The 57,671-nt window shown below is 69.5% G+C and carries 50 protein-coding genes (2 of these 50 running past the window's edge); 28 read left to right on the top strand and 22 right to left on the bottom strand.

Annotation, left to right across the window (positions count from 1 at the left end; translation table 11 throughout):
- Positions 1-1,179, top strand: partial view of an LCP family protein gene (locus tag AC1DB1_RS11130; protein ID WP_477200812.1) — the 3' portion only. 180 nt of this gene lie to the left of the window's left edge; 1,179 of the gene's 1,359 nt are visible here — the last part of the coding sequence; its start codon lies beyond the left edge, outside the window; it ends in the stop codon at positions 1,177-1,179.
- A 105-nt stretch (positions 1,180-1,284) separates the two neighbouring features.
- Positions 1,285-2,544: an acyltransferase family protein gene (locus AC1DB1_RS11125; RefSeq protein WP_477200811.1), complete on the top strand. Its 1,260-nt coding sequence runs from the start codon at positions 1,285-1,287 to the stop codon at positions 2,542-2,544.
- Between the two features lie 45 nt (positions 2,545-2,589).
- Here AC1DB1_RS11125 and AC1DB1_RS11120 read toward each other — a convergent pair whose 3' ends face one another.
- From AC1DB1_RS11120 to rfbB, 3 genes are read right to left on the bottom strand one after another with little or no spacing between them, the layout of a single operon-like run.
- Positions 2,590-3,738, bottom strand: a complete 1,149-nt coding sequence (locus AC1DB1_RS11120) for a glycosyltransferase family 4 protein (RefSeq protein WP_477200810.1) — start codon at positions 3,736-3,738, stop codon at positions 2,590-2,592.
- A complete protein-coding gene (gene rfbD / locus AC1DB1_RS11115) occupies positions 3,713-4,588 on the bottom strand; it encodes a dTDP-4-dehydrorhamnose reductase (RefSeq protein WP_477200809.1) in 876 nt (291 codons plus the stop codon). Before rfbD ends, AC1DB1_RS11120 begins: the two co-directional genes overlap by 26 nt.
- 5 nt (positions 4,589-4,593) lie before the next feature.
- Entirely contained in the window at positions 4,594-5,583 is a 990-nt protein-coding gene (gene rfbB, locus AC1DB1_RS11110) for a dTDP-glucose 4,6-dehydratase (RefSeq protein WP_271176234.1), read from the bottom strand.
- 113 nt (positions 5,584-5,696) lie between these two features.
- On the opposite strand from rfbB, the gene AC1DB1_RS11105 reads away from it, so the two are divergent.
- The 4 genes from AC1DB1_RS11105 to AC1DB1_RS11090 all read left to right on the top strand — a co-directional run bounded on the left by AC1DB1_RS11105 (position 5,697) and on the right by AC1DB1_RS11090 (position 11,280).
- A complete protein-coding gene (locus AC1DB1_RS11105; RefSeq protein ID WP_477200808.1) occupies positions 5,697-7,589 on the top strand; it encodes a cell wall-binding repeat-containing protein in 1,893 nt (630 codons plus the stop codon).
- 36 nt (positions 7,590-7,625) lie between these two features.
- Positions 7,626-8,237 carry a dTDP-4-dehydrorhamnose 3,5-epimerase family protein gene (locus AC1DB1_RS11100; RefSeq protein WP_477200807.1) on the top strand — a complete coding sequence of 204 codons (612 nt, stop codon included), beginning with the start codon at positions 7,626-7,628 and terminating at the stop codon, positions 8,235-8,237.
- Between the two features lie 6 nt (positions 8,238-8,243).
- Positions 8,244-9,113 carry a glucose-1-phosphate thymidylyltransferase RfbA gene (gene rfbA, locus AC1DB1_RS11095; protein WP_271176238.1) on the top strand — a complete coding sequence of 290 codons (870 nt, stop codon included), beginning with the start codon at positions 8,244-8,246 and terminating at the stop codon, positions 9,111-9,113.
- A 94-nt stretch (positions 9,114-9,207) separates the two neighbouring features.
- Positions 9,208-11,280, top strand: a complete 2,073-nt coding sequence (locus tag AC1DB1_RS11090; RefSeq protein WP_477200806.1) for a cell wall-binding repeat-containing protein — start codon at positions 9,208-9,210, stop codon at positions 11,278-11,280.
- A gap of 19 nt (positions 11,281-11,299) precedes the next feature.
- Here the strand turns inward: AC1DB1_RS11090 and AC1DB1_RS11085 are convergent, their stop codons facing one another.
- Both AC1DB1_RS11085 and AC1DB1_RS11080 read right to left on the bottom strand, forming a co-directional pair.
- Positions 11,300-12,145 carry a glycosyltransferase family 2 protein gene (locus tag AC1DB1_RS11085; RefSeq protein ID WP_271176240.1) on the bottom strand — a complete coding sequence of 282 codons (846 nt, stop codon included), beginning with the start codon at positions 12,143-12,145 and terminating at the stop codon, positions 11,300-11,302.
- Positions 12,142-14,643 carry a glycosyltransferase gene (locus AC1DB1_RS11080; protein WP_477200805.1) on the bottom strand — a complete coding sequence of 834 codons (2,502 nt, stop codon included), beginning with the start codon at positions 14,641-14,643 and terminating at the stop codon, positions 12,142-12,144. Before AC1DB1_RS11080 ends, AC1DB1_RS11085 begins: the two co-directional genes overlap by 4 nt.
- A 146-nt stretch (positions 14,644-14,789) precedes the next feature.
- Between AC1DB1_RS11080 and AC1DB1_RS11075 the strand changes: the two genes are divergently transcribed.
- The 5 genes from AC1DB1_RS11075 (at position 14,790) to AC1DB1_RS11055 (ending at position 21,400) form a co-directional block, all read left to right on the top strand.
- Complete coding sequence (locus tag AC1DB1_RS11075) at positions 14,790-15,905, top strand: glycosyltransferase family 2 protein (RefSeq protein ID WP_477200804.1); 1,116 nt, start codon at positions 14,790-14,792, stop codon at positions 15,903-15,905.
- Between the two features lie 76 nt (positions 15,906-15,981).
- Positions 15,982-16,905 (top strand): ABC transporter permease, encoded by a 924-nt coding sequence (locus AC1DB1_RS11070; RefSeq protein ID WP_271176243.1) that lies wholly within the window; start codon positions 15,982-15,984, stop codon positions 16,903-16,905.
- Between the two features lie 10 nt (positions 16,906-16,915).
- Positions 16,916-18,154 carry an ABC transporter ATP-binding protein gene (locus tag AC1DB1_RS11065; RefSeq protein WP_477200803.1) on the top strand — a complete coding sequence of 413 codons (1,239 nt, stop codon included), beginning with the start codon at positions 16,916-16,918 and terminating at the stop codon, positions 18,152-18,154.
- Between the two features lie 5 nt (positions 18,155-18,159).
- On the top strand, positions 18,160-19,851 hold the full coding sequence (locus tag AC1DB1_RS11060; protein WP_477200802.1) for a glycosyltransferase family 2 protein: 1,692 nt from the start codon (positions 18,160-18,162) through the stop codon (positions 19,849-19,851).
- Positions 19,852-19,882: 31 nt separating this feature from the next.
- Positions 19,883-21,400, top strand: coding sequence for a DUF2142 domain-containing protein (locus AC1DB1_RS11055; RefSeq protein WP_477200801.1), 1,518 nt, complete (start codon positions 19,883-19,885; stop codon positions 21,398-21,400).
- Here the strand turns inward: AC1DB1_RS11055 and AC1DB1_RS11050 are convergent.
- Positions 21,376-22,479, bottom strand: a complete 1,104-nt coding sequence (locus AC1DB1_RS11050) for a glycosyltransferase family 4 protein (RefSeq protein ID WP_477200800.1) — start codon at positions 22,477-22,479, stop codon at positions 21,376-21,378. The two genes, AC1DB1_RS11055 and AC1DB1_RS11050, sit on opposite strands and share 25 nt — an antisense overlap.
- A 104-nt stretch (positions 22,480-22,583) precedes the next feature.
- Between AC1DB1_RS11050 and AC1DB1_RS11045 the strand changes: the two genes are divergently transcribed.
- Both AC1DB1_RS11045 and AC1DB1_RS11040 read left to right on the top strand, forming a co-directional pair.
- Entirely contained in the window at positions 22,584-23,873 is a 1,290-nt protein-coding gene (locus AC1DB1_RS11045; RefSeq protein WP_271176248.1) for a nucleotide sugar dehydrogenase, read from the top strand.
- 9 nt (positions 23,874-23,882) lie between these two features.
- Positions 23,883-25,463 carry a DUF2142 domain-containing protein gene (locus AC1DB1_RS11040; protein ID WP_477200799.1) on the top strand — a complete coding sequence of 527 codons (1,581 nt, stop codon included), beginning with the start codon at positions 23,883-23,885 and terminating at the stop codon, positions 25,461-25,463.
- On the opposite strand, the gene AC1DB1_RS11035 is transcribed toward AC1DB1_RS11040, so the two are convergent.
- Complete coding sequence (locus AC1DB1_RS11035; RefSeq protein ID WP_477200798.1) at positions 25,396-26,355, bottom strand: glycosyltransferase family 2 protein; 960 nt, start codon at positions 26,353-26,355, stop codon at positions 25,396-25,398. The genes AC1DB1_RS11040 and AC1DB1_RS11035 overlap by 68 nt on opposite strands.
- 1 nt (position 26,356) lies before the next feature.
- Positions 26,357-26,809, bottom strand: a complete 453-nt coding sequence (locus AC1DB1_RS11030; RefSeq protein WP_271176251.1) for a GtrA family protein — start codon at positions 26,807-26,809, stop codon at positions 26,357-26,359.
- Positions 26,810-26,881: 72 nt separating this feature from the next.
- Here AC1DB1_RS11030 and wecB point away from each other — a divergent pair, with 72 nt between their 5' ends.
- Positions 26,882-27,946 carry a non-hydrolyzing UDP-N-acetylglucosamine 2-epimerase gene (wecB, locus tag AC1DB1_RS11025; RefSeq protein ID WP_477200797.1) on the top strand — a complete coding sequence of 355 codons (1,065 nt, stop codon included), beginning with the start codon at positions 26,882-26,884 and terminating at the stop codon, positions 27,944-27,946.
- A gap of 30 nt (positions 27,947-27,976) precedes the next feature.
- Here wecB and AC1DB1_RS11020 read toward each other — a convergent pair whose 3' ends face one another.
- From AC1DB1_RS11020 to AC1DB1_RS11005, 4 genes are read right to left on the bottom strand one after another with little or no spacing between them, the layout of a single operon-like run.
- Entirely contained in the window at positions 27,977-29,146 is a 1,170-nt protein-coding gene (locus AC1DB1_RS11020; RefSeq protein ID WP_477200796.1) for a glycosyltransferase family 4 protein, read from the bottom strand.
- 8 nt (positions 29,147-29,154) lie between these two features.
- Positions 29,155-30,156, bottom strand: coding sequence for a Gfo/Idh/MocA family oxidoreductase (locus AC1DB1_RS11015; protein WP_477200795.1), 1,002 nt, complete (start codon positions 30,154-30,156; stop codon positions 29,155-29,157).
- Positions 30,156-31,253, bottom strand: coding sequence for a DegT/DnrJ/EryC1/StrS family aminotransferase (locus AC1DB1_RS11010; protein ID WP_271176255.1), 1,098 nt, complete (start codon positions 31,251-31,253; stop codon positions 30,156-30,158). The genes AC1DB1_RS11015 and AC1DB1_RS11010 overlap by 1 nt, the downstream gene beginning before the upstream one ends.
- A complete protein-coding gene (locus tag AC1DB1_RS11005) occupies positions 31,253-31,840 on the bottom strand; it encodes an acyltransferase (protein WP_271176256.1) in 588 nt (195 codons plus the stop codon). Before AC1DB1_RS11005 ends, AC1DB1_RS11010 begins: the two co-directional genes overlap by 1 nt.
- A gap of 222 nt (positions 31,841-32,062) precedes the next feature.
- On the opposite strand from AC1DB1_RS11005, the gene AC1DB1_RS11000 reads away from it, so the two are divergent.
- From AC1DB1_RS11000 to AC1DB1_RS10985, 4 genes are read left to right on the top strand one after another with little or no spacing between them, the layout of a single operon-like run.
- The gene (locus AC1DB1_RS11000) at positions 32,063-32,710 is read left to right on the top strand and encodes a glycosyltransferase family 2 protein (RefSeq protein WP_271176257.1); all 648 of its coding nucleotides are present in this window, start codon (positions 32,063-32,065) and stop codon (positions 32,708-32,710) included.
- An 8-nt stretch (positions 32,711-32,718) separates the two neighbouring features.
- Positions 32,719-33,213: a DUF2304 family protein gene (locus tag AC1DB1_RS10995; RefSeq protein WP_477200794.1), complete on the top strand. Its 495-nt coding sequence runs from the start codon at positions 32,719-32,721 to the stop codon at positions 33,211-33,213.
- Positions 33,214-33,223: 10 nt separating this feature from the next.
- Positions 33,224-34,201: a UDP-glucose 4-epimerase GalE gene (gene galE / locus AC1DB1_RS10990; protein ID WP_477200793.1), complete on the top strand. Its 978-nt coding sequence runs from the start codon at positions 33,224-33,226 to the stop codon at positions 34,199-34,201.
- Complete coding sequence (locus AC1DB1_RS10985; RefSeq protein ID WP_477200792.1) at positions 34,198-35,175, top strand: glycosyltransferase family 2 protein; 978 nt, start codon at positions 34,198-34,200, stop codon at positions 35,173-35,175. Before galE (AC1DB1_RS10990) ends, AC1DB1_RS10985 begins: the two co-directional genes overlap by 4 nt.
- On the opposite strand, the gene AC1DB1_RS10980 is transcribed toward AC1DB1_RS10985, so the two are convergent.
- Genes AC1DB1_RS10980 through manA form a run of 4 tightly spaced genes read right to left on the bottom strand, consistent with a single transcriptional unit; the run spans position 35,172 to position 39,799 of the window.
- Positions 35,172-36,467, bottom strand: a complete 1,296-nt coding sequence (locus AC1DB1_RS10980) for an O-antigen ligase family protein (RefSeq protein ID WP_271176261.1) — start codon at positions 36,465-36,467, stop codon at positions 35,172-35,174. The two genes, AC1DB1_RS10985 and AC1DB1_RS10980, sit on opposite strands and share 4 nt — an antisense overlap.
- A 9-nt stretch (positions 36,468-36,476) precedes the next feature.
- Positions 36,477-37,793 carry an O-antigen ligase family protein gene (locus tag AC1DB1_RS10975; RefSeq protein ID WP_477200791.1) on the bottom strand — a complete coding sequence of 439 codons (1,317 nt, stop codon included), beginning with the start codon at positions 37,791-37,793 and terminating at the stop codon, positions 36,477-36,479.
- Entirely contained in the window at positions 37,790-38,569 is a 780-nt protein-coding gene (locus AC1DB1_RS10970; protein ID WP_477200790.1) for a glycoside hydrolase family 16 protein, read from the bottom strand. Before AC1DB1_RS10970 ends, AC1DB1_RS10975 begins: the two co-directional genes overlap by 4 nt.
- Positions 38,570-38,578: 9 nt before the next feature.
- Positions 38,579-39,799: a mannose-6-phosphate isomerase, class I gene (gene manA, locus AC1DB1_RS10965; RefSeq protein WP_477200789.1), complete on the bottom strand. Its 1,221-nt coding sequence runs from the start codon at positions 39,797-39,799 to the stop codon at positions 38,579-38,581.
- A 126-nt stretch (positions 39,800-39,925) separates the two neighbouring features.
- On the opposite strand from manA, the gene AC1DB1_RS10960 reads away from it, so the two are divergent.
- From AC1DB1_RS10960 to AC1DB1_RS10940, 5 genes are all read left to right on the top strand, one after another.
- On the top strand, positions 39,926-41,104 hold the full coding sequence (locus AC1DB1_RS10960; protein WP_477200788.1) for an acyl-CoA dehydrogenase family protein: 1,179 nt from the start codon (positions 39,926-39,928) through the stop codon (positions 41,102-41,104).
- Between the two features lie 79 nt (positions 41,105-41,183).
- Positions 41,184-42,146, top strand: a complete 963-nt coding sequence (galE, locus tag AC1DB1_RS10955; protein WP_477200787.1) for a UDP-glucose 4-epimerase GalE — start codon at positions 41,184-41,186, stop codon at positions 42,144-42,146.
- 186 nt (positions 42,147-42,332) lie between these two features.
- On the top strand, positions 42,333-42,653 hold the full coding sequence (locus AC1DB1_RS10950) for a WhiB family transcriptional regulator (RefSeq protein ID WP_271176267.1): 321 nt from the start codon (positions 42,333-42,335) through the stop codon (positions 42,651-42,653).
- Positions 42,654-42,731: 78 nt separating this feature from the next.
- A complete protein-coding gene (locus AC1DB1_RS10945; protein ID WP_477200786.1) occupies positions 42,732-46,007 on the top strand; it encodes a glycosyltransferase in 3,276 nt (1,091 codons plus the stop codon).
- The gene (locus AC1DB1_RS10940; protein WP_271176269.1) at positions 46,000-47,430 is read left to right on the top strand and encodes a DUF5719 family protein; all 1,431 of its coding nucleotides are present in this window, start codon (positions 46,000-46,002) and stop codon (positions 47,428-47,430) included. The genes AC1DB1_RS10945 and AC1DB1_RS10940 overlap by 8 nt, the downstream gene beginning before the upstream one ends.
- A 9-nt stretch (positions 47,431-47,439) precedes the next feature.
- On the opposite strand, the gene AC1DB1_RS10935 is transcribed toward AC1DB1_RS10940, so the two are convergent.
- Positions 47,440-47,883, bottom strand: coding sequence for a metallopeptidase family protein (locus AC1DB1_RS10935; protein WP_271176270.1), 444 nt, complete (start codon positions 47,881-47,883; stop codon positions 47,440-47,442).
- Positions 47,884-47,925: 42 nt separating this feature from the next.
- Here AC1DB1_RS10935 and AC1DB1_RS10930 point away from each other — a divergent pair, with 42 nt between their 5' ends.
- The 4 genes from AC1DB1_RS10930 to AC1DB1_RS10915 all read left to right on the top strand — a co-directional run bounded on the left by AC1DB1_RS10930 (position 47,926) and on the right by AC1DB1_RS10915 (position 51,699).
- The gene (locus AC1DB1_RS10930) at positions 47,926-48,147 is read left to right on the top strand and encodes a DUF3499 family protein (RefSeq protein ID WP_271176271.1); all 222 of its coding nucleotides are present in this window, start codon (positions 47,926-47,928) and stop codon (positions 48,145-48,147) included.
- The gene (locus AC1DB1_RS10925; RefSeq protein ID WP_477200785.1) at positions 48,144-49,583 is read left to right on the top strand and encodes a phosphomannomutase/phosphoglucomutase; all 1,440 of its coding nucleotides are present in this window, start codon (positions 48,144-48,146) and stop codon (positions 49,581-49,583) included. Before AC1DB1_RS10930 ends, AC1DB1_RS10925 begins: the two co-directional genes overlap by 4 nt.
- A 74-nt stretch (positions 49,584-49,657) precedes the next feature.
- Positions 49,658-51,148, top strand: a complete 1,491-nt coding sequence (ahcY, locus tag AC1DB1_RS10920) for an adenosylhomocysteinase (protein ID WP_477200784.1) — start codon at positions 49,658-49,660, stop codon at positions 51,146-51,148.
- Positions 51,148-51,699: a GNAT family N-acetyltransferase gene (locus AC1DB1_RS10915; protein WP_271176274.1), complete on the top strand. Its 552-nt coding sequence runs from the start codon at positions 51,148-51,150 to the stop codon at positions 51,697-51,699. Before ahcY ends, AC1DB1_RS10915 begins: the two co-directional genes overlap by 1 nt.
- Before the next feature lie 25 nt (positions 51,700-51,724).
- On the opposite strand, the gene AC1DB1_RS10910 is transcribed toward AC1DB1_RS10915, so the two are convergent.
- On the bottom strand, positions 51,725-52,645 hold the full coding sequence (locus tag AC1DB1_RS10910; protein WP_477200783.1) for a cyclase family protein: 921 nt from the start codon (positions 52,643-52,645) through the stop codon (positions 51,725-51,727).
- Between the two features lie 67 nt (positions 52,646-52,712).
- A complete protein-coding gene (locus AC1DB1_RS10905) occupies positions 52,713-53,543 on the bottom strand; it encodes an RDD family protein (RefSeq protein ID WP_477200782.1) in 831 nt (276 codons plus the stop codon).
- Between the two features lie 26 nt (positions 53,544-53,569).
- Between AC1DB1_RS10905 and AC1DB1_RS10900 the strand changes: the two genes are divergently transcribed.
- Positions 53,570-54,565 (top strand): stage II sporulation protein M, encoded by a 996-nt coding sequence (locus tag AC1DB1_RS10900; protein WP_477200781.1) that lies wholly within the window; start codon positions 53,570-53,572, stop codon positions 54,563-54,565.
- 166 nt (positions 54,566-54,731) lie between these two features.
- Here the strand turns inward: AC1DB1_RS10900 and AC1DB1_RS10895 are convergent, their stop codons facing one another.
- The 3 genes in view from AC1DB1_RS10895 to AC1DB1_RS10885 are tightly spaced (at most 11 nt apart) and all read right to left on the bottom strand, a layout consistent with a single transcriptional unit that may run on beyond the window.
- Positions 54,732-56,063, bottom strand: coding sequence for a DUF58 domain-containing protein (locus tag AC1DB1_RS10895; RefSeq protein ID WP_477200780.1), 1,332 nt, complete (start codon positions 56,061-56,063; stop codon positions 54,732-54,734).
- An 11-nt stretch (positions 56,064-56,074) separates the two neighbouring features.
- Entirely contained in the window at positions 56,075-57,106 is a 1,032-nt protein-coding gene (locus AC1DB1_RS10890) for an AAA family ATPase (RefSeq protein ID WP_477200779.1), read from the bottom strand.
- Positions 57,103-57,671: the 3' portion of a DUF4350 domain-containing protein gene (locus AC1DB1_RS10885; protein WP_477200778.1), read on the bottom strand. The gene runs 697 nt beyond the window's last position; only the last 569 of its 1,266 coding nucleotides appear in the window; the start codon falls outside the window, past its right edge — the gene reads right to left on this strand; the stop codon is at positions 57,103-57,105. Before AC1DB1_RS10885 ends, AC1DB1_RS10890 begins: the two co-directional genes overlap by 4 nt.

Genomic DNA, 57,671 nt, shown 5'->3' with positions numbered 1-57,671 from the left:
ATCGCGGCCCTGGTGATCTCTCTGGTCACGCCGCAGACCCTCTACACCCTGTTCACGCAGGCGGCCAGCCTCTGGGTCGTCCAGCTGGTGCTGATCGCCTACGCGGTGCTCTGGGTCGTGCTCACCCTCGACACGCTGCGCCTGGTGCGTCTCGTGAAGACGAGCGCCTCTGCGCGCGGCTGGATCGCCGCCTTCGCCGTGATCGTGCTCGTCGGCATCACCGGCACGGCCGGCTACGCCTCGCTGGTCGCCGGATCGGCCCGCGGTGCTCTCGGTGACATCTTCTCGGCCGGCCCGTCGCAGCCACCCGTCGACGGCCGGTACAACATCATGCTGCTGGGCGGCGACGCCGGCCCCGACCGGGACGGTCTGCGCCCCGACAGCATGTCGGTCGTCAGCATCGACGCCAGCACGGGCCAGGCGGTCACCATCGGCCTGCCGCGCGACCTCAATCCCGTGCCGTTCCCGGCCTCGTCCCCGCTGCACGCGCTCTACCCCGACGGCTACGGCTACGACGACCACTGCGACGTCGACGTCTGCCAGCTCAACTCGATCTACACCGAGGTGTCGCTCTACAAGTCGCAGCTGTACCCGAAGGCCAAGGCGCAGCACAGCGATCCCGGCATCGAGTCGATGCGGGACGCCCTCGAGGGTGCGACCGGTCTGACGATCCAGTACTACGTGCTGATCGACATGCAGGGCTTCGCCGACCTGATCGACTCGCTCGGCGGCGTCGACATCACGGTCTCCGAACGCCTCCCCATCGGCGGCGACGAGAACCTCAACCATGTGACCTCGTGGATCAAGCCGGGCACCCAGCACATGAGCGGCTACACCGCCCAGTGGTACGCCCGGTCGCGCCACGGCACGAGCGACTACGACCGGATGGCCCGCCAGCGTCAGCTGCAGGACGCGATCCTCAAGCAGGTGAACCCGGTCAACGTGGTGTCGAAGTTCCAGGGCATCGCGAACGCCGGCACTCAGGTGGTCAAGACGGACATCCCGCAGTCGATGCTCGGCTACTTCGTCGATCTCGGGATGAAGACGCGCAAGCTCCCCGTCAAGCAGCTCGAGCTGGTGCCTCCTCTGATCGAGCCGACCTCTCCCGACTACGGCCAGATCCACACACTCGTGCAGCAGTCGCTCGCGCCCGTGACGCCCAAGCCGACCGGCAAATAGCGCCGCCATCGGGCACCCGCCTTCAGCTGTCCCCTGAACAGGTCACAGGATCTTCTGAGGTACCGGGGCTACCGTGGTCGGCCTATGTCGAGTACTGGTGTGAATGTGAAGACGAAAACGGGTGGGCGGCTTGCCGCACTGGATGGCCTGCGCGGCCTTGCGGCCCTGATCGTGCTCGCCCACCACGCCATGTACACGAACCCCGCTTTTCCCGGAACACCGGGCGCCGGAAGCGTTCAGACCGGCTCGCCGATGTGGTGGATCACCTACACCCCGCTCAAGCTGGCGACGGCCGGCTGGGAGTCGGTGATCGTGTTCTTCGTGCTGTCCGGTCTGGTGGTCTCGCTTCCCGTCGTCCGCTCACGCGGATTCGACTGGGTCGCCTATTTCCCGCGCCGAGTGGTGCGGTTGATGGTCCCCGTGATGGGTGCGGCGCTCGTCGCCGCCGTCTTCGTGGTCGCCATCCCCCAGCGTTCGACCCAGCCCGATGGAACCTGGCTCAGCGACTCCTCGACGCCCAACTTCTCGTGGGAGTACATCGTCAAGGCCTGGGACCTTCTCGGTGGCGATGGACAGATCGACAACCCCCTGTGGTCGCTGCGCTGGGAGCTGGTCTTCTCGCTCGCGCTGCCCGTCATCGCGATCGCCGCGATCGCGGTGCGCAAGTGGTGGATGGCCGGCCTGATCGCCGCCTCCGTGCTCACCTGGCTCGGGGTGCGGACCGACTCGGGCGCCCTGAGCTACCTGCCTGCCTTCTTCGTCGGCGCCGTCGTCGCGGTTCGCCTCGACGCCGTGCGCCAGTTCGCCGACCGCATGAACCGGCGCCGGTGGCGTCACCCGCTGTGGTTCCTGATGGCCTTCGGCGGCTCGATGCTGATGATCGCCCCGTGGCTGATGGGCCAGAACTCCGGAGACGCTCCAGAGCTCGTCTTCGCGCTCAAGGGCCTGGCCCCGCTCGCGGCCGCCGCCATCGTCGTCGCGGCGATCGGCTGGAAGCCGCTGCACCTGCTCCTCGAGTCGCGCCCGCTTCAGTTCGCGGGGACGATCTCCTTCAGCCTGTATCTCGTGCACGTGCCGATCCTGATCTTCAGCACCTACCTGTTCGCCGGTCAGCCGTGGTTCGTTCCGCTGCTCTTCGGCATCCCGGTCGCCATCCTCGTGGCCGTCGGCTTCACCTGGCTCGTCGAGAAGCGCAGTCACGGCTGGTCTCGCGCGGTCGGGGCGTGGGCGTCGGAGCGCTACGCGTCGTGGTTCGGCCGCGAAGAGGTCGTGGCGGATCGCGCGGAGCCGGGCGAGCGTCCGGAGGCCGAGCGAACGGCCGATCGGCCGGCGGTCGAGCGCGCCAAGGCCGACGCGCAGAGCTGATCCGATCGGCCTTCGGCGGCGCGCTTCCGGATGGGGCTGGGCCGCCTACAGGTCGGCGTGCAGCTGCCAGACCCGCTCGGCGGAGTCGCGCCAGCTGAACGCCCGCGCGCGGTCGGCGGCGAGCACTCCCAGCCGGGTGCGCAGAGCATCGTCGCTGAGAACGCGGCCGATCGCCGCGGCGAGCCGCTCGGCGTACCCGTCGGTGTCGGCGGCCGTCTCGGGTCGCTCGACGATCAGGCTGGCGCCGGCCGCCACCTCGACGAGGGCGGGATCGTCGGAGTGGATCACGGGGGCGCCGAACTTGAAGGCCTCCACGATCGGCAGCCCGAAGCCCTCGGCCAGGCTCGGATAGACGAAGAGGGTCGCGCGGTCGAGCACGACCGCGAGGTCGGGGTCGTCGAGATGGCCGAGCGCGCGCACGCGATCCTCGGGGAGTCCCGCCGCCGCGGCGACGCCCGTCGCCGAGCCGTCGCCGAAACGATCAGGGCCGGCGATCAGCAGGGGGATGCTCTGCGCCTCCGGGCGAGCGATGGCCCGGATGAGCGGGGTCAGGCCCTTACGCGGCATGATCGACCCCAGCGTGAGGGCGTAGCGCTCGGGCAGCCCGAGCCGGTGCGCTCTCTCGTCGGCGTCGGACGGAAGCCGCAGCGTCGTGGCCGGAGCGCCGCCGATGACCCGGACGCGATCGCCGAGGTCGACGACCTCGGACAGCTGGTTCGCGACGGCGTGCGTCGGCACCACGATCGCGTCGGCGTGCTTGCGCGCGCGCTTGACCATCGCCTTCTGCCACAGCACACTCGTCGACGACAGCGATTCCGGAAACGTCCAGGGGAGGACGTCGTGAATGGTGACCGCGATCTGCTCGCCGTCGTTGAGACGGTCGTGGCGGCGCAGCGGCGCGAAGAGGCTCGGGGCGTGGATCATGCCGCCCGCGCCCGGCATCGCCAGTCCGGACTGCCAGGCCATGGTGAGCTCGCGACGCGCGAGCGGGAGCTTGGTCAGCCGGGCGAGCCCCGGAAGACGGGACGCGACGTCGTCGAACGTCTCCTGCGGCACGTTCGAGACGATGCCTTCGACCTCGCAGCCGGGGGGCGCCGTGGCGATGATCTGCCTGGTCAGTTCCTCGGCGTAGCGGCGGGCCCCACCGGGAGCGTCGCCGATGAGCTCATCAACGACCACTCTCAGGGTTGTCATGCTGCTCCAGAACTCCGTGTCGCGCGGCGTCGGCCAGCGCATCCTGCCATTCCCGCATGGGCTCGAGGCCGGCGGCACGCCAGGCCTCGTGACCGAGTACCGAGTACGCGGGCCGAGGTGCCGGTCGCACGAACTGCGAGCTGTCGGTCGGTGTGACCCTATCAGGGTTCAAACCGGCCCGGCTGAAGACCGCCTTGGCGAACTCGTACCAGCTCGCCTGCCCGGCGTTCGTGCCGTGATAGATGCCTGCCGGGGCATCCGCATCGAGCAGCGCGACGATCTGGGCGGCGAGGTCACCGGTCCACGTCGGCTGCCCGAGCTGGTCGGCGACGACCGAGACGGTCTCGTGGCTGCCGGCGAGCTTCACCATCGTCTTCGCGAAGTTCGCGCCGCCCGCCCCGTACAGCCAGGCGGTGCGCACCACGTAGGTGCCGTCCGGATGCGCGGCGAGAGCCAGCTCCTCGCCGGCGGCCTTCGTGCGGCCGTAGGCGTTGATCGGGTCGCGCGGGGCGCCCTCGGAGTACGGCGACGTTCCGAAGCCGTCGAACACGTAGTCGGTCGAGACCGTGACGAGCTTCGCACCGTGTTCGTGCGCAGCGACCGCGAGGTTCTCCACGCCGGTCGCGTTGATCGCGTATGCCTCGTCTTCGTGCGTCTCTGCGTCGTCGACCTTCGTGTACGCCGACGCGTTGATCACGACGTCGTGGCCGGCGACCGCGGCGAGCACGGCATCCCGGTCGGTCACGTCGAGGTCGGCGCGGCCGAGCGCGGTGACGTCGCGGCCGGCGAGGGCGCGCTGCAGGTCCTGACCGAGCATGCCGGCCGCTCCGGCGATGAGATAGCGGGTCATCGCGCTCAGTTGTCCAGCGCCGCGCGGGCCTTCAGGGGCTCCCACCAGGCACGGTTGTCGCGGTACCACTGCACGACGTCGGCCAGTCCCTGCTGGAACGGGACGAGCGGCTCGTAGCCGAGCTCCTTCTGGATCTTGGAGATGTCGACCGAGTATCGCAGGTCGTGGCCGAGACGGTCGGCGACGCGATCGACGTACGACCAGTCCTTGCCGGTGGCGTCGAGGAGCAGTTGGGTGAGCTCCTTGTTCGTCAGCTCGGTGCCGCCGCCGATGTTGTAGATCTCGCCGGCGCGGCCGTTGACCAGCACCATGGCGATGCCGCGCGTGTGGTCGTCCACGTGCAGCCAGTCGCGGATGTTGTTGCCCTCGCCGTAGAGCGGCACATGCTTGTCGTCGATGAGATTCGTGACGAAGAGCGGGATGACCTTCTCGGGGAAGTGGTAGGGGCCGTAGTTGTTCGAGCAGCGCGTGATCGAGACGTTGAGTCCGTGCGTGCGGAAGTAGCTGCGAGCGAGCAGGTCGCTGCCGGCCTTCGACGCCGAGTACGGGGAGTTCGGCTCGAGCGGGCGGTCCTCCGCCCACGATCCCTCGGCGATCGAGCCGTAGACCTCGTCGGTGGAGACGTGCACGAAGCGCTTGAGGTTGTTGCGCAGCGCTGCATCGAGCAGCTGCTGCGTTCCGAGCACGTTGGTCTCGACGAAGATCGATGCATCGCGCACCGACCGGTCGACGTGGGACTCGGCGGCGAAGTGCACCACGGCGTCGACCGTGGGGAACAGCTCGTCGAGGAGACCGCCGTTGCGGATGTCGCCCTTGATGAAGGTGTACCGAGGGGAGTCGGCGACCGGTGCGAGGTTCTCGAGGTTTCCCGAGTACGTGAGCGCGTCGAGGACGACGACCTCGGCGCCTTCGAGCCCGGGGTACGCATCCTGGAGGGTGCGGCGGACGAAGTTGGAGCCGATGAAACCGGCACCGCCGGTGACAAGAATCTTCATGTGGTGATGGGTGCTTTCTGTCGACAGAATCGGCAACGAGTCTAGCCGAGAGATTTTCGCGCAAACCTCCCGAATCATGCACCCCTGCACGAATCTGTCGCTAGGATCGGCGGGTGAGCAAATGGGGGAAGCGCTCGGCGCTGAGCATTGTCATCGGAACTTTCGTCGCGGGGGCGGCACTGATCGCAGGAGGGCTGCCAGCGGTCGCCTCGCCTGGTGATCAGGGCGACGGCGCGTCGTCGGCGGCCGCGCAGGCCTATTACGCCGAGGTGGCGAAGGCGGAGGCGGCGACGGGGCTGACCCGAGCGGCCAAGACAGCGCCCGAGCTGGCGGCGCCCGACGGCGCCTCGCGGTTCTCCGCCGCAGCTACGGTGGTCGCGTCGGATTTCGCCGCAGGCAACCTGATGACCGACGCCGTGTTCTACAACGGAACGGCGTTCTCCGAAGGGCAGATCCAGGGCCTTTTCGACACGCAGGTCCCGACGTGCAAGACGGGCTACGTCTGCTTGAGGAGCTACAAGGCGGCCACCGCGGCGCGCAGCGCCGACGCGATGTGCAAGGGATACACGGCGGCCAGCAGCGAACTGGCATCGGTGATCATCACGAAGGTCGCCGCTTCGTGCGGGATCAACCCGGGCGTGCTGGTCTCCCTCCTGCAGAAGGAGCAGGGCCTCGTCACCGACGACTGGCCCTCCGCCACGCAGTACGCGTACGCCACGGGCTACTCGTGCCCTGACGATCCGGGCATCGGCTGCGATCCGGACACCGCCGGGTTCTTCGCGCAGGTCTACGGAGCCGCCTGGCAGTTCAAGCGCTACGCGAACCCCGCGGGGACCTCGAACTACTTCACGTGGTATCCGGTGGGCAAGGTCACCAATGTCCTCTATTCCGAGAAGGCCTCGCTCAACTGCGGCTCTGCGCCCGTCGCGATCTGGAACAAGGCGACGGCCGCCCTCTACTACTACACGCCCTACCAGCCGAACGCGGCGGCGCTCGCGAACTTCTTCGGCACCGGAGACAAGTGCTCCAGCTACGGGAACCGCAACTTCTGGGGGACGTACACCAGCTGGTTCGGGTCGACGATCGCCGGCAGGACGCCCTCGGTCTCGCGTGCGTCAGGGGCCGACCGCTACGCCGTCGCGGTGTCGATCTCGCGTGCCGCGTACCCGGCCGGCTCGGTCCCCGTCGTCTACGTGGCGAGCGGTGCGAACTTCCCCGACGCCCTGAGCGCCGCGCCGGCCGCCTCGCTGCGAGGCGGCCCCCTGCTCCTGGTGCAGCCGACGGGCGTGCCCTCGAACGTGCTCGCCGAGGTGAAGCGGCTCAAGCCGAAGAAGATCATCGTCGTCGGCGGCCAGGGCTCGGTCAGCACGGCCGTGATGCAGAAGCTTGCGACCGTGCAGCCGAACATCGCCCGGCGCGCCGGCGTCGACAGGTATGACGCCTCTCGCACCGTCGTCGCCGATGCGTGGGCAGCGACCGGGGCGAAGACGGTGTACATCGCGACCGGTGCCACCTTCCCGGACGCGTTGTCGGCGGGAGCCGCGGCAGGCGCTCGATCGGCGCCCGTGCTGCTCGTGAACGGCTCCCGGAGCTCGCTGGATGCACCGACGCTCGCGCTCCTCCGCTCGCTCGGGACCACGACCGTGCACATCGTCGGCGGCAAGGCGTCGGTGTCGGCCGGCATCCAGGCGCAGCTGGCGAAGCTGATGACCGTCGGCCGCTACGACGGAGCCGACAGGTTCGCGGTCAGCGCCAACCTCAACGTCAACAGCTTCAAGGGCACCGCCCCCGCCGTCTATCTCGCGAACGGCTTCGTCTTCCCCGACGCCCTCGCCGGAGCAGCGGCCGCCGGTGCCGCGAAGAGCCCGCTGTACGTGGTGAAGCCCACCTGCGTGCCGAGCGCCGCGGCATCCGGAGCGCTCGGGGTGAAGCCGGCGAAGCTCGCCCTCCTGGGCGGGCCCGCGTCGGTGAGCAACGAGGTCTCCAAGCTCACCGTGTGCCGCTGAGATTTCGTGCGCGTCGGCGATTGGTAGACTCCGTTGGTGCAAATCCGTGAACTCTCCGTGCCCGACGCGTACGAAATCACCCCCAAGCAGATCGCCGACGATCGTGGCCTGTTCCTGGAGTGGTACCGGTTCGACCGGCTCGAGGATGCGGTGGGGCATTCCCTCGACCTCAAGCAGGCCAACACCTCGGTGTCGCGGCGGGGTTCCGTCCGAGGGATCCACTTCGCCGACATCCCGCCGAGCCAGGCCAAGTACGTCACGGCACCTCGCGGGGCCGTGCTGGACTTCGTCATCGACATCCGGGTGGGATCGCCGACCTTCGGCACCTGGGACTCGGTCCTCCTCGACGACGTCGATCGTCGGGCCATCTACGTTGCCGAAGGCCTCGGCCACTGCTTCGTCGCGCTCACCGATGACGCGACCGTGAGCTACCTGGTGACGGATGTGTACAACCCGACCAGGGAGCACGGCATCAACCCGCTCGACGCCGACATCGCGCTGCGCTTCCCGGAAGAGGCAGGCGAACTGCTGCTCTCACCCAAGGACACGGACGCGCCGGGGCTGGCCGAGGCCGCCGAGCTGGGGCTCCTGCCGACCTGGGACGCCGCGCGGGCTTTCTACGCGTCACTCGACAACGGAGGAAACTAGACGACCATGCGTGGAATCATCCTGGCCGGCGGATCCGGCACGCGGCTGTGGCCGATCACCAAGGGCATCTCGAAGCAGCTCATGCCCATCTACGACAAGCCGATGGTCTACTACCCGCTGTCCACGCTCATGATGGCCGGCATCAACGAGATCCTGATCATCACCACGCCCGAGTACAACGAGCAGTTCAAAGCGCTCCTCGGCGACGGCTCCTCGCTGGGCATCCGGCTCGAGTACGCGGTGCAGCCGTCTCCCGACGGTCTCGCGCAGGCCTTCATCATCGGCGAGGAGTTCATCGGCGACGAGTCGGTGGCGCTGGTGCTCGGGGACAACATCTTCCACGGCGCCGGCCTCGGCTCGTCGCTGCGCAACCACAATGACATCGACGGCGCCCTGATCTTCGCGTATCACGTGAGCAACCCGACCTCCTACGGCGTCGTCGAGTTCGACGACAGCTTCACGGCGGTCTCGATCGAGGAGAAGCCGGTCACGCCGAAGAGCAACTACGCCGTGCCCGGACTGTACTTCTACGACAATTCGGTCGTCGCGATCGCCAAGACCATCGAGCCGAGCGCCCGTGGCGAGTTGGAGATCTCGACGGTCAACGAGCGCTACCTCGAGGCGGGCAAGCTGCAGGTGCAGGTGCTCGACCGGGGAACGGCCTGGCTGGACACCGGGACATTCGAGTCGATGATGCAGGCCTCCGAGTATGTGCGCGTGATCGAGGACCGGCAGGGGTTCAAGGTCGGCTGCATCGAGGAGATCGCCTGGCGTGCCGGGTGGATCGACGACGCCAAGCTGGCGGAGCTCGCGGGTCCGCTCGTGAAGAGCGGGTACGGCCGCTATCTCGAGGGGTTGCTCGCCGCCGAAAGCTGAGTTTCGCTCGTTAATTGCGAATCCATGCAGATGGATGCAATTTCATTGCGTGGCTGGCATCCTGCACGCGTCGATTCTGGATAGGTTGAGACCCGTGTTGACCCGACCCGCCCGCACGCGCCTCATCGCCGCCTTCCTCACCGCCATCGCTCTGGCTCTCGGAACGCTGACGATCGCGGCGCCGGCCGAGCGGGCGGACGCGGCGGTCGCGTCGGCGTTCACACCCGGCTACCTGATCAGCGACGACAACTTCTACAACGGCAACGCACTCGACGTTCCCACGATCCAGACCTTCCTCAACGCGGAGGTCCCCACCTGCCGCAGCGGGTACACCTGCCTCAAGAGCTACACCCAGGCCACGGTCTCCCGCCCGGCCGACGCGATGTGCGCCGCGTACGCCGGCGCCTCGCTCGAGAGCGCTGCCACGATCGTCTACAAGGTCGGTCGCGCCTGCGGTATCAGCCAGAAGGCCCTCATCGTGCTGCTCGAGAAGGAGCAGAGCCTCGTGACGGATTCGTGGCCGACCTCGGGCCAGTACCGGAAGGCGACCGGATACGGCTGCCCGGACACGTCGGCGTGCGATGCGAGGTACTACGGCTTCTACAACCAGGTGTACATGGCGGCCTGGCAGTTCAAGCGTTATGGGAATCCTCCCGGCACGAGCCAGGCGTTCACCCGGTATCCGGTCGGCAAGGTCAGCTCGATCCTCTACAACGTGCCGGACTCCAAGTGCGGCGCGTCGAACGTGCTGGTGAAGAACGCCGCGACGGCGGCGCTGTACTACTACACGCCCTATCAGCCGAACGCGGCGGCCCTCGCGAACCTTTACGGAACGGGCGACACGTGCTCCGCGTACGGCAACCGCAACTTCTGGCGGCTGTACAGCGACTGGTTCGGCTCGCCGACCGCGAGCACAGCGCCGATCGGCATGTACGACACCGCCACCCTCGGCGCGACGGCGTACACCCTGACCGGCTGGGCCATCGATAAATCCTCGGTGCAGAAATCGATCAACGTCCGCATCACGCTGAACACCCCCGCCGGAACGACGACGACGACCGTGGCGGCGAACACCTCGCGACCCGATGTCGGCGCCGCGTATCCCGGAGCGGGCAACGCCCACGGGTTCGTCGTGTCCGTTCCGCGGAACAACGCCAACGGTCAGTTCATGGCCTGCGTGACGGCCATCGCTGCCCCGGGGAACCCGGCGGGTGACACGAACTTCGGCTGCAAGAACACGTTCTATTCACCAGCTGTGAAGGGCTCGCCCGTCGTCTCCCGGCTCAGTGGGGCCGACCGGTTCGCCACCTCGGTCGCGGTCTCGACGGCGACCTACCCGCAGCCAGGAGTGCCGGTGGCGTACATCGCCTCCGGAACGAAGTTCGCCGACGCCCTGAGCGCTGGTCCCGCCGCGGCTGCCCAGGGTGGCCCGCTGCTGCTCGTCGCCCCCGGGGGCCTGCCGGCCACGATCGCGGCCGAGCTGCGCAGACTTGCGCCCAAGAAGATCGTCATCGTGGGCGGGCCGGCGGCCGTGAGCGAGACCGTCGCGGCGCAACTGAGGTCGATCCAGCCGAACGTGCAACGCATCGCGGGAGTGAACCGGTTCGAGACCTCCCAGAAAGTGGCGGCGACGGTCTTCGGCCGGGCCACGGCCGCCTACGTCGCTTCGGCGTACAACTTCCCGGATGCTCTGTCGGCGACTGCCGCGGCCGGAGCGACGAAGAAGCCCATCATCCTGATCGACAGCACGGCAGCGGTGCTCGACCCGGGCACGGCAGCGTTCCTGTCGTCGTCGACGATCCGGGCCGTGGCCATCGTGGGAGGGCCCGCCGTGATCAAGCCGACGATGGAGGCGAGCCTCAAGCGCGCCGGCTCGACGTCCGTCAGGCTGGGCGGGTCCAACCGCTACGGCACGAGCCATCTCGTGAACATGGACGCGTTCGACGCCGCGACGACCGTGTACATCGCGACCGGGCTGTCGTTCCCGGATGCGCTGGCCGGTGCGGCGGCTGCCGGCGCCACCGCGAGCCCGCTGTTCGTGGTGCCCGGTACCTGCGTGCCGCGGGGGATCGGCAACGACATCGTGACGCTCGGTGCGAAGAAGGTCGTGATGCTCGGCGGCCCGGCCGCGCTGGCCCCCTCGATCAACACGTTGCCGCCCTGCTGACCGCCGTCCACTGCCGACGTCAGCGCGAGACCCACCAGAGGCGCCCCCAGAGGCCGAGGCGGAGTGCCAGCCTGACGGGCGCGTTGTACCAGCCGGAGTACCGCCGTGACAGATAGCGGTAGGCGCTGTCGTGATGCGCCTTCTCCATCCGCTTGACGTTGCGCGAGGCGGAGTGCGCTCCGGAGTGGGTGATCACCGCGTCGGGCACGTAGACGTTCGCCCATCCGGCACGACCGAGACGATCGCCGAGATCGACGTCTTCGAAGTACATGAAGTACGACAGGTCGAAGCCGCCGATGGCGCGGTAGGCCTCCGGGCGGATGAGCAGGCACGCACCCGAGAGCCAGCCGGCGTTGCGGCGCCGGTCGTTCTCCCGCTCGGCACGGTAGGCCACGGTCCACGGATTTCCCGGCCAGATCCGGCCGAAGACGGCGTGAGCGACTCCGGTGCGGAGGCTGGGAAGCTGCCGGGCCGAGGGATAGACGTCGCCCTCCGCCGTGAGGATCTTCGGGCCGAAGGATCCGCCGCCCGGCAACTCGTCGGCGGCCTGCACCAGCAGGTCGACCGAGCCGGGTTCGAGTACGACGTCCGGGTTCGAGACGAGGATGTAGTCGTACGGCTGCGTCGCGGCGTCGATCGCTGCGGCCACGCCTGAGCCGTACCCGACATTGTCGGGCAGCAGGAAGAAGCGCGCGCCGGACGCCTCCGTGACGGCGCGGGTCTCGTCCGCCTCGGAGGAGGCGTTCTCGGCCACGATCACTTCACCGACGGACGAGCCGGCAGCCGGGATCGACGCGAGGAAATGGCTCACCGCCTCCGTCGAGTTGTACGTGACGGTGACGACGAGGACGGAGCGCTCGCTCATTCTGCGGCGTCGCGCCTGCGCGTCTGGCGGGCGCGGTAGCGCGTCACGACCGCGCCGGGCCCGCCCTCGCGCAGGTAGTACATCGCCCGCTCGAAGTCGCGGCGCACGCCGGTGCTCGGCACCCGATCGGACTTCTTCTTCTTTTTCGACGTGCCGTCGGAGCCCTTCTTGCCCGAGACGGCCTTGTCAGCCGCGTGCGCGGGGTTCTGGCAGAACGCCACGAGTGGAGCGAGCGTGTTCGACCAGCGGAAGTCCTCGCGCACCACGGCGACGTTCTTGCGCGCTGTCGCCGTCGCCTTCTCGGTGTAGAGGAGCCGCTCCATCGCCGTCACCAACGCGCGCTGGTCGCGTTCGGGCACGGCGGCGCCCAGCGAGCGTTCGGCGACCAGGTCGCCGAAGCTGTCGCCCTCGGTGGTGACGATCGGGAGCCCGGCCCACAGGTAGTCCAGGATGCGCGTGCGGAACGAGAACGTCGTCTCGACGTGCTGGAAATGGGTCGAGACACCGAGGTCGGCGTCGAGCAGGTAGTTCTGGCGCTCCTCGAAGGGCACCCAGTTCTCGTTGAAGAACACGTGGGTGCCGAGGAGGCCGAGCTCCTCGGCCAGGCGCTTCGCCTCGCCGACGACCTCCATCTCCGGAACATCCGGATTTGGGTGCTTGACCCCCATGAAGAACAGCTTCACGTCCGGATGCTTCACAGCGAGCTCGCCGACGGCGCGGATGAGCGTCTGCGGGTCGAACCAGTTGTAGATGCCGCCGCCCCAGACGATGACCTTGTCGTCGGCGCCGATGCCGGGGACCGCTCCGCGGATCGCGTGGCGGGTCTGCACGGGGTCGTCGCTCGAGATGCCGAACGGAGCGACGGCGATGAGCGAATCGAGTTCGGAGTCGCGGGAGTAGGTGTAGGCGTTCACGCGGCCGAGTCCCGCGAGCTGGCCCAGCCAGAAGTGCCGCTGACGGTCGCTGGCGCACAGGAAGAAGTCGCCGGCCTCGAGCTGGTGATTGAGGGACAGGGTCGCGTCGGCGATCTGCTTGTTCCACAGCTTGATCGTCTGCCCCCTGCCCTGTTCGAGCTGTTCGAGGTGCATCGGGTCGTAGACGTCGACGACGAGGATCTTCTTGGTCTTCTCGAGCACGGGGAAGAGCATCAGGGCGTTGCCCTGAACGATGATCACGTCGGCCCACTGTTCGTGCTCCACCATGGAGCTCGGGCGGTGATGCGAGACGGCGGCGAGCTCGAACGGAGCGTCGACCGCCTCGACACGGTTCATCGAGACGAGGCGCACGTCGTGTTCGCCCGCGAGCTCCTTGGCGATGTGCCAGGCGCGGATCGCCGGCCCTGCCATGCGGCCGCCGACCGGGTCGCCGGTGATGACCAGAATGCGTCGCCGCGCCGACGACGACAGCACGTCGAGGTTGCGCACGATCTTCTCGTAGCCCTCGAGGTAGCTCTCGATGGGGTAGGCGGGCTCGTCCACGTTCCCGAACAGCCGCCGCAGCTCGCGATCGCTGCGCACGCGGGTGCTCTGCACCTTCTCGCGCGCCTCGCTCATCTCGGGCAGCAACTCGACCAGCTGGTCGATCGCGAAGACACCGGCCATGGTCGACTTGGAGACGGGCATCGTGGGCTCGTCGTCCCCGCCCGGCTTGCGCAGGTCGAGGCCGGTCGAGTCGAGCTTGCCGCGGGCAACGGCCCGGCGCACCGCGAGCAGAAGGGCTCCGGAGAACACGTCGCTGAGCGACTCGTCGTCGAGGTTCTTGTAGAGCGTGTAGAGGGCGTTGCGCTCGAGCAGGTACTCCTCGCGGAAGTTGCCGAACTTGTTCATCGACGCATGGTGCTTGTGGTACGCCAGCGACTTCGGCTGGAACCGGAATCGGTAGCCGAGGAGATTCAGCCGCCAGCCCAGGTCGACATCGTCGTAGAACATGAAGTAGTTGTCGTCGAACCCGCCGAGCTCTTCGAAGATCTCGGCCCGGATGAACATGGCGGCGCCGGTGCCGAAAAGCACGTCCTTCTCCACGTCCCACGAGCCGCGGTCCGGCTCGCCGGCGTGCGGCTTGTAGCCCATGCCGTACCAGGTGACGGCGGCATCGAGGTAGTCGACGTTCACGCCGTCCCAGTCGAGCACCTTGCTCGCGACCGCCCCGATGTCGAGACCGGTGGAGAAGGTGCCGATCGCCTCGGCGATCCAGTCGGCGTGCGGCTTGGCGTCGTTGTTCAGGAACGCGACGAACTCGCCGGTCGAGTTCGCGACGCCCAGGTTGCAGCCGCCGGTGAAGCCGAGGTTGGCGCCTGAGTCGATGAGAGTGATCTCGTCGCCGAGCGCGGTGAGCTTCTCGAGGCTGTCGTCACCCGACCCGTTCTCGACGACCACGATCTCGAGGAGCTCGCTCGGCCAATTGAGCTGCTGCAGGCCCCGGATGCACTCGATGGTGTCGTCCGCGCCGCGGAAGTTGACGAGGACTACGGAGACGACCCCGGTGCGACGCTTCTTCATGTACCTCGAATCCTTTGCGGTCCGTCGATGAACGCGGAGCAGTCTACAAGGTGGGACTGGCAGGCATCCGAGTATTCGATGCGCGGTATGGAATGATGAGTGATCACTCGAAAGCTCACACGAAAGCGATCCCTGTGCGACTTGCCATGACACTGATGGTCCGCGACGAGGCGGATGTCATCGGTTCGATGATCGAGCACTCCCTTGCTCAGGGCGTGGACACACTCATCGTCACCGACAACGGCTCGCTCGACGGGACCGTCGAGATCCTGGAGTCGTTCGGCGATGCCATCGACCTGCGCCACGATCCCGTGCAGCGCAAGCAGCAGTTCTCCGTGGTCACCGGCATGGCCAGGGACGCCGCAACGCAGTACGGGGCCGACTGGGTGATCAACGCCGACGCCGACGAGTTCTGGCTCCCCACCGCGGGCGGCGCGACGCTGCGCGAGGTCTTCGAGCTGCTGCCGCGCGAGCTGGCGACGTTCCGGGTCGACGTGGTCGACATGACGGGGGCGCCCGCCCAACGAGGCACCGGACTCCAGCGCCTGGTCTACCGCGATACGCGCTCCGTGGAGCGGCTGAACGAGCTGGGCATCCACGCGCACTCGACGCCGGACGCCGTGCACGTCGGCAGCGCGGAGATCGAGGTCGCCCAGGGCAACCACTTCGTGAACCTCGAGCAGAACGGCGAGGTGCCGAACGGCCTCGGCGTCGAAGTGCTGCACTTCCCCTGGCGCTCGTGGGAGCAGTTCGAGGGCAAGGTCGCCAAGGCGGGCCAGGCCTACGCGGCGAATCCGGAACTGCAGCCGAGTCCCAACCACCACGGGATGCGGGAGTACTACCGATGGCTGGCGGGTGCCCTGCAGGCGTACTACGTCATCCGGCACCCCGACGCCGAGGAGCTTGCGGCCGGCATCCGCGACGGGGTCTTCGTCGAGGAGACCAGGATCTCTTCCACCGTGCCGTCGGCCGTCCCCGACGTCCCGCTCTCCGACGACGCCCTGATCGCGGGCAGGCGATTCGGCCCGGTGCTGGCTGCGAGCGAGGCGCAGTCGATCGGCGAGCTCCGGGCCAAAGACGCGAGGATCGCCGAGCTCCTCCGCAACGTCGACGAGGGCAAGCAGCGCATCGACGGGCTCATCGACGAGGTGCGCGAGGCCGGTGATCGCATCGGTGCTCTGCAACTCGAACTGAACATGCTCCCGACCAGGCGCATCAAGCGGGCGGCCGGTCGCGTGGTCGACCGCGTGCGCAAGCACTGACGCCCGCGGCGGGGTCCGCCTCTCCCGGCCGCTCCCAGCTTCGCTCGCAGGCGTGCGGATATGCTTACACCTGCCCATGACGACTCCACTCTCTGACAGCGAGATGCGCGAAGCGCGCTTCGCGGCCCTCGCCTCGACACCGATGGTGCAGGTCGGTCCGACGGCCGGTGCCTTCGGCAAGACCTGGGCCGCCATCCGCGACGTCTTCGCCCAGCGTGAAATGCTCGGCCTGCTGGTGCGCCGCGACCTCAAGGCCCGCTACAAAGACAGCGCGCTCGGGTTCGTCTGGTCGCTCGTGCGTCCTCTCACCCAACTCGCGATCTACTACGTGGTCATCGGGCACTTCCTGCAGGCGGCGAAGGGCACGCCCGACTTCGCGATCTACGTCTTCACCGGACTCACCGCCTTCGCGCTGTTCAGCGAGATCGTGTCGAGCGGCACCTCGTCGATCGTCGGCAACGCGGGGCTGATCAAGAAGATCTATCTACCGAGGGAGATCTTCCCGCTCGCCAGCGTCGGGTCGGCGCTGTTCAACTTCCTGATCCAGTTCGGGATCCTCGTCATCGCGACGCTGGTGTTCGGCAAGTTCCCGATCCACCCGGGCATCGTGTACCTGGTTCCGTCCTTCCTGCTCCTGGTGATCTTCGGCACGGCGTTCGGCATCCTGCTCTCGGCGCTGAACGTGTATCTGCGCGACATCCAGTACCTCGTCGAGGTCTCGATGATGATCCTCATGTGGGCATCGCCCATCGTGTACCCCTGGTCGACCGTGCAGCATGCGCTCGGCAACGGGGTGCTCCTCGACATCTACACCGACAACCCGATCACGCTCGCGGTGCTGGGGTTCCAGCGCGCCATGTGGGTGGCCGGCGACACGGTGCCTTCCCCCGACTGGCTGATGCCGCGCATCCTGATCGCCTGCGTCATCGGCCTCGTGATGCTGTTCGGCTTCCAGCGCGTCTTCGCGCGGCTGCAGGGCAACTTCGCCCAGGAACTGTGACGGAGCGGCGATGACGGACATTACGCAGACCGTGCCGGAAGGCCCCGAGATCATTGTGATCGACGACGTCTCCAAGCGCTTCGTCGTACGCAAGGACAACTCGCTCAAGGAGCGACTCGTCGCCTTCGGGCGCGGGCGCCAGCACCGAGAGGACTTCTGGGCCCTCCGCGACGTCTCCGCGCGCATCACCGCAGGCACGACCGTCGGTCTGATCGGCCACAACGGCTCGGGCAAGTCGACACTGCTGAAGGTCATCGGCGGAATTCTGGAGCCGACGAGCGGCACGGTCAGCCATCGTGGGCGGATCGCCGCGCTGCTCGAACTGGGAGCAGGCTTCCACCCCGACCTCACCGGCCGCGAGAACGTGTACCTGAACGCCTCGATCCTCGGGCTGTCGCGCGCGGAGACGGATGAGCGCTTCGACGAGATCGTCGCGTTCTCCGGCATCGCCGCCTTCATCGACACCCAGGTCAAGTTCTACTCCTCGGGAATGTATGTACGACTGGCGTTCGCCGTCGCCGTGCACACCGATCCCGACATCCTGCTCGTCGATGAGATCCTGGCGGTCGGCGATGAGGCGTTCCAGCGCAAATGCCTCGACAAGATCCGTTCGTTCCAGGAGCAGGGCCGCACCATCCTCCTGGTCACGCACTCACTGAGCCAGGTCACCGAACTCTGCGACTGGGTGATCCTGCTCGACAAGGGCAACGTGATCTTCGAGGGAGAGCCGAACAAGGGCGTCGCCCTGCTGCGCGAGAACCTCGAAGAGCGCCGCCTCGCCGAGGGCGGCGACCAGGCCGGGATCATGGGCAGGGGCAAGATCCTCGGGGCCCGCGTGCACCGCGCCGGCGGCGACGAACACGATCCGGTCGTCCCGGGCGACGACCTGGTGGTCGAGCTCGACGTCGAGCACTACGACGGTCTCGACAACTGGATGGCCGCCGTGCAGATCGACTCCACCACCGGTCAGGCCGTCTACGGCACGACCACCAAACGGCTCGGTCTGCACCTGGACCGGCTCACCTCGCCGCGGACCATCCGGTTCACGATCAAGGACGTGCGCTTCGGCACGGGCAAGTACTTCGTGAACCTGTCCCTCATGGACGATGCCGGGCGGCACATCCACGACCTCCCGCAGGTCGCCTCGTTCGACGTCCCGTACTACGAATTCGCTGTCGGCGCTGTGTTCGCCGAGCCCGTCGCCGACGACCTCGGCGAGGTGGCGCTCACGGGCGAGCAGCGGAGCTGACCGGCATGACCCTCACGGTCGTGCTCCGTCTGACCGATGGTGACGACGACATCGTGGCGGCATCCGTGCTCCACTATCGCAGCGAGGGTGTCGACCGCGTCATCATCGTCGACGGCAGCGCGAGCGCAGCTGTGAGCACGGCGTTCGAAGCCGTCGACCCCGACGATCGTGCGGGGGCCGTTCTCACCCGTTCGTGGGACCCGGAGGGCGACGGCTGGAGACTGGACGCGCAGGGCGGCGAGTTCTGGGTCGCGACGACCACCGGGGTCCGCCTCGTCGACGCCTTCGAGCGCATCGAGCGTGGGATCGGTCGCATCGACGTGCCCGTCGCGCCCATGACCGGGCAGCGCGCTCTCTCCGGGCCGGGGTTCGCCCGCCTGACCTTTCGCGATCTGCGGCCGGGCGCCGCGATCGCCGGGGGCCGACCGGCGACGCGAACCGCTCTGCGCGCCGGCGACGAGTCCCCGGCAGAGGCGCCGGGGATCGAGGTTCTGCGGCTCGCCGACCGCTCGGTCGAACAGGTGCGGGCGCGTGACGGTCTCTCCGACACCGTGGGAGTCGCCCGGTATCTCGCGGAGCCGGGCACGGACGACGTGATCGCGGCAGCTGTGACGGCCGGGTCCCTCAGGGCCGATAATCGGCTCGCCCCGCTCGCTGCGGCCGGAATCGCCGACGTCGCGCTCACCGCCGACGCCGAGGCCGTTGCGCTGCGCGCCGGTCTCGCCGGCGCTCTCGACCGGATCGACGTGCTCGAGCCGGTCGCGGCACAGGCGTCGGCGGCGGAGGCAGAGCTGCGTCGTCTCGCCGGACGGCGGGCGGTGCGGGTCGCCGATTCGACGGTCAGGATCGCCGGGGCGGCCATCGGTCGAGCGCGTCGTGCGGCCGCCAGCGGTCGACGCACGCTCGCCGAGCGCCGTCGCGCGCGCGCGGACCAGCGCCGCGCGTCCGCGGTGCAGCGCCTCCTCACGCAGCCGCTGCGGCCTGCTGTCGTCGTCGGAGCCCCGGCAGCGGACGCCGTGCCGGTCATCATGTGCCTCTGGAACCGGCCGGCGCGTTTCGACGCCATCGTGCGCATGATCGCCGGACAGCAGCTCGATCGCCCGTTGCGGCTGATCCTGTGGAACAACGGTCCCGCTCATCAGGCGGAATACGAGCGGCGGCTCGCGGCGCTCGCGGAATCGTTCGAGGGGACCGCCCACTCCGTCGAGCTCATCCGATCGCCGGCGAACATCGGCGGCGTCGCGCGGTTCGTCGTCGCACGTCGCCTCTGGCTGGATGGGTTGCGCGGACCGTTCATCATGCTCGACGACGACCAGCTGGTCGGTCCGGACTTCGCGGCGACGATGCTGGCCGAGTACGAGCCGCGCACGATCGCGGCATGGTGGGCGTTCGGCAACCACGGCAGCCACTGGAAGCGCTCCGAACTGGAGCCGGGGGAGCCGGCCGACTACGCCGGAACCGGTGGGGCGATCGTCGACCTCGACCTCGTGGCCGACCCGTCGTTCTTCGAACTGCCTCCGCGCTTCCTGATGCTCGAAGACCAGTGGATGACGTTCGTCGCCGTCAGCCGCGGCTGGCGCGTGCGCAAGTCGGCCGTCGCCATCGACCAGGTCATGCAGGAGGAGTCGGGCAACCAGTACCACGCGCTCCGGGCGCTCAAAGACGAGTTCTACGCTTACCTGTATGCCGACCGGTAAGCGGCGCGACAGCTGCCGCTAAGCTTCTCCAGTGCTCGTTTCTCCTCCCGCTCCGCGTCGCCGTCGACGGTGGACCTACATCGCACTCGTTCCGCTCCTCACCCTTCTTGCTCTCGTAGCCTGGGCCGTCTCGTCGCCGATCGGGTCGAGCCCCGACGACGATTACCACCTCCCCAGCATCTGGTGCGGGCTCGGCGACCGCCCCGGGATCTGCGAGCAGGTCCCCGGTCATCCGGATCAGCGGGCCGTGCCCGACGCGATCGCGGACTCGAAGTGCAACGTGAAGCCGGAGATCGCGGTCTGCCAGAATCGGCAGGCACCCCCGGCGGGCACGATGACGCCGACGACGCGCGGCAACTTCCAGGGCATCTACCCGCCCGTCTACTACTCGTTCATGAGCATCTTCGTCACGCCGAACGTCGCGGCGACGGTGATCGGGCTCCGTATCCTGAACGCCGTCATCTTCGTCGGGCTGATGTCGCTGCTCTACTGGCTGCTCGCTCCATCGCGGCGACGCACCCTGATCTGGACGTGGGCCATCGGCATCGTCCCCCTCGGGATGTTCCTGGTCGCCTCCAACAACCCGAGCGCCTGGGCGGTGATCTCCGGCGGTTCGCTCTGGCTGGCGCTCCTCGGCTACTTCGAGTCGAGCGGGCGGCGGGCGATCGGCCTGGGCATCCTGTCGGCCGTCCTCGCGGTGATGGGGGCTGGTGCGCGTGCCGACGGGGCGGTCTACACCGTGCTGGCGATCGGCGTCGCGGGGGTGCTCTCGATCGATCGCAGCCGCGCCTTCTGGCTCAAAGCGATCCTCCCCGCTGCGCTCGTAGTCCTCGCCGCCTTCTTCTATCTGACCGCCGGGCAGTCGGGCGTCTCATCGAGCGGCTTCAGCAATAAAGACGAGGTCATCACGATCCCGGCACTGCTTTGGAGCAACCTACTCAACCTGCCGTCGATCTGGGCAGGCAATCTCGGTACCTGGGGTCTCGGGTGGCTGGACACCCCGATGCCCGCCGTGGTCTGGGTGACCGGCATCGCCGTCTTCGGCGCCGTGACGTTCGCCGGACTGCGCTCCGCATCGGCTCGCAAGCTGATCGCGCTGGCCGCGGTCTTCCTCACGCTGTTCGCCATCCCGATGTGGTTGCTCTACGTCAGCCGTGCGCAGGTCGGCGTGCAGGTGCAGCCGCGTTACGTGCTGCCGGTGCTGCTGATGTTCGCCGGCGTCGCGCTGCTCACCGTGCGCGGGCGCACGTTCGGGTTCGGCCGGCTGCAGGTCGCCGTCATCGCGGTCGTCGTCGCAGTGGCCAATGCGGCGGCGCTCCACGTGAACATGCGCCGCTACATCTCGGGGCTCACTGTGAACGACTGGAACCTCAACCACTACGTCGTGTGGTGGTGGAGCGTGCCGATCTCCCCGATGGTCGCCTGGCTGTTCGGCGTCGTCACCTTCGCCGCGGCGATCGCCCTCGCGCTCTGGTACATCGAGGTGCGGGGGCCCCGGTCGTCAGCGCTCAACGAGCCGGATGATCAGCCCGCGGTGACCGCCGCGTAGATCGCTCCGAACTGGTCGGCGATGCGCCGGCGGCTGAACCTCTCCCGGATGGGCTCGGCGAGGGTCGCCGACGGGACGTCGCTCAGTCCATCTACCGCGCGCAGGATCGCCGCAGTGTATCCGGCGACGGTGAGGTCGTCGGTGATCACGCCGTTGCTCTCGTCGATGTAATCCGTGAAGCCGCCCACCCGGCCGGCCACGACGGGCAGGCCGGCGGAGAGTGCTTCGGCGGCCGCCGTGAAGAAGTTCTCCTGCTCCGTCGGGAGGAAGAAGAGGTTCGCCTTCTCGAAGTACTCGAAGACGGCGTCGGGATCGACCATGCCGGTGAGGGTGAAGCGGTCGGCGATGCCGAGACGCCGCGACTCGGCCTCGACCTCCGCCTGCAGCCGGCCGCCGCCGACCCAGGTCATCGAGACGTCGGGCCGTTCCTTCGCCAGTTCGGCGACCACGTCGACGGCCATCAGCGGGTTCTTGCGAGGGACGAGATAGCCGACACCGACCATCCGGATGCCGGCGGGGTCGCGCTCGATCACCGGGCGCGGGTTCTCGACGACGCAGGGCACGACATCGACGGGACGACCGCCGGAGAGTTCGCTCAGCACGGCGCCGAGCTGGCCGGTGACGGCTGTGAGGTGACGGGGGCGACGCAGGACGCGCCGCATCCAGGCGAGCCGTTCCCAGGTGCGTGAGACGCTCGCCGGGTTGGTGACCCCGTTCCAGTGCTCGGTGTGCACCCATGCGGGCCGCGAGAACGGCAGCGCGACGGCAGCGACGAGCGCCGAGGAGAACGCCATGGTGTGCAGGATGTCGGAAGCGCGCACCGCGCGCGCGATCGCGACGAGCATCCGGGCGCTGCGCAGCGGGTGCCGCGGGCTCAGCGACCGGCGTTGCACGCGGATGCCCCCGTAGACCTCGTTCACGTCCGGTGCCGAGCTCCCGAGCCGCACGTGGATCACGGCGACGTCCGAGTCGAGCGCGATCGCCTGGGCATGGTTCAGATTGAACGGCGCCTGCGCGGGCTGCGCCTCACTGGGGAACCATGTGGTGACCACCGTGACACGGCGCTTCTTGTCTGACACCCGTCGAGGATACAAGATCGCCCTGGGTGGCCCGGTGCGGGGCGCTCGCGCGGGCCACGTAGGATTGGGGGGTTCGATTGCATCCCGTGGGAAGTGACAGATAGATGAAGATTGCGGTCATCGCGCTCGGCAAGATCGGTTTGCCCCTCGCCGTACAGTTCGCCTCGAAAGGGCACGAGGTGGTCGGCGTCGACGTCAACCCCCGCACCGTCGAGCTGGTGAACGCCGCGCAGGTCCCCTTCCCCGGTGAGACCGACCTCGACGAGAAGCTGACCGCAGCAGTCTCCGCCGGTTCGCTGCGGGCGACCACCGATTACGCGGATGCCGTTCCCGGCGCCGACGCCGTCGTGATCGTCGTCCCTCTGTTCGTCGACCTCGACGCCCGACCCGACTTCGCCTGGATGGATTCCGCCACCGAATCGGTCGCCGCCCACCTCACTCCCGGCACGCTGATCTCGTACGAGACGACCTTGCCCGTCGGCACCACGCGCGAGCGCTGGACGCCACGCCTGGAGGAGATCTCGGGACTCACCGAGGGCGTCGATTTCGACGTCGTCTTCTCGCCGGAGCGTGTGCTCTCCGGGCGCATCTTCGCCGACCTGCGCAAGTACCCCAAGCTGATCGGCGGGCTCACCGAGCGCGGCGCGGCGCGGGCGCTGGAGTTCTACGAGGCCGTGCTCGACTTCGACGAGCGGCCCGACCTGCCGCGCCCCAACGGCGTCTGGGACCTCGGGTCCGCCGAGGCGGCGGAGTTCGCCAAGCTGGCCGAGACCACGTATCGGGATGTCAACATCGGCCTGGCGAATCAGTTCGCCCGCTACGCCGAACGCACGGGCATCGACGTGTACCAGGTGATCGACGCCTCCAACTCGCAGCCGTACAGCCACATCCACCGGCCGGGCATCGCCGTCGGCGGCCACTGCATCCCGGTGTACCCGCGGCTCTACCTGTGGAACGACCCCGAGGCGACGATCGTTCGCGCCGCGCGCGAGGCCAACGCTGCCATGCCGGCGCACGCCGTCTCGATGCTCGAGGGCGCCTACGGCGAGCTGACCGGCGCCCGGGTGGTCGTGCTCGGCGCCGCCTACCGCGGAGGGGTCAAGGAGACCGCGTTCTCCGGCGTCTTCCCCACCGTCGAGGCGCTCCGTGCGCGGGGTGCCGTCCCCGTCGTCCACGACCCCCTCTACAGCGACGATGAACTGCGGGCTCTCGGCCTCGAGCCGTACACCCTCGGCGATCCGGCGGACGCGGCCGTCATCCAGACCGACCACGCCGAGTACAAGCCGCTCGGGCCGAGCGACATCCCGGGCGTGAAGGCACTGGTCGACGGCCGGAGGCTCAGTTCTGCCGATATGTGGCCCGGCGTCGTGTACCGGGTGGTCGGAGTCTCCTAAGCTCAGGCCATGCGCAGGGTGGCGAACTCGAACTGGCTGAGTGGCCTGGTCTCCTTCGCGGCCCTCTTCCTGGTGTCGGGGGCCTGGTCCATCGCCACCCCGCTCTCGGCGAGCCCAGACGAGCCGTCCCACATCATCAAGGCCGCTGCGGTCGTGCGCGGTGAACTCGTCGGCAAGCCCCTCCCGCAGTCCGGTTACACCGAGGTGCGCGTGCCGAGCGCCGAAGGCGACGCCTGGCTGTGGACGTGCTTCGCCTTCTATCCGAACAAGTCGGCATCGTGCCAGGGCACGCCTCCCGGTTCGAGCGCCATTGTCACGGCGAAGACGTCGGCCGGGCTCTACAACCCGGTGTACTACGCCCTGGTCGGCTGGCCGAGCCTGCTGTTCAGCGAGCCGCACGCGGTCGTCTTCTCCATGCGGCTGCTCACGGCGCTGCTCTGCTCGGCCCTGCTGGCGGTCGCGGTTGCCGCCCTCTTCGCATTCCGGCGGTCGGCCGTCGCCGGTGCAGCAGCGCTCGCGATCGCGACGCCGACGACCATGTTCCTGAGCGGCAGCGTCAATCCGAACGCCGTCGAGATCGCAGCGGGCGCCGCCCTGCTCGCTCTGCTGCTGCTGCTCGTACGCGGACCGGAGCTGCAGCGCCGGCGCACCGTGCTCGTGCTGATCGCCGTCACCGGCGTGCTGCTGGCCAACACACGAGCGCTGTCGCCGCTGTGGATGTTGCTGATCGTGATCATCGCCCTCGTCGCGGCCGACCCGGAGCGGCTCCGGGAGCTCTTCCGCCGGCCTGCGGTGTGGGTGACGATCGGGGTGGTCGGGATCGGTGTGATCGCGTCGGTGCTGTGGACGATGCGCGTGGGAGTGCTCTCCGGATTCGGGCACTTCCCCGGTCAGGATGTCAGCCCGTCCGGCGCCTTCATCGCGATGATCCTCGACCGCTCGTTCGACCGCGGGATGATCGGGCTCTTCGGCTGGCTCGACACCCCCGCCCCGCCGTTCGTGATCGCCTTCGGTACGCTGCTCGCGATGGGCACGGCCGTCGCGGCTCTCATCGTCGCCCGCGGCAGGCTCCTGGCCGCCGTGCTCGTCGCCGTCGCCGGCTACCTCCTCGTGCCCGCCGTGACGCAAGCGCTGTCGATCCGGCAGTCCGGCTACATCTGGCAGGGGCGGTACTCCCTCATCGCGTACGCCTGCGTCCTGGTGATCAGTGCCGTCGCGATCGCCGGGGCGGCTTCGCAGCCTGGTGAGCGGCCAGGGCCGGTGCGCGCCGGTGTCATCGTGCCCCGCCACCTCCTGCTGCGCGGGGTGATCACCCTCGGCGGACTCGCTGCGCTGGCGCAGACCTTGTCGATCGCCGGTGCGCTGCGGCGCTACGCGGTGGGAGAAGCGGGCACCTGGTCGTACTTCATCCTCGCGCCCCAGTGGCAGGCTCCCGGGTCGAACATCCTGTGGATCGCGGTCGCGCTCGCAGGCAGCGGACTCTTCGTCTGGCTGTGGGCGGCACGTGTGGCGGCCGAGACGGTCAGTCCTCGAACGCCGGATACGTCGGAGTCGACGGACTCGCCTGAATATCGAGCTGAAGCGCGCTGATCAGCATCTGCGCCCCGAAGATCAGGGGCAGTGCGGCCAGCATGACGGTCGCGGCGGTCGCCACCACGGACCCGGCGATCTGGAAGCACACCCAGATCGCGATCCCCAGACCGACGCCGAAGAGGATGAGGCCGAGGAAGAGCAGCAGCGCGACCGGTGAGAACGACCAGAGCACGTAGCGGTACCAGATCCGACGCCAGAACCCTCTGGTCAGCAGGCTGAGGAGCTCGGGGACCACCCGGGACAGCCGGATGCTCGACGCCTCGATGCCGTAGACGGCGGGGATCGGGACGTCGATGGCGGGCACCTGCAGGATGTTCAAGTGGATCAGCAGGTCGTTCTCGAAGCTGTAGCGCTTGGCCACGGCATCGAGCGGCACCCGGCGCAGCACCTCGGTGCGCACGGCCGTGTAGCCGTTCTGCGGATCGAACAGGTGCCAGTATCCGGATGCCAGCTTGGTGAGGAACGAGAGCGCGACGTTGCCGAACACCCGGTAGCCGGGCATCCCGTGGAACGACTCGGGGGCGAAGAACCGGTTGGCCTTGGCGAACCCGTAGCCCTGCTTGGTCACGGCGTCGAGCAGCTCCGGCAGGTGCTCGGGGTCCATCTGCGCGTCGCCGGCCATGACCACGTTGACATCGGAGCCGAGCTCCATCGCGGCCCGGTGGGCTGTGATGATCGCGCCGCCGACGCCCTGATTGACCTCGTGACGGATGAGCACGACCCGCTGGTCACCGACAGCGCGCACGGCGCCGGACGTGTCGTCGGGGCTGTGGTCGTCCACGATCACGATGTGGTCGACGAACGCGGGCATCGTCTCGATCACCGTGGCGATCATCCGCTCCTCGTTGTAGGCGGGCACGACCGCGGCGATGCGGGCTCCGTTGTACACGTCAGGTCCTTTCGGTGCGGGCTTCTGCCACGTCGGGATCGGACGCGAACACCCAGTATCGGTAGGCGAAGTAGTTCCACGCGGTGCTCGCAACGGTCGCGATGACCTTGCCGCCGGCCCACCCCAGCACGGTGGTGTTCACGAGCGAGACGATGAGCACCGTCGCCAGCGTGTTGAACGCGACGAGGAGCGTGTAGCGCAGGATGGCTCGGCCGTGGGGGGCGCGCGAGTCGAACGAGAAGATCCGCTGGATCGTGTAGGTGAAGGCGAAGCTCACGAGGAACGCGACACCCGAGGCGAGCCAGACCGGCCATCCGAACACATCGTGGAGCAGTGCAAGGAGCCCGAAGTCGACGAGGAAGCTCAGGCCGCCGGCGATCAGGTAGCGGACGACCGAGCTGCGCAGGAGGCGGCGGGTGAGCGTCGCCCTCTCGTCGGCGGCGAACGGTGGCACGCAGAAAGTGTATGACCACGAGGGTCATCGGCCGTCGCGGCGCGTGCACGGCCCAGCAAGTAGGCTTAAAGGATGCGCGTTCTGAGTGTCGTCGGTGCCCGTCCCCAATTCGTGAAGCTCGCCCCCATCGCCGCCGCGATGCGCGACCGGGCCGAGCACATCGTGGTGCACACGGGCCAGCACTACGACGAGATCATGTCCGACGTCTTCTTCCGCGACCTCGGCATCCCTGCGCCGGATGTGAATCTCGCGGTCGGCTCCGGCAAGCACGGCGAGCAGACGGGCGCGATGCTCGCCGGGCTCGAGCCGGTCTTCGAGAAGTACCGGCCCGACTGGGTGCTCGTCTACGGCGACACCAACTCCACGCTCGCCGCAGCGGTGGCCGCGGTGAAACTGCACCTTCCGCTCGCGCACCTCGAGGCCGGCCTCCGCTCGTTCAACCGTCGTATGCCGGAGGAGCACAACCGGGTGCTCACCGATCATGCCGCCGACCTCCTCCTCGCGCCGACGCAGGTGGCGATGGACCATATCGCAACCGAGGGTCTCGCGCACCGCAGCGTGCTGGTCGGCGACGTCATGACCGACGTGCTGTACCAGGTGCGCGATCAGGTCGAGCGCTCCGGTCTCCGGCCGGCGGGGATGGAATCCGGGCAGTACTACGTCGCCACCATCCATCGGCCCGACAACACGGACGACCCGGCGCGACTCACCGCCATCGTCGAGGCGCTGGGCGGACTCGACCGTCCGGTGCACCTGCTGGCGCACCCGCGCCTCGTCGCTGCGGCCGAGGCCGGGGGAGTCGACCTGCAGCAGGGATCGATCGTGCTGACCACTCCGCTGGCGTACCCGGACCTGATCGCCGCCGTGTCGTCGAGCGCCGGAGTCGTGACGGATTCCGGCGGCCTGCAGAAGGAGGCCTTCCTCCTCCGCGTGCCGTGCACGACGGTGCGGCCCGAGACCGAGTGGGTCGAGACGGTCGAGCTGGGCTGGAACGAGCTCGTGGGGTCCGACCTGCCGCGGCTGCGTGCCGCGGTTCAGCGTCCGCGGCCGGCAGCGACCGAGGCGACACCGTACGGCGACGGGCACGCCGCGGCGCGGGTCGTCGACGTACTCAGCGAGCGGGTGACGCGGAGCTGATCGAGCCGCGCTGATCGGGCCCGGTCGCGTTCAGCCGGCGCGGACCGCCTCGAGCACTCGCCGGGCGGCGGCCGTCCCCGCTGCGGCGATCGACGCGTGCTCGCGCGCCCATGCGGCCCGCCGCTCGCGCTGAGCCGCCGAGGAGCCGTCGGCCTGCGCCTCGGCTGCTGCGATCATGGCGTCGGCGACCGAGCGCGCGTCATGCCCGCACCGCCAGCCCAGGTCGTTGTCAGCGACGAGCGACGCGCCGGCACCCTCGCCGGCGAACACCACGGGGACACCGCACGCGGCGGCGGCGTAGGTCTTGGTCGGCTTGGCGAAGTCGTACCCAGCGCCGGGGCTGATGCTGGCGAGCGCCGCAGTCGCACTGCGGATCCAGGTGGCGGTCTGCGCGGGCGGGATCACGCCGCCGAAGAGCACCACCGTCTCGAGACCGAGCCGCGCGGCGGTGCGCTTCAGCTCCGGCTCCTCCACACCCTGACCGAAGAAGCGGATCGTCGCCTCGGGGAACACCTCGCGCACGAGGGGGAGCGCCTCGACGAACACCGTGGGGCTCTGCCACTCGGACATCGCTCCGGTGTACACGAACATCGGGTGCCCGACCTCGACCGATTCGCCCAGCGGCGTGAACGTGTCGGTGTCGACACCGTTTCCGACGACGGCGATCGACGAACGAGCCGTGCCGAACGCGGCGACCTTGTCGGCCACCTCGTCGGAGACAGCGACGACGGCTGCGGCGTTGCGGAGCACGAATCCTTCGACCGCGCGCATGATCCGGATGAGCGCGCCGGGTGCGCCCAGCGCGACCAGACCGTCCGTCCACACGTCGGCCGCATAGTAGGCGTACGGCCTCCGGCGCAGCCAGGAGGTGACCGCGACGACCAGGCCGGTGGTGGGCGGCGGCTCGGAGACGACGAGGTCGGCCGACGACACCAGGAGCCGGAAGAACAGCGGGATGTCGAAGCTGAGGTACTGCACGTAGCCGCGGACGTTTCCGCCTGCGTCTCGCAGTACCGGGAGCCGGCGCACCCGCACGCCGGCGTCGCGGGCGGGACGCCCGGAGCCCCGCGGTGGGTTCGTGGTGACGACGGTGACCGCTGCCCCCTCACCCGACAGCCCGCGTGCGAGAGCGCGCAGCCGGAAAGCCGCTGCACCGACCTCGGGCGCATAGAGGCGGGAAGCGATCAGTACCCGTCGCATGCGTGACCTCACGCCGGCAGGACGACCGTCGCCGACTGCTCGGCCGACGCGAGGACGGCCTCCGCGACGCGGACGTTCTCGAGGCCTTCGCGCATGGTGACGATGCGGGCGGGAGCGTTCTCCCGGCCGAGGATCGCATCGCGGAAGGCCTCGTGCTCGACGCGCAGCGGCTCGCGCTTGGTGAGGGCGTAGCGCAGCACGCTGCCCTCGCTCACTCCCCGGAAGGCCATGACGGACTCCCACTCGGTGCGCGCGGTGCCGTTCTCGTAGAAGGTGAGATCGCCGCTGATGGTGTCGGCGACGAACGCCCCGTACTCGCCGGTGACGACCGTGACCCGTTCCTTCATCGGCGAGAGCCAGTTCACGAGGTGGTTCGTGATCACGTTGTTGCGCAGCCGAGCGGTGAACGACACCATGTCCTCGAACTCGCGCCCGCTGCGCAGCGCCGTGTGCGCCGACACGGATGCGAACCCGCTCTGCGCGAGCCACGAGGTGAGGTCGATGTCGTGGGTCGCCAGGTCTTTCACGACGCCCACATCGGCGATGCGTGCCGGGAACGGTCCCTGCCGGCGCGTGGCGATCTGGTAGACCTCGCCGAGCTCGCCGGCCTCGATGCGCTCGCGGAGGCTGAGGAGTGCAGGATTGAAGCGCTCGATGTGCCCGACAGCACCGACCAGGCCGGCGCGCTCGAACGCCTCGACGACCCGGGTCCCCGACTCGACGTCGCCCGCGATCGGCTTCTCGACGAGTGCGTGGACGCCGGCATCGGCAAGGCGCAGTGCGACCTCTTCGTGCAGGAAGGTCGGAACGGCGACGACCGCCCCGTCGATGCCGAGATCGATGAGCTCGTCGACCGACGCCGAGATCGCGAGATCACCGGCGACGCCGTGGGGGTCGCCGTACGAGTCGGCGACGCCGGCGAGCGTGACGCCCTCGACCTCGCGGATCACGCGGGCGTGGTGGCGTCCCATCATGCCGAGGCCGATGAGGCCGATGCGCAGGTCGGCCATCAGGCGCCCGCTCCCGCCAGTGCGTTGACGGCCTCGACGATGCGGTCGAGATCGCCGGCGCTCAGCGACGGGTGCACCGGCAGCGACAGAACCTGCGCTGCGGCGTGCTCGGTCTCGGGCAGATCCTCCGGACGGTTGAACGAGGGGAGGCGGTGGTTCGGGATCGGGTAGTAGACGCCGCTGCCGATCGCGTACTCCTCGCGCAGGGCGGCGGCGAAACCGTCGCGATCCTCCGGCACACGGATCGTGTACTGGTGGTAGACGTGGGTCGCTCCCTCGGCGACCGCCGGCGTCTGCACGCCGCGCAGGTTCGCATCGAGGAAGGCGGCGTTCGCGCGCCGCTGCTCGGTCCAGCCGTCGATCTTGGTCAGCTGCACCCGGCCGATGGCGGCGTGCAGGTTGGTCATACGGGCGTTGAAGCCGACGAGCTCGTTCTCGTACTGGCGTTCCATGCCCTGGTTGCGCAGCAACCGCAGCCGGCGGGCGACCTCGTCGTCGGAGGTCGTGACCATGCCGCCCTCACCGGACGTCATGTTCTTGGTCGGGTAGAGGCTGAACATCGCGAACGTCCCGAACGAACCCACGGGCTTTCCGCCGAATGACGCACCGTGGGCCTGGGCGGCGTCTTCGAAGAGCGCGAGGCCGTGACGGGATGCGATCTCGCCGAGCGCGGTCATATCGGCGGGGTGCCCGTAAAGGTGCACGGGCATGATGCCGACGGTGTTCTCGGTGATCGCGGCCTCCACGGCGGCCGGGTCGAGCGCGTAGTGCCGGGGCTCGATGTCGGCGAACACGGGGCGCGCCCCGGTCAGCGCGACGGAGTTCGCCGTGGCGGCGAACGTGAACGACGGCACGATGACCTCGTCACCGGGGCCGACGCCGGCGGCGAGCAGACCGAGGTGCAGTCCGGCCGTCCCCGAGTTGACCGCGACGGCGTGGCGGCCGTCGACGAGGTGCGACGAGAACTCCGTCTCGAACGCGGCGACCTCTTCGCCCTGGGCGAGCATCCCGGACGCCAGCACGGCGTCGACCGCCGCGCGCTCCTCGTCGCCGATGATCGGTTTCGCTGCAGGGATGAAGGCGGGAGCCTCGGTCATCAGTCAACCTCTTTCAGTACATCGTCGTGTTCGCGGTATCGCTCGCCCGTGACGGGGCACACCCAGTCGTCGCCCTCGCGTTCGAGCGGCACTCCGGCCTTGCCGACCCAGCGGATGCGCCGGGCGGGCACGCCGGCCACCAGGGCGAAGTCGGGGACGTCGGTGGTGACGACGGCTCCGGCGGCGACGGTAGCCCACCGGCCGATGGTCACGGGGGCGATGCAGACCGCACGCGCGCCGATGGAAGCACCGTCGTGGATCGTGACGCCGACCGGCGTCCAGTCGTGCGCGCTCTTCAGCTCTCCGTCAGGGGTGACCGCACGCGGGTACGTGTCGTTGGTGAGCACGACGGCCGGCCCGATGAAGACTCCGTGGCCGAGCACGGCCGGCTCGTAGACGAGCGCGTAGTTCTGCACCTTGCAGTTGTCGCCCATCCGCACGCCCGTGCCGATGTACGCACCGCGGCCGACGATGCAGTCGGTGCCGAGCACCGCGTTCTCGCGGACCTGGGCCAGATGCCAGATCTTGGAACCATCGCCGATCGACGCGTCCGGCGAGACGTCGGCCTGAGGTGCGACAAAGACCAACGCCTTGTGTCCTCTCGGGAGTGAAGGGTGCCCGCATTACAGGGGCGATTGCGCATCGAAACTACCACGCGAACCTCCTGGGAAGCCCGGCGGACGGCCAGGGCCCAGGTTCGCGGCGGGTGCCCGAGCTAAGATGGGTGAGCGATTCGAGCTGAACAGCCCTGACCCGGGCGACGACAGAGGAGACCACCGATTACACCCGTCGAGCACCGAACGTGGCTCGTGATCCCTCTTTACAACGAAGCGCCTGTCGTGCGCGCCGTCGTGGAAGAGGCGCGTAAGACGTTCCCCAAGGTCGTCTGCGTCGACGACGGGAGCACCGATGCCTCCGTCGTCGAGGCGCGTGCCGCCGGTGCGGTCGTCGTCCGTCATCCGGTCAATCTCGGACAGGGTGCCTCCCTGCGCACCGGGCTCGACTATGCGCTCGCCGATCCGTCCGCCGACTACTTCGTGACGTTCGACGCCGACGGTCAGCACCAGGTCGCCGACGCCGTCGCGATGGTGCACATGCTCGACGAGCAGCCGCTCGACATCGTGGTCGGCTCGCGCTTCCTTGACAAACGCACCAAGGTCGCCTTCGTCAAACGCGTCGTGCTGAAGCTGGGTGTCGTCTTCGAGCGGATGAGCAGCGGGGTCCAGCTCACCGACGCGCACAACGGCCTCCGGGCATTCAATCGCCACGCTGCCGAGACGGTCGCCATCACGCAGAACCGCATGGCGCACGCGTCGGAGATCGTGTCGGAGATCGGTCGCAACCGACTGCGCTGGGCCGAGGCGCCGGTGCACGTGGTCTACACGGACTACTCGCGGTCGAAGGGCCAGTCCGTCTGGAACTCGGTCAACATCCTCAGCGATCTGTTCCTGAAGTAGGAGACACCGTGGACACGGGACAACTCACCATCAAGATCATCCTGATCATCGTTCTCGCAGCCTTTGCGATCTTTCTGATCCTGCCGGGCCGCGGGGTGCGCCATCTGGCGATCCGCCGGCTGGTCATGCTGCTCCTGGTGGCCGTCGTCGTGCTCGCCGTCATCTTCCCGTCGGCCGTGACGGCCGTCGCCCGCGTCGTCGGCGTCGGCAGAGGCACGGACCTGCTGCTCTACGGGCTGATCGTCGTCTTCGTCGGCAATTCGATCCTGCAGCAGCGCAGGCACCGCCACACTGAACGGGAGATCACCGAGCTCGCCCGGCAGCTCGCCATCCTCCAGGCGCCGCGAGCGGGAGACGCGTTCCCCGACGTGGCGGAGGGCGTCGCCGAGCCCATCGGTGCAGCTGGTCAGGCGTCTGTCCCGCCGGCGGCCGAAACAGTCGCCCCGTCCGGTTCTGAGCAAACGCGTAGTGGCTCTTCGGATACTCAGAGACCCATCTCATAGAATCGGGCCCATGCGAATCCTCGTCACCGGCGGCGCCGGCTACATCGGCGCGCACGTGGTGCGCCTGCTGCGGCGCCGCGGCGACCATGTGGTCATCGTCGACGACCTCGCGACCGGGGATGCCGGCCGGGTTCCGGATGTACGGATCGAGCAACTCGATCTCGCAGAGCCGTCGTCGGTCGCGCGCGTAGCGAGCCTGCTCGCCGACGAGAAGATCGAGGCGGTCCTGCACTTCGCAGCCCGCAAGCAGGTCTTCGAGTCGGTTCAGCGACCCGCCTGGTATTTCCAGCAGAACGTCGCCGGACTAGCCAACCTGTTGCTGGCCATGGAAGACGCTTCCGTCACCCGGCTCGTCTTCTCGTCCTCGGCGGCCGTGTACGGCAGTGCGACGGGAAACGCCATCCCCGAAGACGCCGACGCCGTGCCGGTGAACCCGTACGGCGAGACCAAACTGGTCGGCGAGCAGCTTGTGCGCGACGCCGCGACCGCGTTCGGCCTGTCCGCGGTCAGCCTGCGCTACTTCAACGTCGCCGGTACCGGATGGCCGGAGCTGGCCGACCGTGCCGTGCTCAACCTCGTCCCCATGGTCATCGAACGCATCGAGAACGGTCTGCCGCCCCTGATCTTCGGCGACGACTACGACACGGCCGACGGGACCTGTGTGCGCGACTACGTGCATGTGCTCGACCTCGCTGAGGCGCATCTGGCTGCCGTCGACCGCACGGCCGCCGACGAGCCTGGCCACACGGTGTTCAACGTCGGCACCGGCGAGGGCACGAGCGTGCGGGCGATGGTCGAGGCCATCCTCGCCGCGTCGGGTTCGCCCCTGCGTCCGGAGATCGCTCCCCGCCGCGATGGCGACGCCAGCATCGTGGTGGCATCGCCCGCGAAGATCGCACGCGAGCTCGGCTGGCGTGCCAGCCGGAGCCTCGACGAGATCGTCTCCTCGGCGTGGGACGCCCACGCCTCCCGGTCGGCTCTCGCGTGACGCGTCTCTCGGTCGCGTTGTGCACGTACAACGGCCGCCCGTACATCGCTGAGCAGTTGCTCAGCATCCTCGACCAGCGACCCGGTGCCTCTCAGCTCGTCGTCTCCGATGACGGCTCCGATGACGGCACGATGGCCGTCGTGCGCGAGACGATCGCCTCGCGCGACGATGTGCCGGAGCTCGTGGTGCTCGAGGGCGACGCTCCGAGCGGCGTCACCGCGAACTTCGAGCGCGCCATCGCCGCCGCCGATGGCGACCTGGTCGCGCTGAGCGATCAGGACGACCGCTGGCGCCCCGGACGGCTTCGCACGATCACCGAGCGCTTCGCCGCCGACCCGTCACTCACCTTCCTGCACACGGACGCCGCCCTGGTCGATGAGAACGGCGTGGCCCTCGGACGCACCCTTTTCGAGTCGCTCGAGGTCTCTCCCGCGGAGTTCCGCGCGGAGCGGAGCGGAGACGCATTCCGGGTGCTGCTGCGCCGCAACCTCGCCACCGGCGCCACAGCGGTGTTCCGTCGTGACCTGGTGGAGCGGGCGATGCCGTTCCCGCCGGAATGGGTGCACGATGAGTGGCTCGCAATCATCGCGTCGGTGACGGGTCGTGTCGACGTGCTCGAGGAGCCCACCATCGACTACCGCCTGCACGGCTCCAACCTCATCGGCGTGGCCGAGCCGACCTTCCGGTACAAGGTGTCGCGCGTCCTGCAGAACCGCGGCGATCGCAACCTGATGCTCGCCCGCCGCTTCGCCGTGCTCGCCGACCGTCTCGCCGAACTCGGCGACGCCGTGCCGGAGGGCGTGCTGGAGCACGCGAGGGCGAAGGCCGCGTTCGAGGCGGAGCGCGCGGCGCTGCCGGGGAACCGCCTCAAGCGGGTGCGCGCGGTGCTCGCCCTCTGGCGGCGTGGACTGTACGTGCAGTACGCCAGCCGCGGCACGGCGGATGTTCTGCGCGATCTGTTCCAGCCCGCTTAGACCTGCTGCGGCTCCCGGTGCGGCAGGTGCCGCCGCCAGCTCATCCCCTGCGAGGCCTTCACCGCGCAGATCACCAGCAGCAGCCATCCGGCCTCGACCAGGATGGAGCTCTCGAAGACGCTCGTGGTGAGCAGGGCCACGAGCACGAGCGGCGCCCAGGCGTACACGACGCTGCGCTTGTTCGAGGCGAGCAGCCAGGAGCGGCCGAACGCGAGGGCGAGCAGGGCGACGAACAGCAGCACGCCGATGATGCCGACCTGCAGGTAGACGTCGAGGTAGGCGTTGAGGCCGTCGGTGTGCGCTGAACCGGTGGCGGCCTGGATGGCCGTGAACGGGTAGATGTCCTGCGGCCATTGGCCGACCCATCCCCAGCCGACCGTCTGGTTGACCGGGATGAGCTCCCAGATCTGGATCCACAGCCGGTACCGCACCTGGAAGTCGGCGCGGGCGTTCAGCAGGTCGATGACGCGCGTGCGGTACACGTAGGCCAGCACGAGCGCGACGATCGTCAGCGCCGCAAGCCCCCATTGGTAGTAGCGGCGGTGTTTCGCCTGCACCTGGCGCAGCGCGAAGAGAGCGAGCGTCGCCAGGCCGACGACGAGCGACACCGCGGCGATCACGGGGGAGTGGGCGAGCAGGATGCTGAGCACGGCGAGCGTGATCGACACCGCGGCCAGCGGCGGCCGCACCGACCGGGTGCGCAGCTCGACGAGGAACGTGACGAAGGCGATGAGGGCGACGATGCTCAGCTGGTTGCGGGAGCCGAACAGCCCCTGGATCGGACCGCCGCCGGCGATGTTCCCCTGGATGCCCAGGAACCGGATCGGCAGGTCGATGATCAGCCCGCTGAACACCTCGAGCGCGAGAGATGCCGTGAGCAGGAACCGCAGCACATCGCCCACCACACGCACGATCTGGATCGCGTCGCGCACGAGGGCGATGTAGATCGCGAGGAAGGCGAAGCTCAGCTGATAGACCACGCCGGCGAGCGTCGCCCATTGGTAGCTGCTCCAGAAGAGACTGATCGCGCACCAGCCGACGAAGACGAGGATGGAGATCGGAAGCAGGCCGTGCCACTCGATCATGCGGCGCTGGGCGATGAACGAGAGGGCCGCGAGCACCACGAGCACGGCGATCGCGCCGATCAGGCCGGGCCAGCCGATGACGGCCCGGATCGCGTGGGTGGAGAACCCGACGCCGACGGCCACCAGCGAGAGCACGGAGTTGAACCGCGCAGAGCCGAGGAACTCGGTCACCGCGACGGGGACCAGGGGACGTCGGGTCGCGGCCATGCAGCAATCCTACGGTGCGGTCTGCTTCGTCTTCAGTGAGAACACGACCAGGAGCAGCCAGCCGCCCTCGATGATCAGGCGGCTCTCCGCAACGCTCTGGGCGAGGTAGGCCGCGAGTACGAGCAGCGGCAGCAGGGTCAGCGCGGAGTACGGCTTGTCATCGACGACGCCCGTGCGCGGCCGGTCGACGGCGAGGAACCAGGAGCGCTTCAGCGTGGCGAGCACCAGCAGGATGAAGACGACGAGACCGACGATGCCCAGCTGGAGCCAGACGTCGAGCCACACGTTGTGCGCCTGCAGGTACTGGACCCCGTTGCGAACGGCGAGACCGTCGAAGGGGGCGACCCACGGCGCCCAATAGCTCACCCAGCCCCAGCCGAACGCCGGGCGCTGCTGAGCCAGGCCGATCACCGAGTCCCAGATCGTGAGGCGCCCGGTGAGGTCTTCGCTCTTGCCGAGCAGGCCCGGGATGCGCGAGGCGAACACAATGGACAGCACGACGCCGACGACCAGGAGGGCCGCCGCCGTGAGGTAGACCGGCCGTCGACGGTCGGGGCCGGCCCGTCGCGTCCAGAGGGCGAACGCGAGCACCACGACGGTGAAGAGCAGGGCGACGATGACCGTCGACGAGCGGGTGAGCGCGAAGGTGAGAAGCCCGACGACGATCCAGGCGATGCCCACCGAGCGCCGCACCGTGCGATCGGCGAGCTGGATGCCGAACACGATGAGGGCGAGCAGCGCGATCATCGCCAGCAGGTTGCTGTTGCCCAGGATGCCCTGGATCTGGCCGCCGTGGAACAGCAGGTCCCTGCTCCAGTAGAACGCCGCCGGCTGCTTTCCCGGAGGATACGTAGCCCAGGGGGGCAGCACCGGCTGTCGGACGAACAGCGAGACGATCAGCTCGAAGACCAGCGAGAGCCCCAGGATCCAGCGGAACGCGTTGCCGAGGGCCCGCAGCAGCTGCGGCCAGTCGAGGCAGAGGGCGACGAACACGGCGGCGGTGGTGGTCGACCACTGGGCGAGCACGCCGAGGGCGCTCGCACCCGGGTAGAACGACCACGCGATCGACACCGTGAGCAGCAGCAGGAACAGGGCGAGCATCCGGGGCGTACGCCGCCAGTTGAAGGCGGGGCGCCGGCGCACGAGGAACACGATGCTGCCGACCAGCAGCAGGCCGTCGAGGGCGAAGTACGCGGGCCAGCTGATCAGGTTGCGCCAGAAATCACCCGCGAAGAGCGTGAAGATCACCAGGGTCGCGAACGCCACCGCGCCTCCGCCGCCCGTGGCGGTGCGGGTCGGCCGGCGGGTCGATGCTGCGGTGGTCACCTCGAAAGACTAATGGAGCGGGCCTGCGACGACCCTTCGACCCGGCGCACGGCGAGCTCGGCGACGGGTGTCACCGCATCCGGGCCGTCGCCGGGGGCGCGATCGGGGAAGTCGAAGACGCCGAGGATGAGCTGCAGCGGGTAGTCGGGCGCGATCGCGACGCTGCGGGTCGCGTCGCCGTCGACCGAGAACTCCACGCCGTCGGGGCTCCAATCGGCGGCGTAGACGTGCCAGTCGTCCACATCGACGCCCAAGTCGATCGCGTCGAAGTCCTCGCGCAGTCGCGGATCACGGAACGGGTGCACGCCGCTCCCGATGAGTCCCGTGTCGCCGAACACCTCCACGAGACAGATCTCGCCGCAGCGCTCCGGGCGGTCTTCGAGGCCGACCATCCAGGCCGAGAACATGGATCGAGCTGAGATCGTGGCGCGGCACTCCACCTCGATGCGGCCGTAGAGCGGCGCGAAACCGATCACGGTCGGCTGCTCCTCGCGCACGGTCAAGCCCTCGCGGAACGGCTGCTGGCCATCGGCGCTGCCCACCGGCCCGGATCGGTTCCCGGTCTGAACCGCGGAGACCCGCAGCGGCCCCTCGTGCAGGTCGGGGCACCACAACGGATGCGCCGGCGGAATGCTGAGCGAGAGCTCGCCCCCTGCGACGCGATACGTCGCTGCCGAGGCGGCGCGCGAACTCCAGGCCGGCAGGTAGCTCGTGGTCCACGCCGCCGGATCCAGGTCGTCGCCCTCGAAGGTCTCGACGAAGCGCGCCATCGCCATACCGGGACGCTACACGTTGGGTGCGGCCACGAAAAGCGTTCCGGAGCCGCTGATCGTCAGCGCCTCTTCGTCCGGGGTCACGAAGACCGACTCGCCGCGCGCCACGGTGATGCGCCCGTGCGCGCCGTCGATCGTCACCTCGCCGGCCGTGCAGAGTGCGATCGCGGCACCCGGCAGCGCGAGACGCACCTCGTCGACGCCGTCGCCCACAACGACGTGGTCGAGCGCGAAGTCGGGCTCCTCGGGCCGGAACACCTCGACGCCGGGCGCGGGGCGCTCCGGCTCGAGCGGGGTGGCGTCGATGGGGGAGAAGTCGAGGATGCTCACCAGTTCGGGCACATCGATGCGCTTGGGGGTCAGGCCGCCGCGCAGCACGTTGTCGCTCGCCGCCATCAGCTCGATGCCGAGGCCGCGCAGGTAGGCGTGGATGTTGCCAGCGGGCAGGTAGAGCACCTGCCCGGCCCGGAGGGTGACGCGGTTGAGCAGGAGGGCGAGCACGATTCCGGGGTCGCCCGGGAACGCCGCTGCGAGCATCCGCACCGTGTCGGCCGCCACGGCCAGGTCGTCGCCGGCCGGGTCCGCGTCGACGGATGCGGTGGTGGTGACCACCGCGTCGACCAGCTGCGCGACGGCCGGGTCGCCGCCGAGCAGCCATTCGGTGGCCGAGCGCAGAACGGCGGCGGGCTCGCCGGCGAGGGTCTCGGCAAACGCGGCGATCGCGGCACGTTCGCCGTCGGCCGCGGTGTCGGCGATGCGCGTGAACAGCCGGGCGCTGCGCTCGACATCGCGGAAGCCGCAGAGGGCGTCGAACGTGTCGCTGACGGCGAAGATCAGCTCCGGCTTGTGGGAGGCGTCTTTGTAGTTGCGGTCGGGGGAGTCGAGGGGGATTCCCGCGGCGTTCTCGCGGGCGAACCCGGCCGCGGCCTGCGCGTTCGAGGGGTGCGCCTGCAGCGAGAGCGGGCCGGCGGCGGCGAGCACCTTGAGCAGATAAGGGAGGCGATTCACGCCCTCACCCAGCGCCGAACCGGGCTCGTGGGCGATCCACGAAGCGAGGTCCGCCGCGCTGCCGGTCTGCGATGGATCGAGGATCACCGAGGGCGAGCCGGCGTGCGCTCCGAGCCACAGCTCCGCCTCCGGATGACCCGACGGAGTCGTTCCGAGCAGCCCGGCGATCGCCGTGGTGGACCCCCAGGCGTAATCGCGAGGAGTATTGCCGATGCGCACAAACATCCGTGACGGTCCCTTCCGAATCGTTAGACCAAACTACCAACCGCTTTGAGCGGCCGGTGCCACCTGCCTAGGCTGACGCTGGTCCTCTTGGACGGCATCCGCACCCCGGCACGCAATGGAGCAGACATGGCTTTCGAGACCCTCGCCAGCGACTTCTACGGCTACGAGAACCTCCTCACCGATCGCGAGAAGGCGTTCATCGCCGACCTGCGCGCCTACCTCGAGTCCGAGGTGAAGCCCGTGGTCAACGAGTACTGGGAGAAGGCCGAGTTCCCGCACCAGATCATCGAGGGCCTGCATCGCACCGGCACCATCGGGCTCGGCTTCCCCGAGACGGCCGCCTTCGAGAACTCGGCGGTGTTCCGCGGCTGGGTCGCCCTCGAGCTCGCGCGCGTCGACGCGTCGGTGAGCACCTATGTGGGCGTGCAGAACGGGCTCGCGCTGGGCGCGATCGGCGTCTGCGGGTCGGACGAGCAGCGCGCGGAGTGGCTGCCCAAGCTGGCCTCCGGTGAGGTTCTCGGCGCCTTCGGGCTGACCGAGCCGCTGTCGGGCTCCGACTCGGCGCAGGGTCTGCGTACCATCGCGACCCGCGACGGCGACAACTGGGTGCTGAACGGGTCGAAGCGCTGGATCGGCAACGCGACGTTCAGCGACATCACCGTGATCTGGGCGAAGAGTGCAGAAGACGGTCAGGTGAAGGGCTTCATCGTGCCCACGTCGACGCCGGGCTACACCGCGACCAAGATCGAGGGCAAGCAGTCGCTCCGCATGGTGCAGAACGCCGACATCACACTCGAGAACGTGGTCGTGCCCGAGTCGCTGCGCCTGCAGAACGCCAATACGTTCAAGGACACCGCGGCGGTGCTGCGCCTCACCCGCGCCGAGGTCGCCTGGGCGGCCGTCGGTGTCGCCGTCGGCGCCTACGAGGCCGCCGTGAAGTACTCCAAGGAGCGGGTGCAGTTCGGCAAGCCGATCGGCTCCCACCAGCTCATCCAGGACCTGCTCGTGAAGTCGCTCGGCAACATCACCGCGTCGATCGGACTCTGCACGCGCGTGTCGGAGATGCTGGACCGCGGAGAGCAGCGCGACGAGCACTCGGCACTGGCGAAGGCCTTCACGACGGCGCGGATGCGCGAGACCGTCGCCTGGTGCCGCGAGATCCTCGGCGGGAACGGCATCGTCATCGACTACGACGTCGCCCGCTTCTTCGCCGATGCCGAGGCCCTGTACTCGTACGAAGGCACCCGCGAGATGAACACTCTCATCGTCGGACGCTCGATCACCGGTCTGGCCGCCTTCGTCTGACCCCACCCACCCGACGCGTCACGTCGTCGCGATAGGGTCGGTTGGGCCGGCAGGGTGCCGGCGCGAGGAGGTGCGTCGCGTGGCGTGGTTGGTGACCGGAGGGGCCGGATACATCGGTTCGCACATCGTTCGGGCGTTCCTGGCCGAGGGGATCGAGGTCGTCGTCGTCGACGACCTGTCGAGCGGCCATGAGGAGTTCGTGCCGGCGGGCGTCCCGTTCTACCGGGGGACCATCCTCGACGGCCCGCTGCTCGAGCGCGTCTTCACCGAGAACGCCGTGAGCGGCGTCGTGCACGTGGCCGGCTTCAAGTACGCCGGTGTATCGGTGCAGCGCCCCCTGCACACGTACGAGCAGAACGTGACCGGCACCGCGGTGCTGCTGGCCGCGATGCAGGATGCCGGCGTCGACGCGATCGTGTTCTCGTCGTCCGCGGCGGTGTACGGAACGCCGGATGTCGACCTCGTCACCGAGGAGACGCCCAAGAACCCGCAGTCGCCGTACGGCGAGTCCAAGCTGATCGGCGAATGGCTGCTGCGCGACCAGGGCGTCGCGGCCGCGCTCCGTCACACGTCGTTGCGCTACTTCAACGTCGTCGGTTCCGGCGACCCCGCCCTGCGCGACACGAGCCCCCACAACCTGTTCCCGCTGGTCTTCGACGCGCTCGTCGACGGCCGCGTCCCGCGCGTTAACGGCGACGACTATCCGACGCCCGACGGCACCTGCGTGCGCGACTACATCCACGTCGCCGATCTGGCCGTCTCGCATGTCGCTGCGGCCAAGCGCCTCGACGCCCGCGAGCGGATCGAGCCCGTCTACAACCTCGGCAGCGGAGACGGCGTCTCCGTCGGCGAGATCATGGCGACGGTGGCCGAGGTGACCGGGATCGCGTTCACCCCAGAAGTGGGGCCGCGGCGACCGGGAGATCCTGCCAGGATCGTGGCATCGGGCGAGCTCGCGGCACGCGATCTCGACTGGCGGATGAGGCACTCACTCGATGAAATGGTCCGCAGCGCCTGGGAAGCACGGCAGGCAGCCTCCTGAAAGCGGGTCGCGCGGGGGTAGAACGCCCGGGCGTGTCGCGATTGTTGTGCGCCATCGGCGCGTCGTGAACTCTCGACTCCTGCTTAAGGCTTTACGATTCGCGACTTGACGTGAGCGAATGACAACGGTGTAATTATCACAACACGTTGCCTTACGTGCATTGCAGTTAATGGGTGGGAGACCGATATGACAGTTCCTGAATATCGCTCTGGAGTACCCGACGACTGGTTCATCGATCCGGTCAAGCTCGGCGTTCCGGGGGTGCGGGCCAATGTCGACGACGACAATCCGCTGGCCTGGCAGTCCGACTCGCTGTGCGCTCAGACCGATCCCGAGGCGTTCTTCCCCGAGAAGGGCGGCTCCACTCGCGATGCCAAGCGCATCTGCGGTTCGTGCGAGGTCCGCTCGCAGTGCCTCGAGTACGCGCTGGCGAACGACGAGCGTTTCGGAATCTGGGGCGGTCTCTCCGAGCGCGAGCGCCGCAAACTCCGCAAGCGCGCGGGCTGACCGGTCGCCCGGCGCGAATATGCGCCGCGCCCGACACACTGACCGGCATACGCCCGACCCCAACTTAGGCTGACTCCGATGTATCCGAGAGTCACCGCCATCGTCGTCGCCCACAGTGGCGGCCACCACCTTCAGCGCACTCTCGACGCCCTCGCGGCGCAGACGAGAAAACCGGATGCCGTGATCGCCGTCGATTGCGCTGCGACCGACGACGCCCCGCGCCTGCTCGCTGAATCCGGGCCGACGCAGCTGGTCTCTGTGCAGGAGAAGCTCCCGTTCGGGGCCGCCGTCGCCACCGCCCTCCGGGTCACCGCTCCGCCGTCGTCGGACAACGAATGGCTCTGGCTGCTCGCCCAGGACACGGCGCCGGAGCCCGGCGCTCTCGAGGCTCTGCTCGCCGCCGTCGAGGTCTCGCCGTCGGTCGCCGCCGCCGGCCCGAAGCTCGTCGACTGGGAGGACCCGGCGTTCATCCGGGAGCTCGGTGAGGCCATGACGCCGTTCGGCGCCGCCGTGCCCCTGGTCGAGAACGAGATGGACCAGGCCCAGCACGACGGTCTCTCCGATGTGCTGGCCGTGTCGTCGGCCGGCATGATCGTGCGGCACACGCTCTGGGATCAGCTCGGCGGCTTCGATCCCGGCCTTCCCACCGCCGACGACGGACTCGACTTCAGCACGAGGGTGCGGCTCGCCGGATTCCGCGTGACGCTGGTCGCCGCGGCGCGGGTGGCCATCGCCGGAGACGGCGTCGCCGGCCCGAACCTCTCGCGCAAGTGGCGGGTGCGCCGCCGCCTCGTCCGCGAACGGCGCGCAGCCCAGCTGCATCGCCGCATGGTCTACGCGCCGGGCGCCGCCGTTCCCTTCCACTGGCTGAGCCTCGTTCCGCTGGCGATCCTGCGATCGATCGGCCGCATCGTCCGCAAGGAGCCAGGGGCGGTCGGAGGGGAGCTGGCCGCAGCATTCGCGGTCGCCTTCTCCGGTATGCGCATCGGCAACGCGCGCCGCGCGCTGGCCACGAGCAAGTCGGTGAGCTGGGCGGCGATCGCGCCGCTCCGCATCCCGTTCCCCGAGGTGCGACGTGCGCGCGCTCTCAAACGCGAGGCCGCGATGGTCGGCCAGCAGGGGGAGCGGCAGGAGCTCGACTTCTTCGGCACCGGTGGTGGCTGGACGGTGCTCGTGGCGCTCGTCGTCGGCATCGCGGTGTTCTTCCCGCTGCTCGGCAGCAGCGCCGTCAGCGGCGGCGGTCTGCTGCCGCTGAACAGCTCTGTCGGCCAGCTGTGGGCGAATCTCGGTTACGGCTGGCGCGACCTGGGTCTCGGCTTCGTCGGGGCCGCCGATCCGCTCTCCGCCGTGCTCGCCGTGCTCGGCACTCTCACGTTCTGGAACCCCTCTTTCTCACTCGTCGTGCTCTACGTCGCGGCCCTTCCACTCGCCGCCCTCGGCGCGTGGCTCGCCGCCGCACGGCTGACCAACCGCACGCTGCTGCGCGCCTTCGCCGGGCTGACCTACGCGATCGCGCCGACCCTGCTCGTCGGTCTGCAAGACGGCAGGCCCGCCGCAGTGCTCGCGCACGTGCTGCTTCCCTGGTTGTTCTTCGCCGGCCTGGTCGCGCGCCGTTCCTGGGCCGCGAGCGCAGTGACCGCCCTGCTCGCCGCCGCCACCCTCGCCTGCGCGCCCGCCCTCATCCCCGGGCTGCTGGTGGCCTGGATCGCGGCGATCGCCTTTGCCGGCCGCCGTGCGGCACGCATCGTGTTCATCCCGCTCCCGGCCGTCGTGCTCTTCGCACCGCTCGTGTGGCAGCAGGCCGGTCGCGGCGCGTGGCTGTCGATCTTCGCCGACCCCGGCGTCGTGCAGAACTCCCGGCAGACGCCCGCCTGGCAGCTGGCGCTCGGCTTCCCGGATGGGACGCTCGGCGGCTGGCACACGCTGGCCGCTGCTCTGGACATCCCGGCAGCGGCGCCGAACATCCTGGTGCCGATCCTCCTCGCCCCGCTCGGCGTGCTGGCGATCCTCGCCCTCTTCCTCCGCGGCTCGTCGCGTGCGGTCGCGGCGCTCGTCGTCGCCCTGCTCGGCTTCCTCTCCGCCGTCGCCGCGCTGCACCTCCAGGTGGCGTCGATGGGGGCGACGGTCGTTCCGATCTGGCCGGGCACCGCGGTGTCCCTGTACTGGCTCGGGCTGGTGGGCGCCGCCGTGCTCGCCCTCTCCGCGGTCGGGCGCGCGGCCGTCTACCCGGCCTGGGTCGCGCTCATCGCCGTCGCTGTCGCGGTCGTGCCGTCGGCCGTCGGCCAGTACATCCCCGACCAGTCGGCCGTGTCCGCGAGCAGCGGCAGCAGGATGCCGGCGGTCGTGACCGCCAAGGCGGCGACGCAGCCCCGCGTCGGCACGCTCCGGATCACTCCGGAGCCGGGCGGCGGCATCGCCACCGACCTGGTGCGCGGCGCCGGAGAGACGCTCGACGAGCAGAGCACCCTGAGTTCGACGGAGCGCACACTCACCGCCCGTCAGCAGGCACTGGCGGCCCTCGGCGGCAACCTCGCGTCGGCGAGCGGCTACGACGCCACTCAGCGCATGAAGACGCTCGGTGTCGATTTCGTACTGCTCACGCCACCGGCGACCACGCTCGACCCGCAGAAGACTGGCAGCGAGCATCCGACCGAGATCGCGAAGACCACCGGCAGCCGCGCGGCGACCGCTCTCGACGCGAATCCCATCCTGGTGCCGGTGGGCACGACGCCGAACGGTCAGCTGTGGGCGTTCGACCGCGGCACGTCCGCTGTCGCGCCGGCCGCTCAGATCCCGGCCGACGCAGGCGGGACCTGGCGGACGATCGTCCTCGTCGTGCAGGCCGTCGTGATCGCCCTCACGCTGCTGATGTCGCTGCCGACCATCCGCTCGGCCGACCGGGTCGCCGAACTCAACGCACGGCGGCCGAAGCGGCGCGCGGTGCGCGAGGACGATGTCGCCGTCGAGCCGGAGGACGAGCCGGAGGACGATGAGTCGATCGGCGACGAGAGCCTCTCCGAGTACGAGGCGGAGCCCGACGACGAGGCCGCGGTGGAGTCGGCCGGCGACGACGAGGTGGCGCAGGCCGCCTCGGACGGCAATCGAGCCGAGACGACGGATGAACCGGATGGCGTGGCCGCCGACGATGACCTGCGCGAGGCTGCCGAGCCGCGCGGGGCCGACGAGGTCGAGGCCGCCGACCCGCGTGAGCCCGACGACGTCGAGCCCGCCCGGGAGACCGTGCCGCCGACGCCTGCCGCCTGGACCCCCGCCGCGCCCACCACACTCGAAGACGGCCTCGACGAGACGGTCATCAGACCGCGTCGCACGCCGGAAGGAGGCACCCGTGGCTGACAAGCGCGGCATCGCCCGCATAAGCGTGAGGGCGCTCACCGGACTGATCGGCGTCGGAGTCGCGGTGGTCGCCGTCGCCGGCGCGACCCTGCTGCCGATCCCGTCGTTCTCGATCACCGCCCCGGTGGCCACCGTGACGCCCGTACCGGCCGATCAGCAGCGTGTCTGCCCGGGGCCGTTGCTGGCTCTCGCGGCCGGCGCGGGGTCCGCGACGCGCCCTTCCGCGTTCGGGGCGCCGAGCACCTCGTACGGCAGCGACAGCTCCGACGTGCAGACCCGCCTGCTCAAGACCGCGACCGACACCTCGGATCCCGGTGAGGCTCCGCTGGACATCACCGTTCCGACGCCCCCGGGCTCCACGGCGCCTCCGCTCCTCGCGGGCGCCCAATGGCAGGATGCGTCCACCGACGACCTCGCCGGCCTCGCCGCGGCGTCGTGCGATGAGCCGAGCGCCGACAGCTGGCTGGTCGCCGGCTCGACGGCACTCGGTCAGACCAGCCTCGTGCTGCTCTCCAACCCGACGTCGGTGGAAGCGACGGTGAACCTGACGATCTTCGCCGAGACCGGAGCCGTGGACGCCCCGGGCGCCGCCGGCATCGTCATTCCGCCCGGCTCCCAGACAGTCGTGCCGCTGGCCGGCCTCGCCCCGAGTGTGACCGCTCCCGTCGTGCACGTGAAGACCTCCGGCGGCCAGGTGCTCGCGTCGCTGCAGCAGAGCTACGAGCAGGGAATCGAGCCGCGCGGTGCCGAGCTCAGCGGGGCAACAGGGGCTCCGTCGCAGACGCAGGTGATCTCGGGCGTCACGATCAGGAACCTCGCCAAAGTGACCGCTGCGCAGACCGGCGAGGGCTACGGTGTCGATCTTCCGGCGGTGCGCGTCTTCGTGCCCGGCGACCAGCCGGCGGAGGTCGCGGTCGGCGCGGTCGGCGAGAGCGGTACGGCGGCCGGCAATTCGGTCTCCGTCACCGTCAAGCCGGGTGTCGTCGCCGAGATCCCCCTGCAGAACCTCAAAGACGGCAACTACACGGTCACGGTGCACTCTTCGGAGCCCGTCGTCGCCGCAGCCCGCACATCGGTGATGGGGGCCAAAACCCGCGACTTCTCGTGGTTCGTGTCGTCGCAGCCGATGAGCGACCGGTTCCTCGTGGTCGTCCCGTCGGCGCCCGCGCCGATCATCCACCTGGCGAATGCAGGTACCACGGACCGGGCGGTCACGCTGACGGCCGAGAGCGGCAAGAAGCTGAAGTTCACCGTTCCGGGCGAAGGGGCGGTGAACCGGCCGATCCCCGCCGGAACCTACACCGCGGACGGGGCTGATGACCTCGTCACCAGCATCAGCTTCTCGAAGGACGGCAGTGCGTCATCGTTCGCGCTGAACCCGCCTGGGCCGCTGGCGGCGCCGCTCGACGTCTACGCGCGCTGACCGCCGGGATCAGAAGTGCCGGAAGCGCTCCGGTGCGAGGTCCCACGGGTCCTTGCCGAGGAGCTCTGCGACGGCCCGGAAGACGCAGCCCTCGACGTACATCCGGCGATGCAGGTCGTCGTTCCTGTGCAGCTTCGCCAGCCGCTGGATGGGCACCCGGTACAGCACGACGCGGCGGTGGGCGTGATCGACCTGCCAGCGGTCGACGCCGTCGTCGCCCGTGATGCCGATGGGCGTGGCGGCGACCTCGAAGTGCACGTCGGAGAGCTCGTTCGGCCAGATGCCCTTGAGGTAGTCGGCGGTGGAGGCGACGGTCATGTCGAAGGCGTCGATGCGGTTGTTCAGCATCGGCAGATGCGGTCCGGTCACCGGTCCGCGGGCACCACGGCCGTGGCGGCTGCGCCAGCGCGAGGTCGCGGGCGGCTCACTGCTGGTGCGGCGGTTGCGGGGCATGTCGTCATCCTACGTCGCCGGCACTCAGGTATTCTGAGCCCGATGTTGAGCCGCCCCTGTTCCCGCGTGGCGTGCCCGCGCGATGCCGTGGCCACGCTCACCTACGTGTACGCGGATTCGATGGCCGTGCTCGGCCCGCTCAGTCTCAGCCACGAGCCGCACAGCTACGACCTGTGCGCCATCCACGCGGAACGCATGTCCGCCCCGCAGGGCTGGCAGGTCGTGCGTCACGAAGTGTTCGGTGAAGTAGGTTATGGGGCGTGAGCAACTCCTCTGAATCCGACCCGTACCGTGCCGGCCTCGATGCCGTCGTCAAGACCTACGACGTTCGAGGCCTCGTCGGATCGGATCTCACCGAGGAGGTCGTGGCCGCGATCGGCGCCGCCTTCGTCGACGAGGTCGGTGCTGCCGGGCACGAGGTCGTCGTCGGGCACGACATGCGCGACTCCTCGCCGTCGTTCGCGGCGGCGTTCGCCCGCGGTGCGCAGGCCCGCGGTGGCGACGTGGTCTCGATCGGCCTGTGCTCCACCGACGAGTCGTACTACGCGTCGGGCGCCCTGAACGCGCCGGCCGCGATGTTCACCGCGAGCCACAACCCGGCGACCTACAACGGCATCAAGCTCTCGCGCGCCGGCGCCCAGGGGCTCAGCCTCGACACCGGCCTCGGAGCCGTGCGCGACCGCGCCGCCGTCTACCTGCACGACGGCATCGATGCCGTGGCCGAGACCGGATCGCTGCGCGAGCAGGATGTGCTGGCCGACTACGCCGCGTATCTCCGGTCGCTCGTCGATCTGGGCTCCATCCGGCCGATCACCGTCGTCGTCGACGCGGGCAACGGCATGGGCGGCCTCACGGTCTCAGCGGTGCTCGGCGAGGCGGCCGGACTGCCGACGCTGCCGATCACGATCATCCCCATGTACTTCGAGCTCGACGGCACCTTCCCCAACCACGAGGCGAACCCGCTGGAGCCGAAGAACCTCGTCGACCTGCAGCGCGCGGTCGTCGAGCACGGCGCCGATCTCGGCCTGGCCTTCGACGGCGACGCCGACCGCTGCTTCGTCATCGACGAGAACGGCGACGCCGTCACGCCGTCGGCGGTGGCCGCGATCGTCGCCCTCCGCGAGATCGCCCGGGTCCGCGCAGAAGACCCGGATGCCGACATCACGATCATCCACAACCTGATCACGTCGAACATCGTCGCTGAGACGGTCGAGGCCGCCGGCGCCACCCCGCTGCGCACCCGCGTCGGGCACTCCCTGATCAAGGCGGCGATGCGCGAATCCGGCGCCGTCTTCGGCGGCGAGCACTCGGCGCACTACTACTTCCGCGACTTCTGGAGCGCCGACAACGGGATGCTCGCCGCGATGCACCTCCTGGCCGAGTTCGGCTCTCAGGACCGGCCGCTGTCGGCGCTCTCTGCCCAGTTCACGCCGTACGCGATGTCCGGGGAGATCAACTCGACGGTCGCCGATGTCCCGGGCGCGTTCACCCGAGTGGTCGAGGCCTTCACCGGCCGCGGCGAGTTCGACGAGCTCGACGGCCTCACCGTGAACGGCTTCTCCGGCGGCGACGAGGCGTTCTGGTGGTTCTCGGTGCGGCCCTCGAACACGGAGCCCCTGCTGCGCCTCAATGTCGAAGCGGCCGACCAGCAGACGATGGAGCGCATCCGCGACGAGGTGCTGGCGCTCATCCGCGCCTGAGCGGCCGGCACCGCTGATCGGTCGGCCACCGCCGCGCGGGGCGGGCAACGGCCCGCGGATGCGAGAATGGGGCAATGGCCTCCTCCACCGTCGCTGACTCGACCACCGCACTGCCCTTCAAAGTCGCCGATCTCTCGCTCGCCGAAGCCGGCAGGCACCAGATCAGGCTCGCCGAGAACGAGATGCCGGGGCTGATGGCCCTGCGCGAGGAGTTCGGCGCATCCAAGCCCCTCGCCGGAGCCCGCATCGCCGGCTCGCTGCACATGACTGTGCAGACCGCGGTGCTCATCGAGACGCTTGTCGCTCTCGGCGCGCAGGTGCGCTGGGCGAGCTGCAACATCTTCTCCACCCAGGATGAGGCGGCCGCGGCGATCGCGGTCGGTCCGGACGGCTCCGTCGAGCATCCCGCCGGTGTCCCGGTGTTCGCCTGGAAGGGCGAGACGCTCGAGGAGTACTGGTGGTGCACCCAGCAGATCTTCGACTGGACCTCCGAGGCAGAGGCAGCCGGCGCCGACTGGATCGGCCCGAACCTGATCCTCGACGACGGAGGCGACGCCACCCTGCTGGTGCACCGGGGCCGCGAGTTCGAGCTCGCCGGCGCCGTGCCCGACGATGCTCCCGGCGACAGCCACGAGTACCGGGTCATCCTGGCCGCGCTGCGCGCCTCGCTGGCCGCATCCCCCGATCGCTGGACGCGCACGGCCGCCGAGATCGTCGGCGTCACCGAGGAGACCACCACCGGCGTGCACCGCCTGTACGAGCTCGCCCGCGACGGTCAGCTGCTCTTCCCGGCCATCAACGTCAACGACTCGGTCACCAAGAGCAAGTTCGACAACAAGTACGGCATCCGGCACTCGCTGCCCGACGGCCTCAACCGCGCCACCGACGTGCTGATCGGCGGCAAGGTCGTCTTCGTCGCCGGCTACGGCGATGTCGGAAAGGGCGCGGCGGAGGCGCTGCGCGGCCAGGGCGCCCGCGTGATCGTGAGCGAGGTGGACCCCATCAATGCGCTGCAGGCGGCGATGGACGGCTTCCAGGTGTCGCGCATCGAGTCGGTGGTCGGCGAGGTCGACATCTTCGTCACCGGCACGGGCAACCTCAACGTGATCACGGTCGACCACATCCTCGCGATGAAGCACCTCGCGATCGTCTCCAACGTCGGCCACTTCGACAACGAGATCGACATGGCCGGCCTCGAGACCCTCGACGGTGCCGAGAAGATCGAGATCAAGCCGCAGGTGCACGAATGGCGGCTCCCCAACGGTCGCAGCGTCCTGGTGCTCTCCGAGGGACGCCTGATGAACCTCGGCAACGCCACGGGACACCCGAGCTTCGTGATGAGCAATTCGTTCACGAACCAGGTGCTCGCGCAGCTCGAGCTCTTCGTGTCGCCGGAGAACTATCCGGTGGGCGTTTACGTGCTGCCGAAGCACCTCGACGAGAAGGTCGCGCGTCTCCACCTGGACGCGCTCGGCGTCGAGCTCACCACCCTCACCCCTGAGCAGGCCTCGTACATCGGCGTCCCGGTCGACGGCCCGTACAAGGTCGACCACTACCGCTACTGATGGCCATCGATTTCGCTGCCCGGGAGCTGCCCGGAGGCATCGTTCTGCGCCTGCGCACCGAGGACGACGCGCAGGGTCTCGCCGACGCGTTCGCGCGCAATCGCGGCCACCTGGCGCCCTGGGACCCGACCCGCACGGAGGAGTTCTACACCGCCGAGGGGCAGCACGCGCGCATCCGCGAGAAGCTCGAGCTCCGCGATCGCGGCGTCGCCCTGCCGCTCGTGCTCGTCGACGGCGATTCGATCGCCGGAGCGATCGACCTCAGCGACATCGTGCGCGGAGCGTTCCAGAGCGCCTCGGTCGGCTACTGGCTCGATCGCGATCACACCGGTCGCGGTCTGGCCTCCAGCGCGCTCGCCGCGGTCGTCGGGACCGCACGCGACGACCTCGGGCTGCATCGCCTGCAGGCCGCAGCACTTCCGGCCAATCACGCGTCGCAGGCGGTGCTGGTGCGGTCGGGCTTCGAGCGCATCGGCGTCGCCGCTGACTACCTGCGGATCGCCGGTCGCTGGCAGGACCACGTGCTGTTCCAGCGCATCCTGCACGACTGAGCGGGTCAGAGCACGACGTAGCGGGTCAGAGCACGGCGTAGGCGCGCACCGGGAAGGTGCCGAACCCTTCGACGGCGGGCGGCGCTGCGGTGAACCGTGCTCCCCGGGCGGGCAGCGCATCCAGACCCGTCAGGTGCTCCACGACGTGGATGCCTGCGGCGAGCAGCAGTGAGTGCGCCGGGCGCGCTCCGCCCGACTCGGTGTCGTCGATGTTGAGCGAGTCGATGCCGACCAGTGTGACACCGGCATCCACGAGCTGCTGGGCGCCCGCCTCCGTGAGGAATGGAGCGCTCGACGCGTAGGCGGGGGTGCCGAAGTACCTGTCCCATCCGGTGTGCAGCAGCACGGCGGTGCCTGCCAGCGCCCGGTCGTAGAAGACCTCGGCCGGGATGCCGCGTGAGTCCGCGTCCGCGAGATGGAAGACCTCCGCGGGCAGGTCGACCAGTGTGTCGAGAGCGAGCGACGACAGATCGCCACCGTCGGCGTACCGATGGTACGGGCTGTCGAGGTAGGTACCGGTGTTGCCGATCATGGTGATGACGTCCATCGCGAATTCGGTGCCGGGGGCGTAGATGGCGTGCGAGGCCTCACGGGTCAGGTGCGGGGTGATCACCGGCTCGGGCAGCCCGGGGTAGGTGACGAGTCCGGCCCGGATGCGGTGGCTCAGGTCGACGATCCGACGGCGTGCGGCGACCTCCGGCGCCCCGGCCGCGGGCGCGGCGGCCTCGACGCCCCGGCTGCCACGGTGCTGCTCCTCGACGATCGAGAGCCCGCGAAGTGTCACGTCACCGACGAGGGCGAGGCCCAGGTGGGAGATGAAGAGCCGGCCGATCTCCGCCTCGCCCAGTTCGGCGGAGGGCAGGTCGAGCCGGAAGCCGGTGGCCTCCAGACCTCCGCCGTTGATGAAGGTGACGGTGGCGTCGAAGTGTGCGCGGTATTCGGGCATGCGATCTCCTGGGGTGCGGCGGTCCGGTCGGTGGGCGGCGAGCGGGGGACGGGCGGATGCGTTCGGCTCAGCGGTCGGGGAAATCGTGCGGCAGCCCGTCGAGCACGGGCTCCAGCCGCTGCAGCCGGTCGTGCTCGAGGCGCAGCGCGGCGGCATCGCGTTCGCGGCGGAGCACGCTCACGGCGAGCAGGAAGGTCTCGGCGTCGACCGGGGGCAGCGGGGACACGAAGCCGGCCGCCTCGCTCGCCAGCTCGCCGCTCAGCCCGGCGCGTGCGGTGGGTGTGAGCGACGGCGCCTGGCGCACGTACTGCGCGATCCGGCGGGAGAGCCGGTCGGGCAGCTTGCCGACGTCCGCGGTCTGCGCCCAGACAGCCAGCTGGGGCGGGAGGGCCAGCGGTACGGTCGTCACGCGAGGCACCCGCTCGAGTTGGCTGTAGGTGCCGGCGAGCAGGTCGCCGAGCCGCTTCGAGCGCGGGTCGAGCAGCCCGGCGAGGGCGGCGATGCCACCGAAGGTCAGGTAGATCTCGAGCACGCCGACGAGCGCCCGGATGAACGCGTGGCGGAAGCCGATGGCCCCTCCGTCGTCGCGCACGATGCGGGCGCCGACCGCGAGCTTTCCGAGCGACCGCCCGCGGGAGGCGAGCTCGACGGTGGTGGGGAGGATGACCGTGCCGAACACGATGATCAGCACCGCCAGAACTTTGGCCAGCGCGTCGTCTACGCCCCCGCCCGTCCAGAACACCAGCAGGATCAACCCGAGCATGACGAGCATGGACGTGAGCCAATCGATGGCGGCGCCCGCGGCGCGAAGAATGTAACTGGCCGGTCTGACGTCGAGCGCGACGGCCTCACCGGTGACGAGTTCTCTCTCGCCGGGCGTCTGAAAAGGCTCGACCATGGTCTCTCTGACATTAGCCTAAGCACATGGACCTCGACGCATATACGGACGCGCATCGTGAGGACTGGGACCGGCTCGCCGTCCTGGCGAAGCGACGGCGTCTCGACGGGCGCGAGGCCGACGAACTGATCGACCTCTACCAGTCGGGTGCGACCGATCTCTCGGCGATCAAGACGCTCGCCGGCTCGACCGCCGTCGGCGACCGGCTGTCCGTCTCGCTGGCGGCCGCGCGCCTGCGCTTCACCGGGGCCGGCGCGAATCTGTTCTCGCAGATCCCGCAGTTCTTCGTCGCCCAGTTGCCGGCCGCTCTGTACCGCATCCGGTGGATCGTGCTGGCGGTCGCGGTGGCGACCATCGTGGTCGCCACCCTGTACGCCGCCTGGATCGCCGGCAACCCCGATGTGCTCGCGAACTTCGGCACGGATGCCCAGCTGCGCCAGTACGTTGATCACACGTTCATCGACTACTACTCGAACAACCCCGCCGCCTCGTTCTCCGGACAGGTCTGGACGAACAACGCGTGGATCGCGGCCCAGTGCGTCGCCTTCGGGATCACGGGTGTCTGGGTGCCGTACGCGCTGCTCAGCAACGCCATCGGCGTCGGCACGGCGGCCGGCGTGCTCTTCGCCTTCGGAAAGGGCGATGTGATGTTCGCGTACATCCTTCCGCACGGCCTGCTCGAGCTGACCAGCGTGTTCGTCGCGGCGGCGGCCGGCCTCCGCATCTTCTGGGCCTGGATCGCGCCCGGCGCCCGAACCAGGGCGCAGGCGCTCGCCGAAGACGGGCGCGCTCTGTTCACGGTGGCGATCGGCTGCGCGATCACCCTGTTCGTGTCGGGTCTCATCGAGGGATTCGTCACGCCGTCGTCGCTGCCGGTCTGGGCGAAGATCACGATCGGAGCGCTGGCGCTCGCCGCGTTCCTCGTCTACATGCTGGTGCTCGGCCGCCGCGCGGTGCGAGCGGGCGAGACAGGCGACCTCAGCGAGTTCGAGGCCGGATCGCGTCGGATCGTCGCCGGCTGAGGGCGCCGCGCTCGCCGGCCTGCTGCCGACCGGTGCCGCAGCTGGAGTCGTGACTCCGGAAGTCCGGGGCGAATGCGCGCAGGCTTCCGGAGTTGTGCCGGATCGGCCGGCGCGTCGGCCGAGTGTTCCGGAGTTGTGCGCGGCCGCGCGGCCCCGGTAGCCGCCGCTACAGCCGGCCGGCGGCCTTCAGCGCCAGGTAGTGGTCGCTGAGCGCGGGCGGGAGGTCCTCGGAGGAGCCGGTGACCACATCCGCGCCCAGACGCTGCACCGCCGCAGTGACGCGCGCCACGTCGAGCAGCGTGCGCTCGGCGGAAGCAGCGCGATACACCCCGTCCCGGTCGCCTCGCGCCGTCGTCGCGCGCAGAGTCTCCGGATCGGTGACCGATGCCACGACCACCACGTGCTTCCTCGACAGCTGCGGCAGCACGGAGAGCAGTCCGCGTGAGGCCCCAGGAGCCTCGATGGAGGTGAGGAGGACGACCAGCGAGCGCTGGGTGGTGAGCTGCGCCACCTGCGACGGCACGGCGCTCCAGTCCATCTCGATCAGGGCGGGCTCGATGCCCGCCATCGCGTCGACCATCCGGGGGAGCAGGTCCGGGCCGGTGACACCCTGCACGCGCCCGCGCACGGTGCGGTCGTAGGCGAGCAGATCCACCCGGTCGCCCGCCCTGCTGGCGAGCGCCGCCAGCAGCAGGGACGCCTCGAAGGCGGTGTCGATGCGGGGCTCGTCGTCGATGCGCGCGGCGGAGGTGCGTGCGGTGTCGATCACGATCACCACGTGTCGGTCGCGCTCCGGGCGCCAGGTGCGCACCATGACGCGTGCACCGTGCCCGGCTGTGGGATCGTGGCGCCGCGCCGTCGCACGCCAGTCGATCGAGCGCACGTCGTCGCCGCGCACGTATTCGCGCAGCGAATCGAACTCCGTGCCCTGCCCGCGGAGCATCACGCTGGTCATGCCGTCGAGCTCCCGCAGCCGCGCGAGGCGGGACGGCAGGTGCTTGCGCGAGCTGAACGGCGGCAGCACGCGGATGCGGCCGGGCGCGCTGAGCGTCGCCTGCCTGGCCGCCAGGTGCAACGGTCCCCAGCTGCGCACAGTGACCTGCGCGACTCGGCGTTCGCCACGACGCCACGGCGTGAGGGTCGTGGCCACCCGGCGGCGCTCCCGCGGAGGGATCACGATGGGCGTGCGCGACCGGGCGATGCCCGCCGACGGCTCCCACGCATCCCGCACCTGGCCGCGGATCGTGCGCGAGCCGGTGTTCGTCAGCAGCAGCTCGATCGGCGCCTCGGCGCCGAGCCGAACCCGCGCCGGTGTCCGCCGCTCCACCGCGACGCGGCGAGGAGAGGCGGCCGCGAGCAGATCGATGACGCCGAGCACCACGCACACCGCGATCCACGCTCCCAGAACGGCGTACGCGGTCGCCTCGTGCGCGCCGAGCAGCACCACCGGGACGACCCCGAGGGCGAGCAGGGCGACGAAACGCCCGGATACGGTCACGGTCGCGGGTCCTAGATCGGTACCTGGACCTGCTGCACGATCGAGCGCAGGATGGCGTCGACGCCGACGCCCTCCAGCTCGGCCTCCGGTCGTAGCTGCACGCGGTGCCGCCAGACCGGCAGCAGCATGGCCTGCACGTGGTCGGGGGTGATGGAGTCGTAGCCGGAGAGCCACGCCCACGCCTTGGCGGCGGCCAGCAGGGCTGTCGTCCCGCGGGGACTGACGCCGAGCTTGACCGACGGGCTCTGACGCGTCGCGCGGGCGAGGTCGACGATGTAGGCGAGCACATCGGCGGTCGCTCCGACAGAGCCGGCGGCGGCGCGCGCGGCGGCCAGCTCGCCGGCGGTGAGCACCGGGGTGACGCCGGCGGCGGCCAGGTCGCGCGGGTTGAACCCGGCGGCGTGGCGACGGAGCACCTCGACCTCGGTCTCGCGCTCGGGGATGTCCAGGGTGAGCTTCAGCAGGAAGCGGTCGAGCTGCGCCTCGGGCAGCGAGTAGGTGCCCTCGTACTCGATCGGGTTCTGGGTGGCCGCCACGATGAACGGGTCGGGGAGTACGCGGCTCACGCCGTCGACGCTCACCTGCCGCTCCTCCATCGCCTCCAGCAGGGCCGACTGCGTCTTCGGGGGCGTGCGGTTGATCTCGTCGGCGAGCAGGATGTTCGTGAAGACCGGGCCCTCGCGGAATTCGAAGCCGCCCGTGCTGCCGTCGTAGACGAGCGAACCGGTCACGTCACCGGGCATCAGGTCGGGGGTGAACTGGATGCGCTTGGTGTCCAGGCTGAGCGCGTGGCTGAGTGAGCGCACGAGGAGGGTCTTGGCGACGCCGGGCACGCCCTCGAGCAGCACGTGACCGCGCGCGAGCAGCGCGATGATCAGTCCCGTGACCGCGCCGTCCTGGCCGACGACGGCCTTGCCGACCTCGACCCTGACCTGGCTGAGCGCATGGCGCAGGGCCGCGTGATCGGGGGAGGGGGCCTGCACGGAGGGCCCGGCTGCCGGGCTGTCGGGGCTGGCGAGTTGTCCGGTGGTGACGTCGGTCATGCATCCATTCTTCCGGTCGGCCCCGGCTGTGCGGGGGTGACGGCTGCTGCGGTGGCTCGTTCGAGCTCCGCGAGTGAGTCGGACAGGGCGATCAGGTCGGCGTCCGTCCGCGGGACGTCGTCGATCAGGATCGCACGCACGGTGCCGCGGTCGCGGCGGATGAGCGCGGCCACCGCATCCGCGATCTCGCCCGCGCCCGTCGCCTGCGGCAGCCCGGCGATCGATGCCAGACGGCCGAGCGTCCCGATGCGTAGGGCGTCGACGGCGCGCAGCCGCGCCGACGACCGCTGGTAGAGGCGCGCGCGGCCCTCCCGCGTCTCGCCGGCGCGCACGACGACGGGCAGATCCTCGACGACGAGCGGACCGAAGCGGCGGCCCCGCCAGAACGCGGCGGCGATGAAGACGAGCACCAGCAGGATCACGACAGGCGTCACCCAGCCGGGCGTGAGCGCGGAGATGTCCGGGGGACCGGTGACGGCGCGGTCGGCGATCCCCGGCTGGTACCAGACGAGCGTGCGGTGGGCGCCGAGCAGGTTGAGGGCGAGCGCGGCGTTCCCGGATCGGC

Source organism: Leifsonia sp. 10N434 (assembly GCF_056394405.1).
This window is presented reverse-complemented; position numbering and strand designations above follow the sequence as displayed.

Coding starts and splice junctions, on each gene's coding strand:
- AC1DB1_RS11040 (WP_477200799.1), top strand. CDS start 23,883: ATGCGCAGGGTGGCGAACTCGAACTGGCTGAGTGGCCTGGTCTCCTTC.
- AC1DB1_RS11065 (WP_477200803.1), top strand. CDS start 16,916: ATGACGGACATTACGCAGACCGTGCCGGAAGGCCCCGAGATCATTGTG.
- AC1DB1_RS10900 (WP_477200781.1), top strand. CDS start 53,570: ATGGACCTCGACGCATATACGGACGCGCATCGTGAGGACTGGGACCGG.
- AC1DB1_RS10970 (WP_477200790.1), bottom strand. CDS start 38,569: ATGGCGATGGCGCGCTTCGTCGAGACCTTCGAGGGCGACGACCTGGAT.
- AC1DB1_RS11015 (WP_477200795.1), bottom strand. CDS start 30,156: ATGGCCGACCTGCGCATCGGCCTCATCGGCCTCGGCATGATGGGACGC.
- galE (WP_477200793.1), top strand. CDS start 33,224: ATGCGAATCCTCGTCACCGGCGGCGCCGGCTACATCGGCGCGCACGTG.
- AC1DB1_RS10945 (WP_477200786.1), top strand. CDS start 42,732: ATGTATCCGAGAGTCACCGCCATCGTCGTCGCCCACAGTGGCGGCCAC.
- AC1DB1_RS11075 (WP_477200804.1), top strand. CDS start 14,790: ATGACACTGATGGTCCGCGACGAGGCGGATGTCATCGGTTCGATGATC.
- AC1DB1_RS10890 (WP_477200779.1), bottom strand. CDS start 57,106: ATGACCGACGTCACCACCGGACAACTCGCCAGCCCCGACAGCCCGGCA.
- AC1DB1_RS11060 (WP_477200802.1), top strand. CDS start 18,160: ATGACCCTCACGGTCGTGCTCCGTCTGACCGATGGTGACGACGACATC.
- manA (WP_477200789.1), bottom strand. CDS start 39,799: ATGTTTGTGCGCATCGGCAATACTCCTCGCGATTACGCCTGGGGGTCC.
- rfbB (WP_271176234.1), bottom strand. CDS start 5,583: ATGAAGATTCTTGTCACCGGCGGTGCCGGTTTCATCGGCTCCAACTTC.
- AC1DB1_RS11045 (WP_271176248.1), top strand. CDS start 22,584: ATGAAGATTGCGGTCATCGCGCTCGGCAAGATCGGTTTGCCCCTCGCC.
- AC1DB1_RS10980 (WP_271176261.1), bottom strand. CDS start 36,467: ATGGCCGCGACCCGACGTCCCCTGGTCCCCGTCGCGGTGACCGAGTTC.
- ahcY (WP_477200784.1), top strand. CDS start 49,658: ATGGCCTCCTCCACCGTCGCTGACTCGACCACCGCACTGCCCTTCAAA.
- AC1DB1_RS11020 (WP_477200796.1), bottom strand. CDS start 29,146: ATGCGACGGGTACTGATCGCTTCCCGCCTCTATGCGCCCGAGGTCGGT.
- AC1DB1_RS10910 (WP_477200783.1), bottom strand. CDS start 52,645: ATGCCCGAATACCGCGCACACTTCGACGCCACCGTCACCTTCATCAAC.
- AC1DB1_RS11010 (WP_271176255.1), bottom strand. CDS start 31,253: ATGACCGAGGCTCCCGCCTTCATCCCTGCAGCGAAACCGATCATCGGC.
- AC1DB1_RS10960 (WP_477200788.1), top strand. CDS start 39,926: ATGGCTTTCGAGACCCTCGCCAGCGACTTCTACGGCTACGAGAACCTC.
- AC1DB1_RS10915 (WP_271176274.1), top strand. CDS start 51,148: ATGGCCATCGATTTCGCTGCCCGGGAGCTGCCCGGAGGCATCGTTCTG.
- AC1DB1_RS10905 (WP_477200782.1), bottom strand. CDS start 53,543: ATGGTCGAGCCTTTTCAGACGCCCGGCGAGAGAGAACTCGTCACCGGT.
- rfbD (WP_477200809.1), bottom strand. CDS start 4,588: ATGACCCGCTATCTCATCGCCGGAGCGGCCGGCATGCTCGGTCAGGAC.
- AC1DB1_RS10935 (WP_271176270.1), bottom strand. CDS start 47,883: ATGCCCCGCAACCGCCGCACCAGCAGTGAGCCGCCCGCGACCTCGCGC.
- AC1DB1_RS11085 (WP_271176240.1), bottom strand. CDS start 12,145: ATGAGCGAGCGCTCCGTCCTCGTCGTCACCGTCACGTACAACTCGACG.
- AC1DB1_RS11120 (WP_477200810.1), bottom strand. CDS start 3,738: ATGACAACCCTGAGAGTGGTCGTTGATGAGCTCATCGGCGACGCTCCC.
- AC1DB1_RS11070 (WP_271176243.1), top strand. CDS start 15,982: ATGACGACTCCACTCTCTGACAGCGAGATGCGCGAAGCGCGCTTCGCG.
- AC1DB1_RS10930 (WP_271176271.1), top strand. CDS start 47,926: ATGTTGAGCCGCCCCTGTTCCCGCGTGGCGTGCCCGCGCGATGCCGTG.
- AC1DB1_RS11080 (WP_477200805.1), bottom strand. CDS start 14,643: ATGAAGAAGCGTCGCACCGGGGTCGTCTCCGTAGTCCTCGTCAACTTC.
- AC1DB1_RS10950 (WP_271176267.1), top strand. CDS start 42,333: ATGACAGTTCCTGAATATCGCTCTGGAGTACCCGACGACTGGTTCATC.
- rfbA (WP_271176238.1), top strand. CDS start 8,244: ATGCGTGGAATCATCCTGGCCGGCGGATCCGGCACGCGGCTGTGGCCG.
- wecB (WP_477200797.1), top strand. CDS start 26,882: ATGCGCGTTCTGAGTGTCGTCGGTGCCCGTCCCCAATTCGTGAAGCTC.